This is a genomic window from uncultured Sphingomonas sp., from assembly GCF_964237335.1.
Classification (GTDB): domain Bacteria; phylum Pseudomonadota; class Alphaproteobacteria; order Sphingomonadales; family Sphingomonadaceae; genus Sphingomonas.
Genome location: NZ_CAXSHM010000001.1, coordinates 232,196 through 287,663, shown reverse-complemented (window position 1 = coordinate 287,663; position 55,468 = coordinate 232,196). Strand labels below are relative to the sequence as shown.

Genomic DNA, 55,468 nt, shown 5'->3' with positions numbered 1-55,468 from the left:
CGCCAAGACAGGCGACAGCCTGGCGGTCGATCAGACGATCCTGGAACTGGAATAATCTGCGTCGCTTGCGCCGCGCGTAGGCGAACGTATATCGAACACATGGCTCAACTCGACGTCCGTCAGAAGCTCGAGATACTGGCGGACGCGGCCAAGTACGACGCGTCCTGCGCCTCGTCGGGCACCGCGAAGCGCAACAGCCGTGACGGCAAGGGGCTGGGCTCGACCGAGGGCATGGGCATCTGCCACGCCTATGCGCCCGATGGCCGGTGCATCTCGTTGCTCAAGATTCTGCTGACGAACAGCTGCATCTTCGATTGTCATTATTGCATCAATCGCAAGAGCAGCAACGTGCGCCGCGCGCGGTTCACGCCGGCGGAGGTCGTCAACCTGACGCTCTCCTTCTATCGGCGCAATTATATCGAGGGGCTGTTCCTCTCATCGGGCATCATCGCCTCGTCCGATTATACGATGGAGCAGATGGTGGAGGTCGCGCGGTCGTTGCGCGAGGATCATCACTTCCGCGGCTACATCCACCTGAAGACGATCCCCGACGCCGATCCGGCGCTGGTCCATCAGGCAGGGCTGTACGCGGACCGTCTATCGATCAACGTCGAGCTGCCGACCGCGGGCGGGTTGAAGCGGCTCGCGCCCGAGAAGGACGGCGCGCGGATCGAGGGGGCGATGGGCGACCTCAAGACGGCGATCGTCGACACGGCTGATGCGCGCAAGCGCTACAAGTCCGCGCCCCGCTTCGCACCCGCCGGCCAGTCGACGCAGATGATCGTCGGCGCGGATGCAGCGACGGACGGCGACATCATCGGCAAGGCGTCGCATCTCTACGATCGGTTCGGCTTGCGGCGGGTCTATTACTCGGCATTCAGTCCGATCCCGGATGCGTCCGCCGTCCTGCCGCTCCAGCGTCCGCCATTGATGCGCGAGCACCGGCTGTATCAGTCGGACTGGCTGATGCGCTTCTACGAATATCGGCCGGACGAGGTGGCGGCCGCAGCCGATCAGGCGACGGGCATGCTGCCGCTCGACATCGATCCCAAGCTCGCCTGGGCGCTCAAGTTCCGCGGCTCGTTCCCGGTCGACGTCAACCGTGCCCCGCGCGAGGCGCTGCTGCGCGTGCCGGGGCTGGGGGTGAAGGCGGTCGGCTCGATCCTCGCGGCGCGGCGCTGGCGGCGGCTGCGGCTGGACGACGTCGCGCGGCTGACGGTGTCGGTCGCGAAGGTGCGGCCGTTCATCGTCGCGGAGGACTGGCGGCCGGTGGTGCTGGCGGACAAGGCCGAACTAAGGGCAGAACTCAGGCCGATCGTTGCGCCCAGGAAGGAACAGCTGGAGCTCTTCGCCGCCTGACGTACGCCATCGCGCCTTGCACGCCCAATGCGATCGACAGCAGCAGGAAAGGCGTCAGCACCTCGCGGTGCCGCTCGCTGAACTCGAACGGCAGGCCGAACACCAGCAGTTGCGCGACGATCGTCAGGATCAAGGCTGTCAGAGTCGGCCGCCGCCGCACCAGCAGGCTTACCGCCCCGGCCGCCAGCAGCACGAACTGCGATCCGTGCGCGAGCGGCAGCAGCGTCGCCGTCAGGCCGGGCGCAAGTCCGGGCCGCATCGCCGCCAGCCGCGTGATCGCGAATTGGCCGACGCCCGCCGCGCGCAGGAACTTGGCGACCGTGAGGTGCGCCACGCCCGCCGGATGGTGGATCATCCAGTCGATCGCCAGCCTGCCGGCGGCGCGCGAGCAGGCGAGCTCCGGCAGGCCGACGAGCGCGGCGGGATAGGGCATCCAGTTGCCGGTAGCACCGGGGTTCTCGCCGACCCACAGCGACAGGCCGCCGACGCTGGTGAGCGGCACGAAGGCATGAAACAGCCGCCAATTGCGCACCCACCACGGCATCATCACCGCCGCCGCCACCAGCGCGCCGACCGCCGCCAGCCCGGCAAACCGCCGCCAACCGAGCCGTGGCGCCATCGCGAGCCCGAACAGCGCCGCCATCGCCGCCATCCCCGGCTGCGTCAGCGCGAGCAGCCCCGCGGGCAGACCGATGCGCAGCGCCGCCCGCCAGTCGACCCACTCCGCGCCCACCCAGCCATGCGCCAGCGCGAGCACCGCGACGAGTTCGAGGCTCTCCTTCTGCGCGAGCGGGGCGTTGAACAGCACCGACGGCCAGATGAGGTACAGCGCCGCAGCCGCGCGGCCGGCGCGCGCCGCGCCTATCCGCCGCCCGAGGCTCGCGATCATCGCCGCCGCCAGCGCGTCGAGCAGGGTCGAGAGCGTCAGCACCGCGACCGGCGACAGACCCGCGATCGCGCTCCAGCCGGCGAGGAGCACCGGATAGGCCGGCGGGAACTCCGCATAGACGCGCGTGCCCATCGCCGGATCGTCGAGGAACAGACCCTGACCCGAGAGCAAGTGCCGCGCGAGTTCCAGATACCAGTGCGGATCGCCCGGCGACTCGCGCCCCGCCACGAGGGTCAGGCTGGCGAGGCGGAACGCGATCGCGACGATCGCGAACCCCGCCCAGCCCACACGACCTGGATCGCGCACCGCCGTCGCCGCTGCCCACGCCGCCGCCGCAACCCAGACAGCGAGCAGTACGAGGCCAGCCGGCGCGATCCCCCACCGCTCCGCCAGCCCTGGAGCCGACCAGCAGGCGTAGAGCGCAAGCCCCGCGAACAGCGCGGACAGTGCAATGGCGCCAGCGGGGGCAGCGGCGGAAGCACGGCGTTCGATCCGGGGCGGGGCGTCGACCATGGGTCGCCTTGTACAGCAGCACGCCCGTGCATCCGAGCGGCTGCGTCGGCCTGTTTAACCAGAGCACGTCCCTTGCCGGGGCGGCGATCCGTCGTTGCGTCCCCCCTGCCGCCCACGAAGCGGCTGTGTCATGGCTTCCGCATGTTCAGTTACTCAAGTCCCATCACATTCCACCACGCCGAGTCGCGCAAGGTGGCGGCATGAGGGTCGTCGCGCTTGCCGAGCCCGACGATTTCGACGGCTGGCGCGATGCGGCGCGGGCGCTTGCGGCGGAAGGCGTGCCGGCGGACGACGTCGTCTGGCAGGTCGGCGATGCACCGACGGACCTGTTCGCGGGCGAGGCGAACGCACGCGCGACCGCCGGGCCGCCCGCGGCAGGCGCCGCGGGATCGGTATCCCGCCTGTTCATCGACACCGCGCGATCGGCGGTGCTGGCGAGCGATCCTGAGCGGTTCGCGCTGTTGTACACCGCGCTCGTGCGGCTCCGCACCCAGCCCAAGCTGATGGACGACCATGCCGATCCGCTCGTCCGCCGGCTGGAGGGGCTGGCCAAGACGGTGCGCCGCGACATCCACAAGATGCGCGCGTTCGTGCGTTTTCGCGAAGCTCCCGAGGAGGACGGCGAGACCCGTTACGTCGCGTGGTTCGAGCCCGAGCATCATATCGTGCGCGCCAACGCGGCCTTCTTCGTCAATCGCTTTGCCAGCATGCGCTGGTCGATCCTGACGCCGGCGGTGTCGCTTCACTGGGACGGCCAGGCACTGAGCGAGGGCCCGGGCGCGAGCAAGGCCGACGCCCCCGAAGGCGACCCGATCGAGGCGGTGTGGAAGACCTATTACGCCTCCATCTTCAATCCCGCCCGGCTGAAGGTCGGCGCGATGCTGAAGGAGATGCCGCGCAAATACTGGAAAAACATGCCCGAGACCGCGTTGGTGTCCGAACTGATCGCAGGCGCGCGAGCACGGGAGCTGGGTATGATCGAAACGGCACAGACCGCGCAGGCGGCGGACACGAGGGACGGCATCGGCGGCAATGCGCAGGCCGCATGGGAGGCGCTGCGCGAGGAGGCGCGCGGTTGCACCCGCTGTCACCTGTACAAGCCCGCGACGCAGACCGTGTTCGGCGAGGGGCCGGTCGGCGCGCCGCTGATGTTCGTGGGCGAGCAGCCCGGCGACAACGAGGATCTGCAGGGCCGTCCGTTCATCGGCCCCGCCGGCCAGATGTTCGATCGCGCGCTGGCGGAGGCGGGCATCCCGCGCGCCGACGCCTATGTCACCAATGCGGTCAAGCACTTCAAGTTCGAGCCCCGCGGCAAGCGCCGCATCCACGCGAAGCCTGACGCCGGCGAGATCGACGCGTGCCGCTGGTGGATCGACCAGGAGCGCATGCTGCTGCGCCCCAAGGTGACGGTGGCGCTGGGCGCGACCGCGGCACGCTCGCTGATGGGCCGGGTGGTGACGATCGGCAAGGAACGCGGCCGCGCGATCACCTTGCCTGGCAGCACGGAGACGGGTGGCGGCGGGCAGGCGTGGATCACCGTCCACCCGAGCTTCCTCCTGCGCATCCCGGAGCCCGACCGGGCGGCGGAGGAATATGCCCGGTTCGTCGCCGACCTGCGGCTGGTGAAGGATGCATTGGCGACGAGTTGATGCATGGCAGCGGCGACAAGCGTGAAAGGTATCGGACGACTGATCTATCGCAATAATATAGTTCCATCATAGGTTAGTACGATCGTCGACCGAGTGTGCAGGAGGGCCGCCGGCCACGCCGCCGAAGTACGTGCTGACCGTGAGGAATATCGACGTGAAGAATCCCTGGGCGCTGAAGATGGAGCAGTTCACGAGATTCAGTACGGACGAGCGGGGCCGGCTCGATCTGCTCATCTCCGCCAAGCAGCGGTCGCATGCCGCGGGGAAGGATATCATCCCCCAGGGCAGCCACTCGAACCACTGCCACGTGCTGCTGACCGGCATCGCCTGCCGGTACACCATGCTGCCCGACGGCGAGCGCCAGATCATGGCGTTCCTGGTGCCGGGTGACCTGTGCGACGCCGAGATCTTCGTGTTGAACCGGATGGATCACAGCGTCGCGGCGATCTCGGCCAGTACCACGGCGATGATCCATGCCGACGAGATGAAGAAGACGCTGCGCGAGGTGTCGCCGGTGGCGGAGGCTGTGGTGGGGCACGATGGTCGATCTGGGCGTGCTGCGCGAGCGGATCGTCGATCTCGGCCGCCGCGATGCGACCGAACGTCTGGCGCACCTGCTTTACGAAATGCTGGTCCGATATAGCGTGGTCGGCGAAGCGGACGATCTCGCCTTCGACTTTCCGATGACGCAGAACGACCTTGCCGATGCGACCGGGCTGACGCCGTCGCACATCAACCGCATCCTCCAGCGGTTCCGCGAAGACGGGTTGATCGAATTGCGCAGCCGGACGCTGACCGTCACCAACCCGACCAGATTGCGCGAGATCGCGCAGTTCGACGCCAAATACCTGCATCTGGAACGCAGCGAGTCCGGCGATCCGGATGTGGTCGACAGGGTCGGTAAACTGATCAAGCCATTGTCATCGCTGTCATTCATCAAACGATCCTGAACACTCGTTCATCCAGATCAAGTGGGTATCCGCAGACAAGTGGTTACCCGGTACGGGGTACGACGATAACATTGATTTTCCTCAAGAAGATTTGTCGGAAACCTGCATTGGTGCAGTGTGGCGACTTTGGATCAGTTTAAGACATGGATCGTCACATGACGGTGTCCTTGGGGCGCATGTGGTTGATGGCTTGGTAGCCTCACCTCGGAGTCGATCCGGAGAGTTCCAATGGCCGATGACTGGCTCAACTATCGTCGTCGCCGCACCGAAACGGAGCTGAAACGGGCATCCTTGGCCATCCGCTCGCAGAGGGTCGCCGCCCGTTACCAGCCTGCCGACCGGTGTCCTGAAAACGTCGAGACAATGCTGGCCGGTGCGAGGTGCGATCATGCTTGAGGCCCTCAAACCGATCGTCATCCCGCCCGCCCTGCGGTCGGCTCGTCCCACGCTCGCCGGAGCACGGCTCGGCACCTCGTCGCTACTGTCCCGCGAGGAACGCGAGGCGCTGGAACATGCCTCGTCGATGGGGCGCGCCGTCCGGTGCGGATCCGATCTCGTGAATGAGGAGGAGGTGCCCGATCGCGTCTTCATCATCCTCGAAGGATGGGGTTGCCGCTATCACACCTCGCGCGACGGCCGGCGGCAGATATCGGGCTTCCTGGTGCCGGGCGACACCGCCAACATCGATGTCCTGGGCCTCGCCAAGGGCGGCTATGGCATCCGCGCGCTGACCGAGATGCGCGTCCTGGTGATCCCCCGCGATCGGGCGCTGGCGCTTGCCGCCGCGCATACCGGCATCGCCAGCACCTTCCTCTTCATCGCGCTGTCGGATGCGGCGATGCACCGGCAGTGGACGTTCTGCATCGGCCGTCTGTCGGCGCGCCAGCGGCTGGCGCATGTGCTCTGCGAATTGAGCGCCCGCCTGGGCCGCGAGGAATCGAACCAGAGCCAGTTCCAGCTGCCCGTGACGCAGGAGGTGTTCGCCGACGCGCTGGGCCTCACCTCGGTTCACGTGAACCGCACGATGCGTCAGCTCCACAAGGACGGGCTGATCTCGAAGAGCAATCGTGCCGTCCGGATCCCCGACGTGCGCAGCCTGCGCAACGTCGGCGAGTTCGATCCGAGCTACCTCAATTTCCACGCCCCCGACTGGACCCGCACGGCGGCGTTCATCCCGCAGGCCTGAGACCGGCCTGCTGCGAGCAGGCAGCGCCGACGGTCAGCCGAAGATCGCCGGATCGGGTCCCAGCCGTCCGTCCGCCGAGTCCAACGCGTCGATCGCGGCGAGGTCCTCCGCGCTCAGCGTCAGGTCCAACGCGGCGAAATTGTCGGACAGATGCTCGCGGTCGCTGGCCTTGGGGATCACGGAGAAGCCGTGCGCCAGATGCCAGGCGATCACCACCTGCGCCGGGCTGCGGCCGTGCGCTCCCGCGATCCGTACGATCACATCGTGCTTCAGCAGATCCTTGCCCTGGCCGATCGGGCTCCAGCTCTGCGTCACGATGCCATGCGCCTCGTGGTAGGCACGGGCCTCACGCTGCTGGAACTTGGGGTGCAGCTCGATCTGGTTGACAGCAGGCGTCACGCCGGTTGCCGCCAGGATGCGGTCGAGATGGTCGGGCAGGAAGTTGGACACGCCGATCGAGCGCGCCTTGCCCGCGTCCCGAAGGCCGATCATCGCCCGCCATGCATCGAGGTACCGGTCCTGCGCCGGCACCGGCCAGTGCATTAGATACAGATCGACCGCGTCGAGCCCGAGCAGCGCCAGGCTCTCGTCGAGCGCGGCTTCGACATCGCCCTGCCGGTCGTTCCACAACTTTGTGGTGATCCAGACATCGGCGTCCTTGATCCCGTCGCCGACGCCCAGTTCGTTGCCATAGATGGCGGCGGTGTCGACCAACTCGAATCCGAGGTCCAGCCCGGTGCGGACGATCGCCGCCGCCTGCGCATCCTTGATCTGCCAGGTGCCCATGCCGAGCTGCGGCATCGAGCGGCCGTCGTTGAGGGTGAGGTTCGCCATGGTTTTCCGAACCCGCCGTGCCCCGGGCCGGTTCCCATCCGCGCCCGGCTTGGCTAGGACAGGGCATGATCGAACGCGTCATCGGCTGGCTCGCCGGCATCATCACCGGCGTGATCGCCGCCGGCGGCTATCCGGGCCTTGCGCTGCTGATGGCGATCGAGAGCGCGTGCGTGCCGCTGCCGTCGGAGGTGATCATGCCGTTCGCGGGCTATCTGGTCTCGACCGGCCATTTCTCGCTGATCGGCGCGGCGACGGCGGGGGCGATCGGGTGCAATCTGGGCTCGGTCGTCGGTTACGAGATTGGCAGGCGTGGCGGTCGGCCGCTGGCGATGCGGTACGGCCGCTGGCTGCTGATCGGGCCGGGCGAGCTCGACGCCGCGGACCGCTTCTTCGCGCGCTTCGGCGGCCCGGCGGTGTTGATCGGGCGACTGTTACCGGTGATCCGCTCGTTCATCGCCTTTCCCGCCGGCGTCGCGCGGATGCGGCTAGTGCCGTTCCACGTCTATACGTTCGTCGGATCGTGGCCTTGGTGCTTCGGCCTCGCCTGGGTGGGGATGAGGCTGGGCGACCGGTGGAACAGTGACCCCAGGCTCAAGGCCTGGTTCCATCGGGCGGACGCGCTGATCGCGGCGGTGCTGGTGATCCTGGTGGCGGGCTATGTGTGGCACCGGGTGCGGGGCAGGCGTAAAGAGACTTAAAAGCGGGCTACCCGAACAGCCATCGGCCCATCAATCGCCCGAACGGGAAGGTGAAGAAGCCGGCGATCAGGATCGCGCCGGTCACGACGCCACGCACCGCGCGGCGATGGGCCTCCACCCGATGGTGCGCGGCCGTCCACCACAGGCGCGGGACGAACAGCAGCACCCAGATCGACAGCAGATGGATCCAGCTCCAGTGGCCCGGATGGACCACCCGGATGCCCAGCGTCATCGCCGCGGTGCCGATCATCGCCACTGACCAGACGCGGCCAAGTTTATGGTGCCGCCGATCCCCGCGCCGGCCGAGCAGGATCACCGGCGTCAATCCGGTCGCGAACAGGACAGTGGCGAGGTGCAGCCAGATCAGTGCCGGTATCCGGTTCCATTCCGGCCGACCCCGGCCGATCGCAACCAACGCCACCGCGAACAACGTGAGCGAAGCCCAGGCCAGAACCCGCTCATAGGCATCCGATCCGATCGGACGAGGCCGAACGCCGGGAGTTGTCAGCTGAGTGTCGTCAACATCCGCCGCCGCCGTGCCTGCCATCTTCAAACCTCCGGACGCGCAGCATGACGCGCCCGCGGCTGGAATCAATACCCCGTCAAGTCCGGCGTCGCGTCCTTCGCGCGGGCCTTTGCTTCCGCCTTGGCGATGTGCGTCTGCTGCATGGTGCAGCCCAGCGCGCCGCCTGCGCCGACGGCGGTGCAACTGCCTATGCCGTCATTGCCGGCGGTCATCGCCAGCGACTGGTTCTTGGCCCAGCTCTCGTTCTGCGGCGTGATCTTGAACTCGCGCAGGCCCTTAGGAATGCGGAACTGCTCGGACGCGCCCTGGCGGACGCACACCACCACCTCGGAGCCGGTCGAGTCGGTCGGACAGCGCTGGTTGCCGTAGAGCGTCAGGACGCCGTTGATCGGCGCCTCGTGACTTACCTCAGGCGGCGGCGCGGCGACGGTGCGGATCGGGGGGGCGCTCGGGTTGGTCGGGCCGATGCTCTGCGCAGCGGCCGGAGCGGCGGCGAAGACCAGCGCGGTCATCGGAAGCAAGCGGTTGAAAACCATTCCTCTGTCCTCTTCAGATCCGCTGCGACGTGGCGATCGCCACGCGGCAGCCCAGCCGGATCACCGCGCTCATCAGCGGGTAGGCGGGCGCCCGCTCGGCGCCATGGGCGAGCGCGGTGTCGCGATGCTCCAGCTCCTCGGCCTGAAACTCCGTGATCGCCTCGCTCAGCTCGGGGTCGGCGTCGCCCAGTTCTACGAGCTGATCGGCGTAATGCTTGTCGATCTCGGTCTCGACGGCGGCGGTGCAGGCCATCGCCGCTTCCGGGCCGATCGCGGCGGTGACGGCGCCCAGCGCGAAGCCGGCGACGTTCCAGAACGGCGACAGCAACGTCGGGCGCACCCGCCGTTCGGCGAGCTGCCGGTCGAAATACGCGCGGTGCTTCTCCTCCTGCAGCGCCATCCCGGCGATCTCGCGCGCTATCGGGTGCCGGTCGCCCATGATCGCGAGCTGTCCGGCATAGATGCGGATCGCGCCGAACTCGCCCGCCTGGTCGACGCGGATTATCGGCGCGGTCGCGGGGCGGCGGTCGCCGGGCTTCCAGCTGGTCGTGGTGCTCATCGCGTTGTCCTTGGTCGAAGCAGCCAGCCGATCGCGGCGGCCCCCGCCAGCGAGAAGATCGCGTTCCAGCCGGCGAGCGAAATGCCGGCCAGCCGCCACTGCGCCGCATCGCAGCGGATCACCGGTGCGGCCATGATCTGGCGCAGCATCTCGTCCGCTGACAGCCCCTTGGCGACCGTGGAGGTGCAGGCGGTGAAGCCGTTCCACCAGTGATATTCGACGCCGGCATGAATCACGCCGATCGCACCCGACGCGGCGATCGCCACGCCCGCCAGCGCCACCAGCGCGCGCCTGGGCAGGGCGAAGGCGAGCAGCGCGAGCGCCAGCGCGCCGTAATGCGGCCACCGCTGCCAATGGCACATCTCGCACGGCACCAGCCCGCCGATGAGCTGTGATCCCCAGGCCCCCGCCAGTAACGCGGCGGGCAGCAGCAGCGCGACCCAGCGGGCGGCACGGAACCGCGCGCCGGTGTCGCTGTCGATCGATGCGCGCGGCAGCGACGCCATGTCGTTCATCGCCGCACCCGATGCGCGGCCGCGGCCGCCGCGGCGACTTGCGGCGCAGGCGCGGCACCGGCCGGCGCGAGCCGATTGAGCGTCTTCAGCGCGTACCAGAGCTGGAAATCGTCGATCCCCTGCTTCTTCAGGCCGTCGGCCGTGGCGGCGAAGCGCGGATCGGCCTTGGTATCCTCCTCCAGCGCCTTGTCGTCCGCCTTCACCTCGTTGATGAGGTGGCGCTGAAGGTCCGCCTCGCGGAAGCTCGGCCGCGACTTGTAGTCGGGATCGTTGAGCTCCGGCACCGCGACGTCGGGCGCGATGCCGCCTTCCTGCACCGATCGGCCGGACGGCGTGTAATAGCGCGCGGTGGTGAGGCGCAGCGCCGTCTCCGGGCCGAGCGGGATCAGCGTCTGCACCGATCCCTTGCCGAACGACCGCTCGCCCATGATGAGCGCGCGGTGCTGGTCCTGCAGCGCGCCGGCGACGATCTCGCTGGCGGACGCGGTGCCCTGGTTGACGAGCACGATGACCGGCACGCCGTGGGCGTCATCGCCAGGGCGGGCGTAGTAACGCTCGATGTCGCTCTTCTCGCGCCCGCGCTGCGAGACGATCTCGCCATGATCGAGGAACGCGTCGCTGACCGCGATCGCCTGTGTCAGCAGCCCGCCGCCATTGTCGCGCAGGTCGACGACATAGCCCAGCGGATCGTGGCCGAGCGATTTCTGCACGCCCATGATCGCCGCGCGCGTATCGGCGCCCGTGTTCTCGGAAAAGGTGGTAATGTCGATATAGCCGACCTGGCCCTTCACCTCCCACTTCACCGGTTTCTGCGTGATGACCTCGCGCGTCAGCACGAGGTCGATCGGCTTGTCGCGGCCGGGGCGCACGATGGTCAGCGCGACCTTGCTGCCCGCCTTGCCGCGCATCGTTCCGATCGCCTCGTCCAGCGTCTGGCCGTAGATCAGCTTGCCGTCGATGTGGGTGATGTAGTCGCCCGACTTGATCCCTGCGCGACTCGCTGGCGTGCCCTGCTGCGGGCTCATCACCTTGATCGCGCCGTCCTCCATCGTGACGGAGAGGCCGAGGCCGCCGTAATTGCCCTCCGTCATGATCTTGAGGTTGTCGAAGTCGAGCGCGTCCTCATAGGCCGAATGTGGGTCGAGGCTGGCGAGCATGCCCTGGATCGCGCCCTTGATGAGCTTGTCGTCGTTCACCTTGTCGACATAGTCTGCCTTGACGCGATTGTAGACGTCGAGGAACTTGTCCATCTCGCGATAGGTGTTGGTGTCGACCGCCGCCATTCCCGCGGTCGCGGCTGGGATCAACGCGAGCGTGGCCACCAGCGCGGTGGCGGGAACGAGATTGCGGACTAAGCTGCGGGGCATCAGAGGTCTTTAGCGGATTTCCTGTGTGCCTCCAAGCAGCCGGCCGGTGAACCGCGGGTGTACGCTCGCGAGGCTAGCGCACCGTCTCCGCCATCTCGACGGCCGCCGGTGCCGTCCGACGGGCGGCGCGAACCATGATGAAGCTGCCCGACCAGCTGCCGGGGATCGACCAGCGGCCGGTGATCTCGTCGCCGTCGGGCGACAGCGTGCCCTCATACCGGACGGGATCGGCCGCCCGAGCCAGCGCGTCGTACCGCTTGGTGAACGCCACTGCCGTGCCCGATCGGGTGCCGACGATCAGCGCGTGGAGCGTGAGGCCCGCCTGGTCCGCATCGCCGCGCTCCTCCGTCTCGCCCGTGATCGCTCCCGCGGCGTCGCGCAGCTCAGCGCGGAAGTCGCCAGGCGGGAGCCCGCGCGGATAGTTGAAGATGCCCTCCCACGCGCCGGTCAGGTCGAGCGGGTCGCTCATCGTCCCGTCTCGCGCGCTTCCTCCATCAGCAGGACCGGCACGCCGTCGCGGATCGGATAGGCGAGCCCGGCGGCATCCGACACGAGCTCGCCTGCGGCTTCGTCGAGGCGCAGGGGCGTGCGCGTGATTGGGCAGACCAGCCGTTCGAGGAGCCAGGGATCGATCACGGCTCGCGCGGCCTGGGCGGGGCGGCCGCCGCCCGTGTCACGGTCAGGTGCTCGGCCCCGATCCGCTGCTGCGTGTCGATCTGTTCAGTCGCGGCTACCTTCGACGGCTCGAACAGGTTGGCGAAGAACAGCCACACCATCGTTAAAGCGCCCTGCTTGCGGCTGCCCCTGCGCCGCCGCGTCACTGCAACGTGACCCGATCCTCGCCGTCGTGACGGCCGAAGAACTGAAGCAACTGCACGATCAACTCGGCGCGATCCTCCAGGCTCGGCGCCTCCAGCAGCGCCTGTTTGGCGGCGGCGTCGAACGGGGCGATCTGGGCGATGCCGTTGACGAAGGCGGTGTCGTCCAGCCGCGCGACCGACTCCCAGTCGACCTGATATCCCTGCGCGGCCGCGAACCGGCGCGATTCGAGTTCCAGCGACGACCGCATCGCGAGCGCCAGCGGCTCGTCCGCGGGAACCGGCAGCAACTCGGCCTCGACCTGACGGAATTGCGTTGCCACCTCCAGCTCGCGCACGACGCGGAACAGCGACAGGCCCTCAAGAATGAGGTTGTAGCGTCCATCCTCCATCGCCTCCACCTCGGCTATCCGCCCGACGCAGCCCAGATCGAACAATGGCGGGCGCTGCGGGTCCTTCCCCGTCATCGGCCGCGGCTGGATCATCCCGATCCGCCGATCGCGCGCCACCGCATCCGACACCATCGCACGGTAGCGCGGCTCGAAGATGTGCAGCGGCAGGTGCATGCCCGGGAACAGCAGCGCGCCCGGTAGCGGGAAGATCGACAGCCGCGTGGAGGCGCCGGCGGTGGACTGGGCGGCGCTCATCCGAACAGGATCGCGGACAGGCGGCGGCGCTGCTGCGACACCCAGGGGTCCATCAGGCCGACGACCTCGAACAGCTTGAGCAACTGCGCACGCGCCGCGCCGTCGTTCCACTCGCGATCGTCCTTCACCATCGCGAGCAATGTATCGGCCGCCACATCACGCTCGCCCGCCGCGACCTGGCCGTTGGCAAGCTCGAAGCGCAGCTCCATGTTCGACGGATCGGCCGCGACCTTCGCCTCCAGCGCCGCGAGATCGCCGACCGGTTGCGCCGTCTTCGCCAGCGCCAGCGCAGACTGCGCACGGGTGACTTCGGGCAGTTTCGCCAATTCCGGCGGCAACGCCGCGATCGTCGCCTCCGCCTCGTCCGTCAGCCCCGCCGCGACCAGCGCGCGGACGCGGCCGGACACGACCTGGGGATGGTCGGGTGCCATCTCGGCCAACTGGTCGAAGATGCCGAGCGCGCGTTCGGCGTCGCCTTCCGTCAGCACCGCCTCGCCCATCTCGATCAACGGCTCGAGTTCCGCTTCCTGATCGGCCGCGCCATCCTGCACCGGCAATTGCTTGAGCAACTGGTCCAGCGTCGCCTTCAGCTGCGACTCGCTCCGCGCGCTTGTGAGGTCCGCGACGAGCTGGCCCTGGAACATCGCATAGACGGTCGGGATCGACTTGATCTGGAATTGCTGGGCGATGAACTGGTTCTTGTCGGTATCGACCTTCGCCAGCACCACGCCCTTGTTGGCATAGGCGGCTGCGACTTTCTCCAGCAACGGCGTCAACGCCTTGCACGGTCCGCACCATTCGGCCCAGAAATCGATGATGACGAGCGCGGTCATCGACGGCTCGACGACGTCGCGGCGGAACTGCTCCACGGCGGCCTTGTCGGCGGCGGATAGCCCGAGGGTGGTGGCCAAGATCATGCTCCCTTGTGTACGTCTCTTATGTGGGCGCGCGGGCGCCCGCGCCAAGGGTTTTCGTTTGGGGCTTGCCGTTGGCGAAACCCCAAGCTAGTAGCGCGCCTCACCCGCACCCGGCCGCCGACGGCCGGGCCGCAGAACGCCAGAGCGGGCGTAGCTCAGGGGTAGAGCACGACCTTGCCAAGGTCGGGGTCGAGGGTTCGAATCCCTTCGCCCGCTCCAGCGACCAGGCCGACACGGCTCGTCGCTCCGCCGATCTCCCGCGCTTATGGTGACGACCGGACCTGCCGCGTCCGCCACGCGTTCTCGCAGCCTGCCGTGCTGTCGGAACCCGCTCCCATGCCCAAGACCGTTGCCGAACTGCTCGTCGAGACATTGGCCGAGATCGGAGTGCGCCAGGTGTTCGGCATCGTCGGCGATGCGCTCAACCCCTTCACCGACGCGATCCGCCGCCAGCACGTAATCGAGTGGATCGGCGTCCGCCACGAGGAGGGCGCCGCGCTCGCCGCCGCCGGCCAGGCGAAGCTGACGGGCAGGTTGGGCGTGTGCTGCGGCACCACCGGGCCGGGCGGAATCCATCTGGTCGCGGGGCTGTACGAGGCCCGCAAGGATCATGCGCCGGTGCTGGCGATCTCGGGCGGCGTGCCGTCCAACCTGCGCGGCACGGACTATCTGCAGGAAGACTCGCCTGATCTGCTGTTCCGCGACGTCGCCGTCTATACCCAGACGCTCGGCGCGGCCGAGCAGGCGCCGGCGGTGTTCCACCAGGCGATCGCGGCGGCCTATGGCGAGCGCGGAGTCGCGCACTTAAGCATCCCGCCCGACGTCTTCTCCGCGCATGTCGGCCGCGCGGTGCCGAGCATCCCGACGCTGCGCCCGCGGCCCGAGGTCGCGCCCTCGGCGGAGGACATCGCCGCCGCCGTCAAGCTGGTCGATATGGCGAAGACGGTCGCGGTGTTCTGCGGTGCCGGCGCGCGTGGGGCGGAGGCCGAGCTGATCGAGCTGTCTGACCGGCTCAAGGCGCCGCTGACGCATACCTATCGTGCGAAGGAACTGCTACCCTATCATGACCCGCACTGGATCGGCGGCGTCGGTCTGATCGGCGGTACGGCGGGGACGGACGCCATCCATGACGCGGACCTGCTGCTGATGCTCGGGACCGACTATCCGTACGTCGATTTCCTGCCCAAGCATGGCCGCGTCATCCAGATCGACGAGCGCGCCGTCGCGCTCGGCCGGCGGACCCCGATCGCGCTGGGTGTGGTCGGGTCGGTGCGGCCGGCGCTGCGGATGCTGATCGACCGGCTGGCGCCGCGCGACGACGACACCTTCTTCGCCACCGCCACCAAGGCGCGCGCGAAATGGGACGCGATGCTTGACGCCAAGGCCGACCCCGCCCGGTCTGGGGACAAGATCTACCCCCAGGCGGTCGCCCGCGCGATAAGCGACGCCGCAGACGACGACGCGGTGTTCGTTACCGACACGGGCGAGGTGACTTTGTGGGCGGGCAACTGGACCCGCCAGACGGGGCGCCAGCGGATCACCGGATCGTTCAACAACGCCGCGGTCGGCACCGGGCTCGGCATCGCCAACGGGGTGCAATCGCTCGATCGCGACCGGCAGGTGATCCTGCACTCGGGTGACGGCGGCATGACGATGCTGATCGGCGAGTTCATGACCGCGGTCGAGCACAAGCTGCCGATCAAGGTGGTGGTGTACGACAACAGCACATGGGGGCTGGTGCATCTGGAGATGGAGGGCGCGGGCAATCCGCCGGCATCGGGCGCGAGCTTCCCCAACATGGATTTCGCCGTGTTCGCGCGGGCGTGTGGCGCGCAGGGGTTCACCGCGCGGGAGCCGGGGTCGCTGGTGCAGACCGTCCGCGCGTTCCTGGCCGCGCCCGGGCCGGCGATCCTCCACGCGGTGATCGACCCCGCCGAGCTGCCGGCGATGCCGCACATCGAGCCGGGGCAGGCCTTCAAGTTCGGTATCGCCAAGGTGCGCGAAGCGGTGGCGGCCGTGACGGGCGGCTAACGCCTACATCGCCTGACCCGCCGCCCAGCCGCTCGCCCAGGCCCATTGGAAGTTGTAGCCGCCCAGCCAGCCCGTCACGTCGACCGCCTCGCCGATCGCGTACAGGCCGGGCATGCGCTTGGCCGCCATCGTCGATTGCGACAACTCGGCGGTGCTGATCCCTCCCACCGTCACCTCCGCCTTGGCATAGCCCTCGCTGCCGTTGGGGGCGAAGGACCAGTCGGCCAGCCGGCGCTCGGCGGCGTCCAGCCTGGTGTCGGGCAGCGTGGCGAGATCTCCGTCCAGGCCAACGCGCCCGGCCAGCGTGTCCGCCAGCCGCGAGGGCAGCGTGCCCGCCAGCAGCCTGCCCAGCCGCGCGCGCGGCGTCGCGCGCTTCGCCTGCCGCAGCCAGCCGGGCTCGCGGTCGGGCAGAAAGTCGATGCCCACCGGTTGGCCATGCCGCCAATAGGAAGAGACCTGGAGGATCGCCGGGCCGGACAGGCCACGATGCGTGAACAGCGCCGCCTCCCGGAACGCAGCGGTGCCGCAGCGCGCGACGACCTCGGCGGACACGCCGGCGAGATCGCGGAATAGCGCCCCACCTCCTTCCGGGTCTGGCCCCAGAGTCAACGGCACGAGCGCGGGGCGGGGCTCCACGACCTTCAGCCCGAACCGGCGCGCGAGGTCGTAGGCGAAGCCGGTCGCGCCCAGCTTGGGGATCGATGGCCCGCCGGTCGCGATCACCAGCGCCGGGGCGGTCACGCTGCGGCCGTCGACGCTCACCCGGAACAGCCCATCCGCATGGTCGACGCCCGTCACCGGCCGGCCGAGCGCGAACGAGACGCCGCCCGACCCCATGGCCATTTGGCACTCGCCCATCAGCATCGCGACGATGTCATTCGCCGATCGGTCGCAGAAGAGCTGCCCCAGCGTCTTCTCGTGCCAGCCGATGCCGTGCCGGGCGACGAGCGCGACGAAATCCTCCGGCGTGTAGCGGGCGAGCGCCGAGCGCGCGAAATGCGGGTTGGCGGACACGAACCGATCGGGTGCGGTGCCCAGGTTGGTGAAGTTGCACCGGCCGCCGCCCGAGATCACGATCTTCGCGCCTGGCTCGCGACCATGGTCGACGACCAGCACCCGCCGCCCGCGCTGGCCGGCGGTGGCGGCCGCCATCAGTCCGGCCGCGCCCGCACCGAGCACGATCGCGTCGTACGTGTCGGCGGTCACGAGGCAGTCACCGCAGCCTGGCGATCGGCAGCCCGTCTTCCTTGGCGCGGTCCTTCACCGACTCCTCGCTTCGGGTCAGCGCCTTGGCGATCGCCTTGAGCGCCATGCCCTTCTTGGCGAGCGTGTGCAGCTTCTGGATCTCGTCCTGCCGCCAGGGCTGGCGGTGGCGTTCGAACTTCTCGGTCATCGTGTCCTTCCTCTCGTCACCCCGGGCTCGACCCGGGGTCCCGCTTCTTCTTCGAAACGGCGCTGCCCAACGGCGGGACCCCGGATCAAGTCCGGGGTGACGGCGATGCCGTCATGCTCAGCGCCACCGCTTCCGCCACCTTGATCCCGTCGATCGCGGCGGACAGGATGCCGCCAGCATAGCCCGCGCCCTCACCGGCCGGGTAGAGCCCAGCGGTGTTGAGGCTCTGGAAGTCCTTGCCGCGCGTGATCCGCACGGGCGACGACGTGCGCGTCTCCACCCCCGTCATCACCGCGTCGGGATGATCGTAGCCGGCGATCTGCCGCCCGAACACGGGCAGCGCCTCGCGGAACGCGGCCATGACGAACGGCGGCAGGCAGTCCGCGAGGTCGGTCAGGTGCACGCCCGGCTTGTACGACGGCGTGACGGCGCCGAACGCAGTTGACGCGCGGCCGGCGAGCAGGTCTCCGACGGTCTGCCCCGGCGCGGCATAGCTCGATCCGCCCGCGACATAGGCGGCGCTCTCCAGCCGTCGCTGGAGGTCGATCCCTGCCAGCGGCCCGCCCGGATAGTCGCGCGCCGGGTCGATGCCGACCACCAGCCCCGAGTTCGCGTTGAACTCGGCGCGCGAATATTGGCTCATGCCGTTGGTGACGACACGGCCGACCTCGCTGGTCGCCGCGACCACGCGCCCGCCGGGACACATGCAGAAGCTGTAGACCGTCCGCCCCGCCGCCTCCCCGGTGCAATGGTGCGACAGCGTGTAGGCCGCCGCGCCGAGGTCCGGGTGGCCCGCGCAGGCGCCGAACCGCGCGCGGTCGATCCAGCCTTGCGGGTGCTCGATCCGCACGCCGATCGAGAAGGGCTTGGCCTCCACATGGACGCCGGCGGCATGGAGCATGGCGAAGGTGTCGCGCGCCGAGTGGCCGGGGGCGAGGACCACATGGCTAACCGCCAGCCGCTCGCCGGTCGACAGGTGCAGCGCGCGGAGGCGACCGGTGGCGTCGCGCTCGACATTGTCGACCCGCGCCTGCCAGCGGTACTCGCCGCCCAGCGCCTCGATCTGCCGCCGCATCGCTTCCACCATCGTCACGAGGCGGAATGTGCCGATGTGCGGATGCGCCTCCGTCAGGATCTCCGCGGGCGCGCCGGCATCGACGAACTCCCGCAGCACCTTGCGACCGAGGTGGCGCGGGTCCTTGACCTGGCTCCACAGCTTGCCGTCGGAGAAAGTGCCCGCGCCGCCTTCGCCGAACTGGACGTTCGATTCAGGGTCGAGCACGCCCCGCCGCCACAGCCCCCAGGTGTCCTTGGTCCGCTCGCGCACCATTTTGCCGCGGTCGAGCACGATCGGGTGGAAGCCGGACTGCGCGAGGATCAGCGCGGCGAACAGCCCGCATGGCCCGGCGCCGATCACGACAGGGCGGGGCGCGCCGACCGGAAGATGGGGCGATGCCGTGGCGACGGGGCGGTAGTCGGTATCCGGCGTTGGCTTGACGTAAGGATCGCCCACGAACCTCGCCAGCACCGCCGCCTCGTCCGCCAGCACGACGTCGAGGGAATAAACAAGCAGGATCGCCGACTTCTTGCGCGCATCGTTGGCGCGGCGGGCAATATGCCACTCGATCAGCATGTGGGGCGCGATGCCCAGCCGGGCCAGGATCGCGGACGCGAGCGCGTCGGGCGCGTGCCCGAGCGGCAGCTTGAGGTCGGCGATGCGGAGCATGAGGCGTATTTAGGAGCGTAGCCCTTCATCGTCACCCCGGGCTCGACCCGGGGCCCCGCTTCTTCTGGCGACCCAAGAAAGAAGTGGGACCCCGGATCAAGTTCGGGGTGATGTTAGGGAACGGTCACATCAGCTTGTCGAGCGTGATCGGCAGGCTGCGCACCCGCTTGCCGGTCGCATTGTACACCGCGTTCGCCACCGCGGCACCAACGCCGGTTATCCCGATCTCGCCGATGCCGTGCGCGCCCATCGGGGCGTGGGGATCGGGGATGTCGGTCCAGATCACGTCGATCTGCGGCACGTCCAGGTGAACGGGGACGTGATTTTCCGCGAGCGACGGGTTCATCACCCGCCCGTTGCGCTCGTCGACCTGCGTCTCCTCCATCAGCGCGAGGCCGAGCCCCATGATGATGCCGCCGCGGAACTGGCTGGTCGCCGTCTTGGGATTGATGATCCGCCCGCAGTCGAAACTGCCGAGGAAGCGGCTGACCCGCGTCTCGCCGGTCACCGCGTTGACGCGGACCTCGGCGAACTGCGCACCATAGGAGTGCATCGACCAATGCATCGCCTCCATCGGCTTCGACGCGCTCGCCTCGACGCTCACCTCGTCCCGCTGGGCGCGCGACAGGATGGAGGCATAACTTTCGAACGCGGACCGGTCGGCGAGGCTTGCGAGGCCGCCGTCGTGCCCGCCCACCTCGTCCGGCTTGAGTCCGGCGAGCGGCGAATCGTTGCCCGCAAGCTTCAGCAGTTCGGCCACCAGCGCGCGGTGCACCGCGATGACGGATGCGCCGATCGCGGCGGTCTGCTGCGACCCGCCCGCCAGCACGACGCCGGGCAGCGACGAATCGCCATATTCGAACGTCACCTGGTCCAGTTCGAGCCCCAGCCGCTCGGCCGCTATCTGCGTCGAGGCGGTCGAGGTGCCCATGCCCATCTCGTGCGCTGCGATCTGCACCGTCGCATGCCCGTCGCGCGTCAGGGTCAGCCACGCGGCGCCGCCGGCCATCCGCTGATAGGGGTAGGTCGCGGCGGCCATGCCCATGCCGACCAGCCACTCGCCCTCGCGCCGGGCACGTGGCGTGGCGCTGCGCCTGCCCCAGCCGAACCTCTCCGCGCCGGCGCGCATTGCCTCCACCATGTGGCGCGACGAGTGAGGCAGGCCAGTCGTTGGGTCCTTCTCGGGCTCGTTGCGGATGCGCAGCTCGATCGGGTCGATGCCGAGCTTGTACGCCAGTTCGTCCACCGCCGATTCGAGCGCGAACGTGCCGACTGATTCGCCCGGCGCGCGCATGAAGGTGTTGGCGAGCATGTCCATCGTCGTCGTCTCGACGCCCAGGCGGAACGAGCCCGCGTCGTAGAGGCAGCGGGTGCCGAGGATGAACGGTTCGGGCATGTTGTTGTTCGGGCTCATCGCGACGACGCCCGTGTGGACGATCGCGTCGAAGCGTCCGTCCGCCTGCGCGCCGATCGCCACCCGCTGCTCGGTATGCGTGCGGCCGCCGACGATGCGGAAGACGCCCTCGCGCGACAGCACGATCCGGACCGGCCACCCGGCAAGCTTCGCGGCGGCGGCGGCGAGAACCTGATGCTGCCACAGCGTCTTGCCGCCGAAGCCGCCACCCACATAGGGCGAGGTGACGCGGACCTGCGCCTCCTCGATCCCGAACACCTGCGCGAGCGACCAGGCGGCGTGCGCCACGCCCTGCGTCGTGTCGTGGACGATCAGCTCGTCGCCCGTGTCGCCGCTCGTCCACATCAGCGTCGCCGCGTGCAGCTCCATCGCATTGTGGCTGTGGCGCGGCGTCTCGTACAGCTCGTCCACCACGAACGGCGCCGCGGCGAGCGCGGCGTCGGCATCGCCGATCTCGTCCTTCAGCGGCCCTTCGAAAAAGACGGCCTGCTTCTGCCCGGCGGCGCGCGCCTCGTCGAACGAGGTGACCGCGGGCTCGGCGGCATAGGTAACGTGGATCAGCGTCGTGGCGTGATCCGCCTGTTCCTGCGTCTCGGCGAGGACGATCGCCACCGGCTGGCCGTTCCAGTGGATGCGGTCGTCCTGCATCACCGGCAGATTGTCGCCGCCGGCGCCCTTCTGCGCGCTGCCGAACATCGGCACGGGTTTGAGGCGCGGCGCGGTACGGTGATCCATGACGAGCACGACGCCGCCTGCGCCACGCTCGTGTCGATCGTCGCGATCCGGCCCTTGGGGATGGTCGAGAAGACGAGCGCCGCATGGACCATGCCGTCAAGCGGGAACTCGGCGGCGAAGCGCGCGGCGCCCTTCACCTTCAACGGGCCGTCGAGCCGCGACACGGGCTTGCCGACATGGCCGTGCTGGTGGCGGATCAGCGGATCGGGCGTGCCGCCGGGCAGCCAGCTGTCGGGCGCGATCGCCAACGCCTTCTTCATCACCGCCATCGCGGCATCCGTGACGACGCTCATGCGGCTTCTCCGGTCAGCTCTGCGTGGACGGCAGTGCCGGAGAGCTCGCCCAGCACGGCGACGATCGTTCGCGTCGCTAGCGGTATCTTGAAGCCGTTGTCGCGCAAGGGCACGGCGTCGGCGAGCTCGGCCTCGGCCGCGGCGCGGAACGTCGCCTCGGTCGCGGGCGCGCCGCGCAGCACCGCCTCTGCCCTCCATGCACGCCACGGCTTGTGCGCGACGCCGCCGAGCGCCAGCCGGACGTCGCGGATCGTGCCGCCCTCCACGTCGAGCGCCGCCGCCACCGACACCAGCGCGAAGGCATAGCTCGCCCGGTCGCGCACCTTGCGATAGGTGGAGTGCGCCGCGAACGGCATCGCCGGCAGCTCGATCGCGACGATCAGCTCGCCGGGCAGCAGGTTCGTCTCATGCTCGGGCGTGCCGCCGGGCAGTCGGTGCAGGTCCGCCAGCGGCATCGCGCGAGCGCCGGCCGGCCCTTCCAGATGCACCGTCGCGTCGAGCGCGACGAGCGCGACCGCCATGTCGGACGGGTGCGTCGCGACGCAGGCGGGCGAAGGGGACCCCGAGGCCCCCAGGATCGCGTGGATGCGGTTGAAGCCCTCGATCGCGTCGCAGCCCGCGCCTGGCTCGCGCTTGTTGCAGCGCGAACCGGCGGTGTCGTAGAAATAGGTGCAGCGGGTGCGCTGGAGGATGTTGCCCGCCAGCGTCGCCATGTTGCGGATCTGCGCGCTCGCGCCGGCCAGGATCGCGCGCGCCAGGACCGGATATCGCTCGCGCACCGCCCGGTGCTCCGCAAGCTGGGTGTTGGTGACGGCGGCGCCGATCAGCAGGCCGCCGGCGTCCGTCGCGGCGATACCGCGGGCGAGGGCGGTCACGTCCACCAGCGTGTCCGGCCGCTCCACCACCTCGCGCATCAGGTCGACCAAGTTGGTGCCGCCACCCAGATAGCGCGCGGCGGGATCGGCGGCGAGGCGGACGGCGGCGGCCGCGTCGTCCGCGCGCTCGTAGCGGAATGGTGTCATGCCGCATGCTCCAGCGGTCGCCGGCCCTCGCCCGCGAACGTCTCCGCGATCGCGTCGACGATGCCGTTGTACGCGCCGCAGCGGCATAGATTGCCGCTCATCCGCTCGCGCACCTCGTCGGAAGAAAGCGCGATCGTCTCGGCCGACAGGTCGGCGGTGACGACGCTGGGCAGCCCGCGCGCGACCTCGGCCGCCATTGCCACCGCCGAGCAGAGCTGGCCCGGCGTGCAATAGCCGCATTGGAACCCGTCATGCTCGATGAACGCGCGCTGGAGCGGGTGCAGGTCGCCGGCCGTCGCCAGCCCTTCCACCGTGGTGATCGAGCGGCCCTGATATTGCACCGCGAGCGCAAGGCAGGCGTTGATCCGTTCGCCATCGACGAGGACGGTGCAGGCCCCGCACGCCCCCTGGTTGCACCCCTTCTTGGTGCCGGAAAGGCCCAAGTGATCGCGCAACAGGTCGAGCAGCGAGGTGCGGGCGTCGAACGCCGCCTCAACCGGCTGGCCGTTGACCGTGAAGTGCATAAGCAAACCTCCGTTAGGCGCGCCTTGCCACTTTCACCACGGCCTCGTCCAGCGCCGAGAGGAAGCGGGACCGGTCGGCCTTGCCGAACGGCGCAGGCCCGCCGAGCTGGTCGCCGCCCGCGCGCAGGTCGGCCATGATCGCGCGGGTGGCGATAGCGGTGCCGATCGAGGCGGTGGTGAACGGCCGGCCGGTTGGCGCGAGCACGGCCGCGCCCGCCTTCAGGCAGCGGTCAGCGAGCAGGATGTCGGCGGTGACCACGATCGCGCCCGCGCCCGCCGCTTCCGCGATCCAGTCGTCGGCGGCGTCGAACCCGTCGCTCACCACGACGCGGGTGACGAGCGGATGCTCGGGCACGCGCAGCCGGCTGTTGCTGATGATCCACACGGCCGCGGCGTGGCGGAAGGCGACCCGGTAGACCTCGTCCTTCACCGGGCAGGCGTCGGCGTCGACCAGGATGCGGGGCGGGGTCATCCTAGCAGGAAGCTCGTAGACCCGCACGCCCCCGACCGTCACCCCGGACTTGTTCCGGGGTCCAGCGCGAGGCGGGAAACATCGTCAGCATTTCAGGGCGCGTCGCTTGCCGCAACCCTGGACCCCGGCACGAGGCCGGGGTGACGGGTGGAGGCGCGATCCGCTTCAGCGCGGGCCGCCCGGGCGCGGGCCGCGGGCCTGGGTCGGCCGGGCGGTGTAGCGCGCGCGCGGCGGGGCGCCTCGGTTGCCGCCCTGACCTCCTGCGGACGGACGCGCTCCGCCGCTGGCGCCGCCCGGCGCAGGGCCGCCCTGGGCCTGCTCGATCTGCAGCTCGCCCTCGGGATCGGCCGTCGAGGCGGTGCGCTTCACCGCCGCCAGGAAGCGGCCGGCGGTTGCGCGCGGCACCTCGAACATCGTCTCCTCGGCCGCGATCCGGATCGCGCCGATCTCGCCCTTGCCCAGATGCCCGCGCCGGCACAGCAGCGGCAGCAGCCAGCGCGGGTCGGCGTTCTGGCGCCGACCGATGTTCATGCGGAACCAGACGGCGTCGTCGAAGCCCGCCCGGCTGCCGCTGGCGCCCGATCCGGGCCCGGCGTCGTTGCCGCGCTCGCGGCCCGGCGCGCCCCGTCCGGCGGCGGGTGCCTCCAGCAGCTCCTCGGCGGCGGGCAGCTTCGCGCGGTGGGCGCGGACCAGCATGCCGGCGACCTCCTCCGCGCTCCGCTCGGCGAGCAGCGCGGCACCCATTTCGCGATCATCGTCGTCCAGCTCGACAGGCGCGGACAGCGCGGCGAGCAGCCGCTGGCGGTCCGCAGCCCGGATATCCTCCGGCGTCGGCACGGATATCCATTCCACCGCCACCCGCGCGTCGCGCAGCATCGCCTCGGTCCGGCGGCGGCGCGGATAGGGGACGATCAGCGCCGCGATCCCCTTCCGCCCTGCGCGGCCGGTGCGGCCCGAGCGGTGCTGCAACGCCTCCGCATCGCGCGGCAGTTCAGCATGGATGACGAGCGACAGATTGGGCAGATCGATCCCCCGCGCCGCCACATCCGTCGCGACGCAGACCCGCGCGCGGCGGTCGCGAAGCGCCTGCAACGCGTGGTTGCGCTCGGCCTGGCTATGCTCGCCCGACAGCGCGACCGCGTCGAAGCCGCGCTCGACCAGCCGCGCGTGCAACTGCCGCACCGCCTCGCGCGTCGCGCAGAAGACGATCGCGGTATCGGGCTCATGGAAGCGCAGCAGGTTCACCGCCGCATGCACGATGTCCGACGGCGCGACCGCGAGCGCCTGGTAGCTGATGTCGCCATGGCCGCGGTCCGAGCCGACCGTCGACACCGTCATCGCGTCGCGCTGGTAGCGGCGGGCGAGCGCGACGATCGGGCGGGGCATGGTGGCAGAGAACAGCAACGTGCGGCGGCCGTCGGGCGTCGCGTCGAGCAGGCCCTCCAGATCCTCGCGGAAGCCCATGTCGAGCATCTCGTCCGCCTCGTCGAGGACGGCGACCTTGAGCGCGGACAGGTCGAGCGCGCCGCGTTCGAGATGGTCGCGCAGGCGGCCGGGCGTGCCGACGACGACATGCGCGCCGTGGCTGAGCAGCCGGCGTTCGCGCGACGGGTCCATGCCGCCGACGCAACTGATGATGCGCGCGCCCGACTTGGCGTACAGCCATTGCAGCTCGCGGCTCACCTGCAGCGCGAGCTCGCGCGTCGGCGCGATGACGAGCGCGAGCGGCGCACCGGGCTGCGCGATCGGCGCGAAGCCCGCATCCTCCCCTTCGATCCGGGGCAGCAGCTGCCCAGCCATCGCCATCCCGAAGGCGACGGTCTTGCCCGATCCGGTCTGCGCCGAGACGATGAGGTCGCGCGTGTCGGCGCCCTCCTCCAGCATGGCGGACTGCACGGCGGTGGGGGCGGCATAGCCGCGTTCGGTCAACGCCTCCTGGAGAGGCGGCGGTAATTGGCTGAAAGGCATCCCCTGATATCGGCGCGCGAGGTGGCGGAAGCAAGGCAGGGTGGCGCGGGGTCGAGCGGCGGCGGATGTTGATGCCCGTCGCGTGCCCTTCACCGTCATCCCAGCGAATGCTGGGATCTCTTCGATGGGCGGTTCACCGGTTGCAGCGATCCCAGCGTTCGCTGGGATGACGGCGGGTGCGTGGGAAACGGAAAGCCGGAGGTCCACTGCTCCCGCTCACCCGCTCACCCGCTCACCCGATCGGCGGCGACGGCTCCTGCGCGGCCCGGTCCTCGTAGAAGGTGCGCACCACGTCCCACGCCTCCGCGGCGGTCTCGACGAAGGTGAAGATGCCGAGGTCGCGCTCGGACACCACGCCTTCTTCCACCAGCGCCTCGAAATTGACCACCCGCTCCCAGAACTCCCGCCCGAACAGCAGCACGGGGATCGGCTCGATCTTGCCGGTCTGGATCAGCGTCAAGAGCTCGAACAGCTCGTCGAACGTGCCGAATCCACCGGGAAACGCCGCCAGCGCGCGGGCGTGGAGCAGGAAATGCATCTTGCGCAGCGCGAAATAGTGGAACTGCATCGACAGCGCGGGGCTGACATAAGGGTTGGGCGCCTGTTCGTGCGGCAGGACGATGTTCAGGCCGATCGACTCGACGCCCTCGTCGGCCGCGCCGCGGTTCGCCGCCTCCATGATCGACGGGCCGCCGCCCGAACAGACGACGAAATGCCGCTTGCCGTCCTCATCGCGCGGCAGCCGGCTGGTGATGCGCGCGAGCTCGCGGGCGACGTCGTAATAATGGCTCTTGGCGACCAGCCGCTCGGCGATGCGGCGGCTCTTGTCGTCGGTGGCGAGGTCCAGCAGCGCGCGTGCCTTGTCGGGCTCCGGGATGCGCGCGGAGCCGTAGAAGACGAAGGTCGACGCGATCTTCGCCTCCTCCAGGATCAGGTCCGGCTTGAGCAGCTCGAGCTGGAAGCGGACGGGGCGCAGGTCCTCGCGCAGCAGGAAATCCATGTCCTGAAAGGCGAGGCGATAGGCGGGGTTGCGCGTCTGCGGCGTGGAGATCTGCGTCTGGGCGGATTTGGCTTCCTGCGCGGCGCGGCGGAAGACGCGGCTTGGTACTCGTGTGTCGGTCATCCAAGGTCCGTAAGGCACAATTGGCGTGCTGCATAGCGGCGGAGCGCGACCTCGGACCTCAACGGCAGAACCCGACGTGGTCGTCTTCGAGGTGCAGGTGATCGTGGTGCGCGGCGTTGTAGTCGGGCGACAGCACGGTGCCGAAGCGGCGGCAGGCGGAGCGGTGGATCGCATCGAGGAACCCGTGGACCTGAAGGTCGGGCGAGGCCCAGTCGGCGGCGATCGTGATCCGGCGGCCGTCCTTCAGCACGAAGCCGCCGATGTCGGCCGCATTAGCGATGGCATGGCCCGAGCGGCGGCCGGACGCGGCCGCCGATCCGATCACGTTGCGGCAGGCGTAGGTGCCGAGCCCGTCGACGCGCGCGAGTTCGCTGCCCAGCATCTGATAGGCGGCCGGCGCCACCGCGTTGCGGACCCAGCCCGTCAGCGCGCGCGCCTCGCCGCAGCGCAGCGCCTTCAGCCCCGTCATCGGCACGCCGATGTCGACCAGCCGCACCGTGCCGAGCAGCGCGCAACCGCCGCCGAAATCCTGGTCGGCCACCGGCGAAGCGGACGCCCATGCGCACAAGGTCGGCATAGCAGGCCTGCGTCTCGCGATCGGACGGCGCCTGCACGGTGCGGGGTCGGGCAGGAGCAGGTCGCTCGACCCGGCCGCAGCCGGCGAGCGCGAGGAGGGTGAACGGCAACAGGCGGAGGCGCATCGCCGCGACCATAGCGGGTTGCGCCGCCCGGCGGACCCCCCTAGTGCGCTCGACGGGCCACGCGGTCCCAACGCCGCGCGTGCTCTCTGTAAGGAGAGTCAGACATGACCGATACTGCCGTTGCCGACGCCACGCGTGCGTCCACCGTCGACCAGCCCGCCAGCCAGAAACCCGAAGTCAGGCCGGCGCGCCCGTTCTTTTCCTCCGGTCCCTGCGCCAAGCCGCCCGGCTGGTCCGCCGCTGCGCTCGGGACGCAGAGCCTGGGCCGCTCGCACCGCTCCAAGATCGGCAAGCAGCGCCTCCAGTACAGCATCGACCTGATGCGCGAGCTGCTGCGGCTGCCCGACACGCATCGCATCGGCATTGTGCCGGGCTCCGACACCGGCGCCTATGAGATGGCGATGTGGACGATGCTGGGCGCGCGGCCGGTGACGGCGCTGGCCTGGGAAAGCTTCGGCGAGGGCTGGGTGACCGATGCGGTCAAGCAGCTCAAGATCGACCCCACGGTGGTGCGTGCCGACTATGGGCTTCTGCCAGACCTCGGCGCGGTCGACTGGTCCAGCGACGTGCTGTTCACCTGGAACGGCACCACGTCAGGCGTGCGCGTGCCCGATGCCGAGTGGATTCCGGCGGAGCGCGAGGGGCTGAGCTTCGCCGACGCGACGTCCGGCGTGTTCGCCTATCCGATCGACTGGACGAAGATCGATGTCGCCACCTTCTCGTGGCAGAAGGTGCTGGGCGGGGAGGGCGGCCACGGCGTGCTGATCCTGGGCCCGCGCGCCGTCGAACGCCTGGAAGGGTACACCCCCGCCTGGCCGCTGCCCAAGGTGTTCCGGCTGGTCTCTAAAGGCAAGCTGGCGGAGGGCGTGTTCAAGGGCGAGACGATCAACACGCCGTCGATGCTGGCGGTCGAGGATGCGATCTGGGCGCTCGAATGGGCCAAGGGCCTGGGCGGCGCCGACGCGCTGATCGCGCGGTCCGACGCCAACGCCGCCGCGCTCGACGGACTCGTCGAGGCGCGCGACTGGCTCGGCCACCTCGCGCCCGATCCCGCCACCCGGTCGAAGACCAGCGTCTGCCTGACGGTCGCGGGCGCGGACGAGGCGTTCATCAAGCGGATGGCCTCGGCGCTGGAGAAGGAAGGCGCCGCGTTCGACGTCGCCGGCTATCGCGACGCGCCGCCGGGCCTGCGCATCTGGTGCGGCGCGACGGTGGACACCGCCGACATCGCGGCGCTCGGGCCGTGGCTCGACTGGGCCTATGCGGCGGCTCGCGCCGCAAACTGACCATTATCCGTCATCCCAGCGAAAGCTGGGATCTCCTGCGATCGCGAGCCTCCGCTTGCCGCACGAGATCCTGACTTTCGTCAGGATGACGTTTGCAAGGAGCAAACGTCATGCCCAAAGTACTCATCTCCGACAAGATGGACCCCAAGGCCGCCGCGATCTTCCGTGAGCGGGGCGTGGAGGTCGACGAGATCACGGGAAAGACACCCGATGAATTGAAGGCGATCATCGGCGACTACGACGGCCTTGCCATCCGCAGCTCGACCAAGGTGACGAAGGACATGCTCGCCCATGCCCCCCGCCTCAAGGTCGTCGGCCGGGCCGGGATCGGCGTCGACAACGTCGACATCCCCGCCGCGTCCGCCAAGGGCGTCGTCGTGATGAACACGCCGTTCGGCAACTCGATCACCACCGCCGAGCACGCCATCGCGCTGATGTTCGCGCTCGCCCGCGACCTGCCCGAGGCGGACAAGTCGACGCAGGCGGGCAAGTGGGAGAAGAACCGTTTTATGGGCGTCGAGCTGACCGCCAAGACGCTCGGGCTGATCGGCGCGGGCAACATCGGCAGCATCGTCGCCGATCGCGCGCGCGGCCTGAAGATGAAGGTGGTCGCCTATGATCCATTCCTGACGCCCGAGCGCGCGATCGAGATGGGCGTGGAGAAAGTGGAACTCGACCAGTTGCTTGACCGTGCCGACGTCATCACGCTGCACACGCCGCTGACCGACCAGACGCGCAATATCCTGTCGGCCGATAACCTGGCCAAGACCAAGAAGGGCGTGCGGATCGTCAACTGCGCGCGCGGCGGGCTGGTGGACGAGGCGGCGCTCAAGGCAGGGCTGGACTCGGGCCACATCGCCGGCGCCGCGCTCGACGTGTTCGTGGCCGAGCCCGCGAAGGAGTCGCCGCTGTTCGGCACGCCGGGCTTCATCTCGACGCCGCATCTAGGCGCATCGACCACCGAGGCGCAGGTGAACGTCGCGATCCAGGTCGCCGAGCAGATGGCGGATTTCCTGATGTCGGGCGGCGTCACCAACGCGCTCAACATGCCGAGCCTGTCGGCGGAGGAGGCGCCCAAGCTGAAACCGTATATGGCGCTGGCCGAGAAGCTGGGCAGCCTGGTCGGGCAGCTCGCGACCGGTGCCGTCTCGTCGGTGACGGTGGAGACGGAAGGCGCGGCGGCGGCGCTCAACATGAAGCCGATCACCGGCGCGGTGCTTGCCGGGTTCATGCGGGTGCACTCCGACACCGTCAACATGGTCAACGCGCCGTTCCTGGCGAAGGAGCGCGGCATGAACGTGCGCGAGGTGCGCTCCAGCCACGAGGGCACCTATCACACGCTCGTCCGCGTGACGGTGACGACGGCCGACGGCGACCGGTCGGTCGCGGGCACATTGTTCGGCGACTCGGCGCCGCGGCTGGTCGAGCTGTTCGGCATCAAGGTGGAGGCCGATCTCGCGGGCCCGATGCTGTACGTCGTCAACGAGGACGCGCCGGGGTTCATCGGCCGGCTCGGCACGGCGCTGGGCGAGGCCGGCGTCAACATCGGCACCTTCCATCTCGGCCGGCGCCAGGCGGCGGGCGAGGCGGTGCTGCTGCTGTCGGTGGACGAGCCTGTGACGGCGGAGCTTCTGGGGAAGGTGAAGGCGCTGCCGGGGGTGCGGACGGCGCGGGGGTTGAGGTTCTGAGCGCAGCGCGCATGCTGCCAGCGCAGCAGGCGGCAAGACGCGCCAGCGCGGCCGGCCACGCCAGCATGGCGGGGTTCGACGTCACGCGATTTACTCGCGTGACGCGCCGCTGCCGTCCGCTATGACGCACGCGCCATGACCGCCCTCCTCCCCCAAGGTTTCCGCGACCGCCTGCCCCCGCATGCCGACCACGCCGCGCGGCTGGAGGCGCGCATGCTGGAGGCGGCGCGGCTGCACGGCTATGAGCGCACCGATCCGCCGCTCGCCGAGTTCGCGGAAGGGCTGGGCACGCGGCTGAAGGCGGGGGGGCTGCGTGATGCCGTCCGCTTCGTCGATCCGGTCAGCCAGGCGACGCTGGCGATCCGCCCGGACCTGACGGCGCAGATCGCGCGCATCGCTGCGACGCGGATGGGCCACCATCCGCGCCCCGTTCGGTTGTCCTACGCCGGATCGGTGCTGCGGCTGCGCGCGCCCGAGCTCGATCCGGCGCGCGAGCAGCGCCAGATCGGCTGCGAGCTGATCGGGCTCGACTCGGTCGCGGCGGCGCGCGAGGTGGTGGGCGTCGCCGTCGACGCGCTCGCGGCGGCCGGCGTCGCCGGGCTGTCGATCGACTTCACCCTGCCGGACCTGGTCGACACGCTGGCGGCGGGACCGCTGCCGGTGGCCGACGTGGCACTGCTCCGCGATCGGCTTGATGCCAAGGACGCCGGCGCGGTGGCGGACCTCGCGCCCGCCTATCTGCCGCTGATCGAGGCGGCGGGGCCGTTCGAGCCGGCGCTGGCCCGGCTGCGCAGCTTCGACGCGCACGGCGTGCTCGGATCGCGGCTCGATGGGCTGGCGGCGATCGCGGCGTCGCTGGAGGGCCGCGCGTCGCTGACGCTCGATCCTACCGAGCGGCACGGGTTCGAGTTCCAGAGCTGGCTCGGCTTCTCGCTGTTCGCGGCCGGCGCGGCGCGCGAGATCGGCCGCGGCGGCACCTACACGATCGTCCACGAGGATCTTGGAAATGGGGGGGCGGAGGAGGCGGCGACCGGCGTGTCGCTCTACGCCGATCGCCTGCCGGTCGCGCCGGAACCCGACGCGCGCCGCCGCCTGTTCCTGCCGCTCGGGACGCCGGCAAGCGAAGGGGCCGCCTGTCGCGCGGCAGGCTGGGTGACGGTCGCGGCACTGGAGGCGGGTGACACGCCTGAGGCCCAGCTCTGCTCGCATGTGTGGCGGGACGGGGCGGCGGAGCTGGTGACTTGAAGAATGTCGTTGGGTCGTTAGCTGCCGTTGGCCTCGACCTGCCACCACGGGATGTAGCCATGCTCAGAGGCGATCACCGCTGCACTTCCATCTTCGACGTTGCCGACTTCAACCGCCTGCAAGCGATAGTCATGGGTCGACGCCAAGCGTCGGTGCAGTTCGATCGCTTCGAGGATGGATTGTTTTGTGGCCGGAACCGCTACCGAGGCCACAATCTCACATTGGCCGGCATCTGAAAGGTTTAGCCCGGCGTTGCCCAGCACAGAGACCATCGCGTCTTCTTCGGCGTCTGAGGTGGAGATGTAGCGTCCACCGACAGTAATGGCGGCTTCTCGCGAGTTCACAGCCGCGGCCCGGACGGCCTCTTCGCTGCACACCCAGTCGCGTTTTTTACCGGACATCAAGCCTTAGTAGAGATCAATAAAGAAGTCCGAAAGTGAGTGCAGCCCGGCCTACGCCGCTGCCCGCTGGACCGCCGCCCTCATCCCCCCTATCGCACCGCGGCATCAAGAAGGAACATCGTGTGGCCAATGTAGCGGTCATCGGCGCCCAGTGGGGTGACGAGGGCAAGGGCAAGATCGTCGACTGGCTGGCCGAGCGCGCCGACATGGTCGTGCGGTTTCAGGGCGGGCACAATGCCGGCCATACGCTGGTGGTGGGCAACCAGACGTACAAGCTGTCGCTGCTGCCGTCGGGCATCGTGCGGGGCACGCCGTCGGTGATCGGCAACGGCGTGGTGCTCGATCCCTGGGCGCTCAAGGCGGAGGTCGAGCGGCTGGGCGCACAGGGCGTGCCGGCGAGCCCGGACACGCTGATGCTGTCCGACGCCTGCGCGCTGATCCTGCCGCTCCACCGCGAGCTCGACGGGCTGCGCGAGGATGCGAGCGGAGCGGGCAAGATCGGCACAACGCGGCGCGGCATCGGCCCGGCCTATGAGGACAAGGTGGGCCGCCGCGCGCTCAGGGTGTGCGACCTCGCGCATCTGGATGCGCTGGACGCGCAGCTCGACCGATTGTGCGCGCACCACGATGCGTTGCGGGCCGGGTTCGGCGCCGCGCCGGTCGATCGGGCGGCGCTGATCGCCGAGCTGAAGGAGATCGCGGGCTTCGTGCTGCCGTTCGCGCGACCGGTGTGGCGGGACTTGAACGCGGCCCGCACGGCGGGGCGGCGCATCCTGTTCGAGGGCGCGCAGGGCGTGCTGCTCGACGTCGACCATGGCACCTACCCGTTCGTCACCTCGTCCAACACCGTCGCGGGCAGCGCGTCGGCGGGATCGGGACTGGGGCCGTCGGCGGTCGGATTCGTGCTGGGAATCGCCAAGGCGTATACGACGCGGGTCGGCTCCGGCCCGTTCCCGACCGAGCTCGCCGACTCGACGGGCGAGCAGCTCGGCGTCCGCGGCCACGAGTTCGGCACGGTGACCGGGCGCAAGCGGCGGTGCGGCTGGTTCGACTCGGTGCTGGTGCGCCAGTCGGCGGCGGTGAGCGGCATCACCGGCATCGCGTTGACGAAGCTGGACGTGCTGGACGGGTTCGAGACGATCGCGATCTGCACCGGCTATCGTCTCGGCGACCGCACGCTCGATTATTTCCCGTCGCATGCGGCAGATCAGGCGGCGGTGACGCCGATCTACGAGACGATGCCGGGCTGGTCGGAGACGACGGCGGGCGCGCGAAGCTGGGCCGATCTGCCCGCGCAGGCGATCAAATACATCAGGCGGATCGAGGAGCTGATCCGCTGTCCGGTCGCGTTGGTGTCCACGAGCCCGGAGCGGGAGGACACGATCCTAGTGCGGGACCCATTCGCCGACTGATCGGCGACCTCACGGCTTGCCGGGGTCGCTGCCGTTGCCGGACGAAGCGGTGGACCCGGCTGCGTTGGCCGCCTGGCCATTCGCGCCGTCCGGCGTATTGCCGAGCTTCGGATCGGGTGCGGTCGACACCTGCGCGATGGCGGCGCCCGACAAGGCCAACAACCCCGCGCTCGTCCACGTCTTCAGCTTCATCTCGCCGTCTCCCAAAGCAATAGGGCGACGCCGCAGCGCCGCCCTATCTTTCTCATCAGCTATGCCGGCGTCAGTTCGGAGTCGAGCCGCCGCTGGTGCCGGTGCTGCCCATCGCGCCGCCCGTGGTCGTACCACCGGTCGACGATCCGGGCGAACCGGTGCCGCTCATCGAGCCGGAGGTCGTGCCATCGGTCGACGACGAACCGCCCATCGAGCTGGACGTACCGCTGGTCCCCGACGAGCTGCTCGAACGACCCGAACGGCGCGAGTGGCGCCCGCTCGACCCGGATGTGGAACCGGTCGTCGACCCGCTGGTCGACTGGCCGCCCATGCTACCAGTGGACGTGCCGTCGGTGGACGAACCGGACATCGTGCCGCTGCCGGTCGATCCCGTGCCCATCGAACCACTGCCCATGGAACCACTGCCCATCGAGCCGGTGCTGGACTGACCGCCCATCGAGCCACCCGTCGCGGAACCACCGCCGGAGGTCTGCGCGCCCGCGAGCGCCGGAATTGCCAAAGCTACAGCCGCCATCGTCATCAGAATACGCATCATATTTCTCCTACGGGGTATGATGTTCCAATCGATCGGCGGACGATTCCGTTCCCTCTCAAGTAATTACCGGCTCGTTTGGGCGCGATGAAGCATCATTTGGTCGCTCAGGACCAACGCTACCATCGCCTCAACCACCGGAACGCCGCGGATTCCTACACATGGATCATGACGACCTTTGGTCGTGAGCGTCGTCGCCTCGCCGGTTGTCGTGATCGTCTCGACCGGCGTGAGGATAGAGCTCGTCGGCTTGAACGCGACGCGCAGCCGGATCGGCTGGCCGGTGGCGATCCCGCCCGCGATCCCACCCGCGTGGTTGGACAGGAACGCCGCGCCGCCGTCCTCGCCGGGGCGCATCGCGTCGGCGTTCCGCTCGCCCGACAGCGTCGCTGCGGCGAACCCGTCGCCGATCTCGACGCCTTTCACCGCGTTGATCCCCATGCAGGCGCCGGCGAGTTCCGCATCGAGCTTGGCATACAGCGGCGCGCCCCAGCCGGCGGGGACGCCCGTCGCCTCGCACGCGATCACCGCGCCGAGCGACGATCCGGCCTTGCGCGCGGCGTCAACCAGCGTCTCCCAGCGCGCGGCGGCGGCGGCGTCCGGGCAGAAGAACGGGTTGGCGTCGATCTGCGCATCGTCGAACGCGGCCGGATCGATCGCGTCGCCGCCGATCGCCTCCACCCAGCCCCGCACGCGCACCTGCGGGATGACGAGCCGCGCGACCGCGCCCGCCGCCACCCGGCACGCCGTTTCCCGCGCCGAGGACCGTCCGCCGCCGCGCGGATCGCGCAAGCCGTATTTGGCGTCATAGGCATAGTCGGCATGGCCGGGGCGGTAGGCGAGCGCGACCTCGGCATAGTCCTTCGATCGCTGGTCGACGTTGTCGATCATCAGGCTGATCGGCGTGCCCGTCGTGGCGCCCTCGTACACGCCCGACAGGATGCGGACCCTGTCGGGTTCCTGCCGCTGCGTCGTGAAGCGTGAGGTGCCGGGGCGGCGGCGGTCGAGCCACGGCTGGATGTCCGCCTCGCTCAACGCGATCCCCGGCGGGCACCCATCCACCACCGCACCGATCGCAGGCCCGTGCGACTCTCCCCAGGTGGTGACGCGGAAGACGTGGCCGAAACTGTTGTGGCTCATTCGGCGGCTTGCACGTCCTGGTCCGTCCCGGATGCGCTCTGTACCAACTGCTCATAGATCGAGCGTAGGCGCGCGCGCCGCGTCGCCATGAAGCGGTTCGTCCCGAACTCGCCAGACAGCAGCCCGGGCACGGTGAAGTCCGTATCCAGAGCTTCCCAATGGAGGCCGAATCCGACGCCGCTCAGCTCGAACGCCTCCAGATCATCGTCGCTCGCGCCCGACATTCCCTGCAACTCCCGCGGGGGAAACATAAAGGAACAGCCGTTATGCAGCACGAGCGTCATCATACCCGTTCGCCGATCGTAGCGCGCGCGCGCGGCGTGGGGCTTGGTCTCGAACTCGATCCGACCTCGCTCGCTTGCGGCTTCGATGTCTTCGTCGGTCAGGTCAGCCATGAATCTGCTCCCAGATACTCAGCAGTGCGTCACGTGCTTCCTTTATCGCATGTCGGGCGCGGGCGATATCCGGCGTCGACAGGCCCTTGTTCGTCATCAAGGACACCGCCTCGTCGAGGCCGATCCTGGCCTCACCGCGTCCGCGAACATGAACGTGCGGCGGCGGGTGGTCGTCGACGAAGATCACGAAGCGCAGCCCGTGCGTCCTTAGGACAACCGGCACCGCCTTACGCCAGCGCGATGTCCGGGGCGTCTTCCGCCTTCATGCCAATCACGTTGTAGCCGCCGTCGACATGGTGGATCTCCCCCGTCACGCCGCTCGCGAGGTCGGACAGCAGGTACAGGCCCGCGCCGCCGACGTCATCGATCGTCACGTTGCGGCGGAGCGGCGAGTTGAGCTCGTTCCATTTGAGGATATAGTTGAAATCGCCGATCCCGCGCGCCGCCAGCGTCTGGATCGGGCCGGCGGAGATCGCGTTGACGCGGATGTTCTCCGGTCCGCAATCGACGGCGAGATATTTGACGCTCGTCTCCAGCGCGGCCTTGGCGACGCCCATCACGTTGTAGTGCGGCACGACCTTTTCGGCGCCATAATAGGTGAGCGTCAGGATCGAGCCGCCGCCCGGCATCATCCGCCGCGCGCGCTGCGTCACCGCGACCAAGCTGTAGGCGGAGATGTTGAGGGTCATCAGGAAATTGTCGAGCGTCGTGTCGTAATAGCGCCCGCGCAGCTGCGACTTGTCGGAAAAGCCGATCGCGTGAACCACGAAGTCGATCGTCGGCCATTCCTTCGCCAGCCCCGCGAAGGTCGCGTCCAGCGCCGCCATGTCGCCGACGTCGCAATCGAACAGCCGCGCGACGCCCAGTTGCTCCGCGAGCGGGCGGACCCGCTTCGCCATCGCCGCGCCCTGGTAGGAGAAGGCGAGTTCCGCGCCCGCCGCGCTCAACTGCTGTGCGATGCCCCAGGCGAGCGACTTGTCGTTGGCGAGGCCCATGATGAGGCCCCGCTTGCCCGCCATCAATCCATTCACGTCTGGCACACCCCTCATAGCGTCCGGGTCGCTTCCTCTACTCCCGCTTCAACGGGTTCCGCCAGTGCCGCGTTGAGGTGCGCGCCGAAGACGAGGCCGATGCCGATGACGTAGAAGAACAACAGCATGACGACCACGCCCGCCAGGCTGCCGTAGGTCAAGCCATAGCCGCCCAGCTGCGCGAGGATGAGCGGCAGCAGCGCGGTCGCGCTGACCCACCAGGCGGTGGTGAACAGCGCGCCAGGCCATTTGCGCGAGCGGGAGTAACGGTATTTGGCCGGCGTGACCGACAGGAACAGCAGGTACAGCGCCCCGAACATGACGACGCCGGGCACGATCCGCGACAGCCCGATCCAGCCCGCGGCCGCCTGCGCCTGCGGCACCAGGCGATAGACGAACTGCTCCGCCCCCACGAACACGCCCTGCACCAGGAACGAGATCAGCGCGATCGCCACCGACGCCAGCATCACCAGCGTCGAGCCGAGCCGATAGCGCCAGAACGGCAGGCTCGACCGCGTGCCATAGGCGCGGCGGAAGATGTCGCGGATCGTCTCCACGAACCCCCCGACGGTCCAGAGCCCGACCAGCCCACCGAACCACAACAGGTGGCCGGTACGGGCCGCCAGCACGTCGCCGATCGGTTTCTTCAGCAGATCGGCGACGTCGGGCGGCAGCACGTGCAGGAACGACGCGACCGCATGCTGCGTGTCCGCGCTCTGCCCGAACAGGCTGGCGATCGCGGCGGCGCTGATGAAGAAGGGGAACAGCGTCATCAGCGCGAGATAGGCGAGGTTGCCCGCGTGGATGAACCCGTCGTTGAGCACGCCCGATCCGGCGCGCGTCACCACCGCGAACGCGCGGCTGCCCGGACCCAGGAGGCTCAGCGGCCGGTCCAGCTCGCGGCGCAGCCGGCCGTGTCCGGTCGCGTGCGCCGCCGCCCGGTCTTCCGGCGTCAGCGCGGGGGCGATCTCGCTCACGTCGGCCGTCAGACGCCCAGCGCGGCGCGCGGGCTCTGCGCGGCGGCACCGGCCCAGTCGTCCACGAACCGCTGGAGGTCTGCGTCGTCGGCAGGCAGCTCGATCATGACCCTGACGAGCTGGTCCCCGCGGCTGCCGTCCTTCCTGACGAAGCCCTTGCCCTTCAAGCGCAGGATGCGGCCGGAGCTCGCCCCCTTGGGGATCGTGAGGTTCACCGGCTTGTCGACCGTCGGCGTCCGCACCGCGCCGCCGCGTACCGCTTCGGTCAGGCTCACGGGCAGGTCGAGCAGCACGTCGTCGCCGTCGCGGGTGAAGAAGCGGTGCGGCGCGATCTCGATCGTGACGATTGCGTCCCCTGCGCCGCCGGGACCCTGTTCGCCCTTGCCGGCGAGCCGCATCTGCGTACCCGTCTCAACGCCGGCGGGCAGCTTCAGGTCAAGCGACGCGCCGTCGCCGAGCGTAATGCGCTGCGGCGCCTGTGTCGCGGCGTCGACGAAGGGCACGGTCAGGCGATAGGCGATGTTGCCGCCCTTGGGCTGCGGGCGCCGGCCAAAGCCGCTGGAGAAACCGCCTCCCCCTCGGCCAGGCTGGGCAGCGCCGCCGAACAGCCCCTCGAACAGGTCGGACACGTCGACGTTCTCGCCGCCGAACTCGAACCCCTGGCCGCCGGGCGCCGCGCCGCTGCGGAAGCCGCCACCCGGACGCGGAGCGCCGCCGCCATAGCCGAACGGCGCGGCGGGGTTGCCGTCGCCGTCGATCTCGCCGCGGTCGAAGCGCGCGCGCTTGTCCTTGTCCGACAAAAGGTCATAGGCCTGCGTCGCCTGGCTGAACCGCTCGGACGCCTTGGGATTGTCCTTGTTGCGGTCGGGATGCAGCTCCTTGGCGAGCTTGCGATATGCCTTCTTGATCGCGGCCTCATCCGCGGTGCGCTCGACGCCCAGCGTCTTGTAAGGATCGGCCATCGGGTCCCCGAAAGATGTGGCAGCGGTGTGCCACTCATGTGGGGCAGTACGGCGCGCCCGGCAATGCGTCTCCGACGCGCACCGCGCGTTGAGCGCAGGCAGGAGACGATGGCATGACCGACAAGCAACCCAATCAGGCGATGGGCGGCAGCAAGCCCAAGAGCGACGACGACGGCAACAAGGAACCCGCGGCCTGGAGCGGCGGCGGCGAGAGCGGCGGTGGCGCACGGCCCGAGAACCCGACCGGTGCAGGTGACGAGGGCAGCAGCGGCGGCTTCATGGGCCATGGCGGGCAGAGCCACGTCGGCTATTCCGGCACGGGCGACGACGACGGCGAGGAAAACGTCAACGCGGCGACGAAGGAGTAGGGCGGCGGCGCCACTCGGATCGTCACCCCAGCGAACTGGGATTTCTCGGAATGGTGCCCGACCTGACGAGGAGACCCCAGCGTGCGCTGGGGTGACGAGAGAGTAAGGGAGGAGGCTCTCACCCCACCGGCGCGACGTCCACCGACACGTCCATCCGCTGCGCGCCGGCGCCGAGCACGACGCCGTCGACCGGCGCGATCTCGCCATAGTCGCGGCCGACCGCCATCACGATATGGTCGCCCGCCATCCAGATGCCGTTGGTGGGATCGAGTCCCACCCAGCCCAAACGCTCGCCGCACCACAACAGCACCCAGGCATGGGTCGCGTCCGCCCCCACCAGCCGCGGCTGGCCGGGCGGGGGCAGGGTGCGGATGTAGCCGGAGGCATAGGCCGCTGGCAGCCCGGCGCTGCGCAGCCCCGTCACCATGATCTGCGTGAAGTCCTGGCAGACGCCGCGTCGCTTCGCGAACGCCTCCGCCGGCGTGGTGTGGACCTCGGTCGCGTCGCCGTCGAACGTGAACTCGCGCCAGATGCGGCGGGCGAGCGCGATGCCGGCCTCCAGCGCAGACCGGTCGGGCGCCAGTTCCGCGCCGCACCAGGCGCCGATCGCGGCGTCGAGCGGCAGGAGCGGGGAGGGGTAGAGATACGCCGCCGGCCCCGCCGCGCTGCCGTCGCGGCTCGCGCGCGCCATCACCGCGACTTCCGCCAGCGTCGGATCGTCGGCCGCAGGGACCGGCACGAGCCGGTCGACCGTGACGCGCGAGACGCTCTCGATGATGAGGTGGCGCACCGGCTGCTCGACGGTCAGCCGCGTCACGTGCGCGAGGCCCGCATCGGCGATCGCCGGATGGTGGCGGCCCGCGGGCGAGATGTGGAGCGCGTACTCGTTCAGCCGCTGCCCCGGCCAGTCGATCGGCCTCAGCCGCAGGTTGCAGCGCGCGAAGCGGACCGGCGTCGCATAGTCGAACCGGGTGACGTGGATGATGTCGTACAGCATTCAGACGTTCCTCACGCCCCCGCTCATGCCAGCGTCAGGCCGGCGGCGCGCAGCGGCTCGGCGCCCTGCAGGAAATATCGCCGCGCGATGAGGTCCGACAGCGCGCCTAGCCGGCGTTCGACGTCGAGCAATCGGTCCGCGTCCAGGCTCGCGGCATCGGCGGTGTCGACCTGCGCGGCGAGCGCGACGGCGGCGGCCTGCTGCGGCTCGGGCAGGCCGTCGTCGCCCAGCACCGGGAGTGCGTTCAGGTGCGCGACGATGCAGGCCGCCTGATGCGCGAGGGAGCGCGGGTTGCCGGGGTCGAGCGCCGTCAGGTCCACCACCGGCACGCGCGCGATGCCGGTCAGGTAACGCTGGCGATAGCTGATCTGGCTGTCGGCGAGGTCGAGCAGCACCGACAGGTCGTCGCCGCTCGCGCCGCCGCCATCGTCGCCTAGCCCGAAGACCCGCACCGCCGCCGATGCCGACTGCGCCCGCTCGATCCGGCGGCCGAGGTCGAGGAACCGCCACGCCGCGGTGCGTCCCATATGCTCCGCCGACAGCCCGGCGAGCGCGGCGTAGCGGCGCTGGAGCGAGCCCGCGCGGTCGAGCGTGCCCGGATGATCCGGGAAGGGCGCCTCCAGCAGCCGCACCATGTCCGCAGACAGGCGGTCGCGCGAGCCTTCGCCGATGCGGCGCGCGGCGGCGTTGATCGTGGCGACGGAATAATGGTCCGGCGACTCCATCGCGGTCCGCGCAAAGCGATCGACCGCGGCGCGCGACAGGTCCGCCGGGGCGGGGCCGGCGCCGGTCGCCGCCACCGCTGCCGCCAGCCGCTCCACGGTGCCGGGCGTCAACGCGCCGCCGTCAGCAAGAGAGTGGCCCAGCAGGACGCGCAGCATCGCCAGCAGCGCCTCGCCGCGCTCGAGATAGCGGCCGAGCCAGAAGAAATTGTCGGCGACGCGGCTCGGCAGCGTGCCGGGGTTGCGCCGCACCGGCAGGCTGTCGATCGCGGGCAGCAGCGAGACGGGCGCGACTGGCTCGTCGCCGTGGATGCAGACGTCGGCGGACCAACTCGCGCCGCTGCTATGGCCCTCGCCCGGGCCGGGCCCCATCAGCGCCGCGTGCGGATCGGGGTCATCGCCGATCCGCACGAACCCGCCGGGCAGCACGCTCCACGCACCGTCGGCATCGCGCGCGGCGAACACGCGCAGGACGAACGGGCGGGCGACCAGCGCATCGTCGATCACCACCGGCATGGTCGACAGCCGCACCATCTCCTGCCCGACGTAATCCTGCGGCCGCCGCGCCATGTCGGCCAGCAGCGTTTCGCGCTCGGAAGCGTCTAGGCTGGCCCCCAGGCGCGCGCCGCCCGTGAGGCCCAGCGGACGCGTCCCGAACGCCGGGCCGATCAGCATCCGGTCGAACGACGCGTCCACTTGCTGCCGGGCATTGGGCTGCCCACACCACCAGGTGGCGATCGTCGGAATGGCGAGCGCCGCGCCGGTCAGCACGCGCGCCAGCCGGGGCAGGAACGCCGCGAACGCCGGCGCTTCCAGCACGCCCGCGCCCGGCGCGTTGGAGAGCACGAGCGTGCCGCCCGCGAACGCGTCGATCAGCCCGGCGACGCCGATATGCGAGTGCGCGTCGAAGGCGAGCGGGTCGAGCATCCGCCCGTCCACCCGCCGCCACAGCGCGTCGATCCGCTTGAGGCCACCAATCGTGCGGACGTAGAGCGTGTCGTTGAGGACCGCGAGATCGTCGCCCTCGACCAGCAGGAAGCCCAGATAGCGCGCGAGATGCGCCTGTTCGGCATAGCTCGGGCTGAAGCGGCCGGGCGTCAGCAGGCCGATGCGCGGGTCGGTACGCCGGCACAGCGCCGCCAGCCCCTCGCGCAGCGCGGCGAAGAAGGGCGCATGCCGCTGGATGTGCAGCCGCGACGACAGGCCACCCAGCGTCCGGCTGACCGCCAGCCGGTTCTCCAGCGCATAGCCGACGCCGGCGGGCGCGCGCAGGTGGTCGGCGAGCACGCGCCACTCGCCGTCGGGTCCCCGGCCCAGGTCCATCGCGACGAAATGCAGGTGCCGGCCGCCCGGCGGCTCGACGCCCACCAGCGGGCGGAGGAAGAACGGGCTGCCCGCGACGACGGCGGCGGGCAGGTGGCCGTCGGCGACCAGCCGGCCGGCGCCGTACACGTCGGCGAGCACCGCCTCCAGCACGTCTGCGCGCTGCGCGATCCCGGCGGCGATGCCGGCCCATTCGTCGGCCGCGATCATCAACGGCACCGGCGACACCGGCCAGGGCCGCTCGTCCGCCTCGCCGACGATGCGGAAGCCGGTGCCGATCTCGGCGGCGTGGCGCGCGACGCGGCGCTGCGCATGGCCTAGGTCGTCGCCCGCGACGGTGGCGAGTTCCTCGACCGTCGCGGTCCAGGCGGGATCGTCGCTGCCAGCGAGCACGTCGCCCCGCGGGTCCTCGATGTGGGCGTGATAGTCCGCGATCCACGCGGCCGCTTTATCGGACGTATCGGCCGGAGTACCGGGCCGGGCGGTCAGCGTCCCCAAATCTGCCGTCCCTGTCCGCTCGCCCGATGGGTAGCGTGTCACCGATCGGCGGCCCGGCGCAACACAAATGTGCGGGTTATTCGGTGAGCGGTTGCCAGAGCTCGATCTTCGTCCCATCGGGATCGAGGATCGAGGCGAACTTGCCGGTTCGGTCGTCCTCGCGCTTCAGGATCGGGACGCCCTTGATCTTGAGCCGGGCGACGAAGGCGTCGAGGTCGTCGACCGCGAAGTTGATCATGAACTCGCGGTGCGACGGCACGAGTTCGTCGCTGTTGGCGGGCATCGCGTTCCAAAGCGCCATGGGCGGATGGCCGGGAGCATCGTATCGCAGGATCGCGCCGCCCCAGGATTCGAGGGTGATGCCAAGCACGTCCTTGTACCAGGCCGCCAACGCCTTGGGGTCCTTGCTCGTCACGAACACGCCGCCAAGCCCAGTGACGTGTCCGACCGGCTCGGCTCGCACCGCCACGGACGGCAGGCCAGCGGCCAGCATGCCGATCGCCGCCAGAAGCTCCTTCTTCACCATCATCATCTCCCCCTCACAGATCCGGCAGCGCCTGGTCCGCGATGCCCCATCCTTCCAGTCCCCGCCCGCCAGCGTGCGCGATCAGATCGTCGGCGTCGCGGATGCTCCAGCGGGCGGCGGTGTCGATGTCCTTCAGCTCGCTCCACGAGACAGGCGCGGCGACCGGCGCGCCGGGGCGGGCGCGGGCGGAAAAGGGCATGATCGCGGTCGATCCGCGGCCGTTGCGCAGATAATCGATGAAGATGCGCCCGACGCGCTTCGCCTTCGTCATCACCGCCACGAACCGATCGGGCTCCGCCTGCGCCAGCGCGCGCGCGAACCGTTCGGCGAAATCGCGCACCTGCGGCCAGTCCGCGCCGGCGGTCAGCGGCACGACGACATGGATGCCTTTGCCGCCCGACAGCATCGGAAAGCTCGCGAGCCCCAGGTCGGCGAGCCGGTCGCGCAGATATTCCGCCGCCTTTTTCGTCTCCTCGAAGCCCAGCCCCTCGTCGGGGTCGAGATCGAACACCATCCGGTCGGGCTTCTCCAGCGGATCGACGCGGCTGCCCCAGCCGTGGAACTCGATCGTCCCCATCTGGACGCAGGCGACGAGGCCGTCGGGGCTGTCGACGTAGAGATAGGCCACGCTCGACCCGTCCTTCTCGCGCACGTCGACCTGGCGGACCGTGTCGCCGAACGAGCCCGCATCGTGCTTCTGGAAGAAGCAATGCTTGCCGCGCCCCTGCGGGCAGCGGACCAGGCTGATCGGTCGGTCGGCGACCCACGGCAGCATGACGCCGGCGACGCGGGCGTAATAGTCGGCCAGCTCGCCCTTGGTGATGCCGCTGTCGGGGAAGATCACCCGATCGCGGTTCGAGACTTTGACGTGGATGTCGGGCGCGTCCGTCGCCTTGGCCACGGGTTCGGGGACCTCGATCACCACCTCGGAGGCAGGCTTGTCCTCGCGCAGACCGAGGAAGCTCGAGTGGCGCAGCACGCCGTCGGGCGTCACCTCGGCGAAGGCGACCTCCGCGACCAGCTCGGGCCGCACCCAGCGCGCGCCCTTCACCATCGGGCGCAGCGCGCGCGCGACCTCCACCGTCGCCGCCTCCCGCGCCAGCGGCTCCAGTCTGGCCGCCAGCGTGTCGAGCATCGCCGCGTTGAAGCCGGTGCCGACCTTGCCGGCGTAGATCAGCGCGCCGTCCTTATGGACACCCAGCAGCAGGGAGCGGAGGTTCCGTGTCTTGTCGGACGGCAGCCAGCCGACGATGACGAACTCCTGCCGGCGGATGCACTTGGTCTTGAGCCAGTCGGTCGTGCGGCGGCCGCGATAGGGCGCGTCGGCGCGCTTGGAGACGACACCCTCATAGCCCTCGCGGCACATCGTCTCGAACAGCTCTTCGCCGGAACCGACGATGTGCTCGGAATAGCGCAGCCGGTCGGTGCCCTCGCCGACGGTTCCGCGCAGCCGCTCCTTGCGGGCGAGGAGAGGGAGCGCTGTCAGGTCCTCGCCGTCGTGCGCGAGCAGGTCGAAGGCGAAGAGCGTCATGTCGCCGCCCGCGCCGATCGCGTCCTTCAGCGTCGAGAAATCCGGCCGGCCGTCCTTGAACGCGACGATCTCGCCGTCGATCAGTGCCGAGCCGACCGGCAGCGCGGCGGCCGCCTCGGCGACGCCCGCGAACTTGTCCGTCCAGTCGAGGCCGGAGCGGGTGTAGACCTTGGCGGTGCGCGACTTGCCCTTGCCGCCGACGGCGACGAGCGCGCGATAGCCGTCGTATTTCACCTCGTGCAGCCACTCCGTGCCGGTCGGGACCGCGTCGACGAGGGTGCAGAGTTCGGGTTCGGCGAAGGGGGGAAGCGTTGTCATTGATCCTCCCCGAGCTTGTCTCGGGGAGGGGGACCGCCGGCGCGAGCCGGTGGTGGAGGGGCTGGCGGCATTGCCGCCGATTGCTACCCCAGATTTCCTCCGCGGCTTCGCCGCTCCGGCCCCTCCACCATCCGCTGCGCGGACGGTCCCCCTCCCCGAGATGAGCTCGGGGAGGATTTTAGCGGTTGCTCCCTCCGCGATCTCCGCCATCGTGCGGTCGGTCTTCACGCTCGTCAGGGCCGTGTCGACCAGCGTGTCGGCGCCGCCCGCCTCCGCGTCCGTCACCTTGCGCAGCAGCCAATTTTCGTTCTTCTCGCGCTTGCCGTTCTTGGCGTTACGCGGCTTCAGGCGGATCAGCATCCACTCGCCCTTCATCCGCTCGCCGTGGAGGATGAAGTGGAGGTGGCCCTTGTCGATGTCGGCGGCCGACTTGCCCGCGACCGGCGCCCAGGTGCCGTCGTCCCACAGCATCACCGTGCCGCCGCCATATTCGCCCTTGGGGATCGTGCCCTCGAAGTCGCCATAGGACAGCGGGTGGTCCTCGGTGCGCACCGCCAGTCGCTTCTCGTCGGGATCGAGGCTGGGCCCGCGCGTCACCGCCCAGCTTTTCAGGACGCCATCGGCTTCGAGGCGAAAGTCCCAGTGCAGCCGGGTCGCATCGTGTTTCTGGACGATGAAGCGGTTACCCTTGCCCGGCGCCAGCGAGCCGGCAGGCTCGGCCGTCTTCGCGAAGTCGCGTTTGGCGTTGTAGCGGGCGAGGGGATCGGGCGCGTCAGCCACAGGCCGCTCCCCGCCACTTCGTCACCCCAGCGCACGCTGGGGTCTCGTCATCACGCAGCGACCCCAGCGTGCGCTGGGGTGACGGCCGGGAGGAGGAGCCGTCCGGCCTACGCACGCTTGCGCGCCGCCGGCTTCTTCGGCGCAGGCGCCGTGTCGTCGTCCTTCGCCTTGGCGGGCGCCTTCTTCGCGGGCGTCTTCCTCGTCGTCGTGACGGTCTCCGTCGGCGCGGGGCGGGCGTTGGGTTTCTCCATCGACTTCTTCAGCGCCGCCATCAGGTCGACGACGTTGCTGCCCTTCGCAGGCTTGTCGCTCTCGTCCGCCTCGACGATGTGCGCGCCCTTGGCCTTGCGCTTGCGCTCGACCAGGTCTTTGAGCGCGTCGACATAGCGGTCGTGATACTCGCCCGGATCGAACGGCGCGGTCTTCTTGTCGATCAGCGCGGTCGCCAGGTCGAGCAGGTCCGCGTCCGGCGTGCTTTCGGGAATGTCGCGGAAATAGCCCTGCGCCTTCTGCACCTCGTCGGCATAGCGCAGCGTCTCCAGCACCATGCCGCGCCCGCAGGGCTTGAGGCTGACGACATATTCGCGCCCGCGCATCGCGAGCTGGCCAAGCCCCACCTTCTTCGCGCGGCGCAGCGCCTCGCGCAGCACGATGAACGCCTCCTCCGCCAGATCGTCGGCCGGGACGACGAAATAGGGTTTCTCGTAATACAGCACGTCGATCTCGCTCGCGTCGACGAACTGCGTCAGCTCCAGCGTCTTCTTGGATTCGAGCTTCACCGCGTCGATCTCGTCCTGCTCCAGCAGCACGAACTCGCCCTTCTGATATTCGTAGCCCTTGACGATCTCGTCGGGATCGACCGGGCCGACGCCGGTCACGACCTTGTCGTAATGGATCGGTTTGCCGGTCGGCTCGTGGATCTGCTTGAAACTGATCGCCGCGCCCGATTTGGTGGCCGGGTAGATCTCCACCGGGATCGACACCAGCGCCAGCCTGATCTGTCCCTGCCAATAGGCCCGTGCCGCCACGATCATCCCTCCCTGACGGCAATCCAAATCAATGGCGCGCGGACTCGTTCCGTTCCCGCACGGGCCGGCGCCAATCCGCGGGTTCAAACCGGGGCGCCGACGCGCTACAGGAGCGCGCATGGCAGACGACCCCTTCGCCCTGTTCGACGCGTGGTTCGCGGAAGCGCGCGCGAGCGAGCCCAACGATCCCGAAGCCATGGCGCTCGCGACCGCCGATGCCGCGGGCCAGCCGTCGGTGCGGATGGTGCTGCTCAAGGGCCATGACGAGCGCGGCTTCGTGTTCTACACCAACCGCGAGGGGCGCAAGGCGGGCGATCTCGCCGCGGACCCGCGTGCCGGACTGATGTTCCACTGGAAATCGCTGCGCCGCCAGGTGCGGATCGAGGGGCCGGTTAGCCTCGCCAGCGATGCCGAGAGCGACGCCTATTTCGCCAGCCGCGGCCGCGACTCGCGGCTCGGCGCCTGGGCATCGGACCAGTCGCGCCCGCTCGCGTCGCGCGAGACGTTCGAGGCGCGGGTGGAGCAGGCGCGCGCGCGGTTCGAGGGCGGCGAGGTGCCCCGCCCGCCGTTCTGGGGCGGATACCGCGTCGCGCCCGAGCGTATCGAGTTCTGGCAGGACCGCGCGCACCGGCTGCACGAGCGGCGATTGTTCACGAAGACCAGCTCCGGCCTGGACGGAGGCTGGACGGAAGGATTGTTGTTCCCATGACCCAGGACGAACGCCGCCGCGTCATTCCCTTCGCCGTGCGCGCCGCGCTCGCCAGCGTGGCGATGGCGACGTTCCTGCTGGTCCTGAAGGCTTGGGCCGCCTGGGCCAGCGGATCGGTCGCGATGCTGGGATCGCTCGCCGACACGGGGCTCGACCTGCTCGCCAGCCTCGTGACTCTGTATGGCGTCCGCCTCGCCGCGCTGCCGGCGGATCACGACCATCGCTACGGCCATGGCAAGGCGGAGGCGCTGGCAGCGCTGTTCCAGGTTATGCTCATTACCGCGTCGGCGATCGCGATCGCGTGGCGCGCGGTGCTGCGGATCGGTTCGACGGCGAGCAACGCGGAAGCGGGCCTCGGCATCGGCGTGTCGGTCGTCGCGATTGCGGCGACGCTGATGCTGCTCGCCTATCAGCGCCGCGTGATCCGCCAGACGGGATCGGTGGCGATCATGGCCGACAACGTCCACTACCAGTCGGACGTGCTGGTCAACATCGCCGTCATCGCGGCGCTGGTGCTTGACCAATATGTCGGCCTGCATGGCGCGGACCCGGTTTTCGGCATCGCGATCGCCGGCTGGCTCGCGTTCGGCGCGTTCAAGGCCTCCACCCATGCGATCGACATGCTGATGGACCGGGAATGGTCGGAGGAACAGCGCGCGCGGTTCCTGGAGGTCGCGGCGCGCCAGCCGGGACTGAAGGGCATCCACGATTTCCGCACCCGCCGGGCCGGCAGCCACGATTTCGCGCAGTTCCACATGGAGGTGTCGGGCAGGCTGAGCGTCGCGGAGGCGCATGATCTGGTGGAGAACATGGAGGACGCGTTGCTCCGCGCATTCCCCAAGGTGGAGGTGTTGATCCACCTCGACCCCGAAGGCCATGTCGATACGGACAATCCGCTGGTGGAGACCGATGTGACCCCGCACTGGTTCGGCAAGCGCGCATGAGGATCCCCTTCACCCAGGTCGACGCGTTCACCGACCGGCCGTTCGCGGGCAATCCGGCGGCGGTGATGCCGCTCGACGCGTGGCTCGACGACGCGACGCTGCAGGCGATCGCGATCGAGAACAATCTTTCGGAAACCGCTTTTCTGGTGCCGGATGCGAGCGGAGAAGCGGATTTCGAGCTGCGCTGGTTCACGCCGGGCAACGAGGTGGTGCTATGCGGCCACGCGACGCTGGCGAGCGGCCACGTTGTGCTGTCGGGGGACATTTCGCGCGAGACGGTCCGCTTCCGCACCCGGCGTGCAGGGTCGTTGTCGGTGACCCGGGCGGGCAGGGGTTACGAGCTCGCGCTGCCCGTCTGGCGGCCCGAGCCGCGCCCGCTGCCCGACCTCGTCGCCGCGCTGGGCGTCGAGGGCGTGGTGGAGACGCTGTGGCACCAGCATCGCTACGCGCTCGTGGTGGTCGACGACGAGGCGACGGTGCGTGGCTGCCGCCCCGACATGCGCGCGTTGGCCGCGGACGGCGACGTGCTGACGATCCTCTCGGCGCGGGGGGCGGGGACCGACATCGTCAGCCGCGCCTTCGTGCCCGGCGGCGGCGTGGACGAGGATCCGGTAACGGGCTCCGCCCACGCGGTGCTGACGCCTTATTGGTGCGAGCGGCTGGGTCGCGACCGGCTGACCGCGTTCCAGGCGAGTGCGCGGGGCGGACATCTCGACTGCCGGCTCGACGGCGACCGGGTCGTTCTGGGCGGCCGTTGCGTGACGGTGATCGAGGGGACGTTCCTGCTGGGGTGAGGGGATCGTTCGCCCGCGTGTTCTTTCCGTTCATGCTCAGCATGAGCGGTTGCGGGGCGATCCATCTAAGCCGCCGATAGTGCCAGCGCCGCCGCTTCCGTCTCCGCGATCCAGCCGCCGCCCAGCACCCGCTCACCCGCGTACAGCACTGCCGCTTGCCCCGGCGCGACGCCATATTCGGGCGCGTCGAACGCCAGTCGCCCATCGTCCAATCGCGCCGGCACCGGCTTGGCCATGGAGCGTACCTTGGCGGTGAGCGGGCCCTCGTGGTCGCCGCCGATCCAGTTGATCCCCTCCAGCCGCGCCGCCGCCACCGCCAGCGCCGCGCGCGGGCCGACGATCACGCGGCGGGCGGGTGCGTCGACGCGCACGACGTACAGCGGCTCTGCGGTGCCGCCGATGTTCAGCCCGCGCCGCTGGCCGACGGTGAAGTGGACGATCCCCGGATGGATCCCGAGCACGCGGCCCGCGAGGTCGACGATCTCGCCCGCGGCAGCCGCCTCCGGGCGCAGGCGCGTCACGAGTCCTGCATAGTCGCCGTCGGGCACGAAGCAGATGTCCTGGCTGTCCGCCTTGCCCGCGACCGCCAGTCCCAGTTCGGCGGCTAGTTCGCGCACCCGCGGCTTGGGTAGGCCGCCGAGCGGGAAGCGGAGGTACTCGAGCTGCTCCTGCGTGGTCGCGAACAGGAAATAGCTCTGGTCGCGCGCGGGATCGGCGGCGCGGTGCAGCTCTGCCCCGGCCGGACCCGCGACGCGGCGCACGTAATGGCCGGTCGCAAGCGCATCCGCGCCCAGCTCTCGCGCCAGGCCCAGCAGGTCGGTGAACTTGGGCCCCGTGTTGCATGACACGCAGGGGATCGGCGTCCGGCCGGCGAGGTAATCGTCCGCGAACCGGTCGATCACCGCCGAGCGGAAGCTCGACTCATGGTCGAACACGTAATGCGCGATGCCCAACCGATCGCATACCGCGCGCGCGTCGCGGATGTCGCGGCCGGCGCAGCAACTGCCGGCCCGCCCCACCGCCTCGCCATGGTCGTAGAGCTGCAGCGTCACCCCGATCGTCTCGGCGCCCGATCGGTGCGCGAGCGCGGCGACGACCGAGGAATCGACGCCGCCCGACATCGCGACCACGATCCGGCGCCCTGTCATGTCCGGGCCGGCCATGTCAGGACCGGCCATGTCGGGGCCGAGCTGGAAATCGATCGCGTCGGCGGGAGTCACGGCGTTCATCGCGACGACATAGCGATGGTGCACGCGGCTTTCACCTGCGTTAGCGATAGGTTGCACCGGGCTTTACCCGACCTTCAGCCCCCGACGCCCATAGCGCCATCCGGTCGGCCGCGAACGCGCGGGGCCGGCGAGTGAGGAGTGTATGGCGGTTGGATCTTGGTACCTTATCGTTTCTACCCGGCAACCGGCTGGAGGGTCGCGCGCAGGCGACGGCGCTCCTCGCGGTCGCGGCCGCGCGGCAGGCGGCAAGCCCCACCGCGATGATGCAGGCCCGGCTGCCCGTTCCCCGCGTGCGGACCGCAGCGTCCTTCGCCTGGCCGGTGGCGGATGCAATCGCGGGCTGGCGCCGCCGCCGGGGCGACTGGGAGTGAACGCGCCGTTTACCCCGCCGTTTCAGCCGATCTTCAAGCGGCAGGCCTACACCCCCGTCATCACGACACGTCGTCGCGAACCGATTGCTCGGGGCGCCCGCTCCGACCGAGGACAAGCATGATCGAGAACCAGAAAATCCGTCCCGCCAAGGTGATCGGTCCGCTCGGCGAGCCACTGACGCTGGAGACCTTGCCGCCGCCCGAGACGACGCGCTGGGTGATCCGTCGCAAGGGCGAGGTGGTCGCGGCGGTGAACGGCGGCCTGCTGAGCATCGACGAGGTCTGCGCGCGGTACGGCCTGACGGTCGAGGAGTTCGCCGGCTGGCAGCGGGCGGTCGATCGATCGGGCCTTCAGGGGCTGCGCGTCACCCGCATCCAGATCTACAAGAAGCAATATGAGCGCGACCAGCGGTATTGATCGAGATCATCGTATTGGGAACAAAAGATAGTCGTTGCGAGTCTATCCGCCATCGCCCGTTTCGGGGGCGCAACGGAGGGTAGGGGTCATGCATTTCATTCTGTGGCTTGTCGTGGGTGGCGTCGCGGGTTGGCTCGCCGGGCTCATCATGCGGGATCAGGGCGGCATCCTGATCAACATCATCGTCGGCATCGTCGGCGCGGCGATCGCGGGCTTCATCTTCGGGGGTGGCGCGGATCTGAACCAGGCGCTGACGATCCAGTCGTTCATCTATTCGGTGATCGGTGCGGTGATACTGCTAGCGATCGTGAACCTGGTGCGCCGCGGCCGCGTTCGGTAATCAGCCCACACGACCGCATTAGCGGCCGCCCGGACCATGTCGGGGCGGTCGTTTTGCGTTCAGCGCAACGTCGGCGACGCGCATCAAGCCGGTGACGACGCGTCGCTGCCTGACTGGCCAAGCCGCTTGAGGCCAGTGTGATATTCGGCTAATACAGCGCTGGGGCAGGGCAAGCGGGCGAGCAGCGGGCATGAATTACGAGACGGGCGGCGTCGGCCACGATCCGCAACTGGTGCTGCCGGCGCCCCCACGCCCGCGTCGTCGCCGCACGCTGATCGTCGCGATCGTCGCGATCGTCGTGGTGCTGGCGCTCGCGGCGTTCTTCTTCGGCCGCGGCAGTCCGGACGCCGCGGCGGCGTCGGCGACCGACCAGGTGCCGCGCGTCACCGTGATCCAGCCTGGCCGGCGCACGATCGACCGCACGCTGTCCGCGACCGGATCGCTCGCCGCGCGCGTCGACATGCCGGTCGGCGTGGCGGGCGAGGGCGGCCGGGTGACGGCGGTGCTCGTCCAGCCGGGCCAGTGGGTCCACGCCGGACAGGTACTCGCGACGATCGACCGGTCGGTGCAGCAGGAGACGGCTGTGAGCCTGGCCGCCTCCATCAAGGTAGCGCAGGCGGACGCGACGCTCGCCCAGTCGGCGCTCGACCGCGCGAACCGGCTCGTCGATCGCGGCTTCATCTCGCGCGCCGATATCGAGAGCAAGACCGCGACCCGCGATGCCGCGGACGCGCGGGTGAAGATGGCGCAGGCGCAGCTCGCGCAACAGCAGGCGACCAACGGCCGGCTCGACATCCGCGCCCCCGCCGAAGGGCTGGTGCTCACGCGCCAAGTGGAGCCCGGCCAGGTCGTCAGCGCCGGGACCGGCACGCTGTTCCGCATGGCGCAGGGCGGCGAGATGGAGATGCGCGCGCTGCTCGCCGAGAGCGATCTCGCGACGATCCACGCCGGCTCGGTCGCCCGCGTCACGCCGGTCGGTGGCACGGCGGCCTTCACAGGCACGGTGTGGCAGGTGTCGCCGGTGATCGACCCGACCAGCCGGCAGGGGATCGCGCGCATCGCGCTCCGCTTTGATCCTGCGCTGCGGCCCGGCGGCTTTGCCTCCGCGACGATCACCAGCGGCGCGGCGGTCGCGCCGCTGCTGCCGCAATCGGCCGTCCAGAGCGACGAGCACGGCAATTACGTCTATGTGCTGGGCGCGGGCGACAAGGTCGTGCGCCGGGCGGTGACGCTCGGCACCGTGTCGGACGACGGCGTCGCGGTGGCCGCTGGGCTCGACGGCACGGAGAAGGTGGTGATGTCGGCGGGCGCGTTCCTCAACGCGGGCCAGCGCATCCAGCCGATCCTGAAGGCGGCCTCGACGGTCATGGGAGGCTGAGCCGATGAACTTCCGCCATATTTCCGCTTGGTCGATCCGCAATCCGGTCCCGTCCATCGTCCTGTTCTTCATGCTGTCGATCGCCGGCATCCTGAGCTTCGCCACGATGGAGGTGAACAGACAGCCCGATATCGACTTCCCCGTCGTCATCGTCGACATCAGTCAGCCGGGCGCCGCGCCGAGCGAGCTCGAGACGCAGGTGACGCAGCGCGTCGAGGCGGCGGTGCGCAGCCTGCAGGGCATCGACGAGATCGACTCCACCGTCACCGAAGGCGATTCGCAGACGGTCGTCCAGCTCACCATCGGCACGCCGATCGATCGCGCGGTGGAGGACGTGCGCAGCGCGATCCAGCAGATCCGCTCCAACCTCCCCGAGGGTATACTCGAGCCGCAGGTGATGCGCGCCAACTCGACGGGTGATGATCTCGCCGACTATGCCGCGATCAGCACCGACATGACCGTCGAGCAGCTGAGCTGGTACATCGACAACACCGTCGCCAAGGAGCTGCTGGCGGTGCCCGGTATGGCGACCGTCGAGCGCAACGGCGGCGTGTCGCGCGAGATCCGCGTGATCCTCGACCCCGTCCGGCTCCAGGCGCAGGGCCTGACCGCGATCCAGGTCAACGCGCAGCTGCGCCAGATCAACCTGAACGCCGCCGGCGGCCGCGCCGAGATCGGCGGCGCCGAACAGTCGCTGCGCGTGCTGGGCAACGCCCGGGACGCCTATGCGCTCGGCCAGTCGCAGATCTCGGTCGGCAACGGCCGCACCGTCCACCTGTCCGACATCGCGCAGGTCCGCGACCTGTATGCCGAGCAGCGATCCTCGTCGGCGCTCAACGGGCGGCAGGTCGTCTCGTTCGATTTCCAGCGCGCGAAGAATGGCTCGGACGTCAGCGTGTTCCATGGCGCGCAGGAGAAGCTCGCCGCGCTCGAGAAGCGCAATCCCGGTGTCCATTTCCAGATGATCTCCAACACGGTGAAGTACACCGAGGTGCAATATCACGCGGCGATGGAGGCGATGATCGAGGGCGCGGGCCTTGCCGTCCTCGTCGTGTTCATCTTCCTGCGCGACTGGCGGTCGACCGTCATCTCGGCGCTGGCGATCCCGCTGTCGGCGATCCCGACGTTCTGGATCCTCGACCTGTTGCATTTCACGCTCAACAACATGACGCTGATGGCGCTCAGCCTGGTCGCGGGCGTGCTGGTCGACGATGCGATCGTGGAGATCGAGAACATCGTCCGCCACATGCGGATGGGGAAGAGCGCCTATCAGGCGTCGATCGATGCCGCCGACGAGATCGGCCTCGCCGTGTTGGCGACGACGATGGCGATCGTCGCGGTGTTCCTGCCCGTCGCGCTGATGCCGGGCGTCGCCGGGCAGTTCTTCCAGAACTTCGGCCTGACCGTCGTCGTGTCGGTGCTGATGAGCCTGGCGGTCGCGCGGCTGCTGACGCCGATGATCGCCGCCTATTTCCTCAAGTCGCACGGGCAGGCGAGCCATGGCGAAGGCTGGCTGATGGACCGCTACATGGCGACGCTTCGCTGGACGCTGAAGCACCGCTGGTCGGCGATCGTCGCCGGCGCGGTCGCAATGGCGCTGACGGTCGTGTGCGTCATGGCGCTGCCGATGGAGTTCCAGCCGGAGAGCAACGCCGACAGCAGCACCGCCGTCATCGAGATGGTGCCCGGCACGACGCTCGCCGATACCAAATTGGTGGTCGACCGCGTCGCCGCGATCCTCAAGCGCCAGCCGCAGGTGCAAGACGTTTACCAGCGCTCGTTCGTCGGCCGCGGCAATGTCACGGCGATCTTCAAGGACAAGAAGCTGCGCACGATGCGCTCCGCGGACTTCGAGCGGAGCCTGGCGCCCGAGATGGCGGCGGTCGCGGACGCGCGCGTCACCTTCCGCTCGCAGAACGGCTGGGGGTCGAGCGGCTTGCCGTTGACGGTGACGCTGGGCGGTGACGATCCCAAGCTGTTGCAGCAGACCGCGCTCGCGCTGATGGAGCAGATGCAGAAATTGCCCACCGTCGTCGCGCCGCGCGTGACCGGGGACCTCCAGCGGCCGGAGATCGTCATCACGCCGCGGCTGGACCTGGCGGCGGACCTGGGCATCACGACCAGCGCGCTGTCGAGCGCGATCCGCATCGCGACGCTGGGCGACATCGACCAGAACAGCGCGAAGTTCTCGCTGTCCGATCGCCAGGTGCCGATCCGCGTCGCCTTCGCGCAGGATTCGCGCCAGCGGCTGTCGACGATCTCCAACCTGCCGGTGCAGACCGCGACCGGCGCGTCCGTGCCGCTCGGCGTCGTCGCGTCGATCGGCTTCGGCGCGGGGCCCACCAAGATCGAGCGCGTGGCGCAGCAGCGGCAGCTGACGGTCGGCGCGTCGATGCCGCCAGGCGTCGTCACCAGTCAGGCGATGGCGCAGATCCATGCGCTGCCGATCATGAAGAACCTGCCGCTGGGCGTCAGCGAACTGTCGCTCGGCCAGGCGAAATGGCAGGGGGAGATGATCCAGAACTTCATGGTCGCGGTCGCGGCGGG

General features: G+C 69.6%; 56 protein-coding genes, 1 tRNA gene and 1 pseudogene (1 of these 58 only partly in view). 22 read left to right on the top strand and 36 right to left on the bottom strand.

Translation table 11 applies throughout. The features are described from left to right. Positions 1-99 precede the first annotated feature (99 nt). Positions 100-1,359, top strand: coding sequence for a putative DNA modification/repair radical SAM protein (locus ACFE65_RS01385; protein ID WP_375380524.1), 1,260 nt, complete (start codon positions 100-102; stop codon positions 1,357-1,359). Here ACFE65_RS01385 and ACFE65_RS01380 read toward each other — a convergent pair. After that, positions 1,307-2,761 (bottom strand): glycosyltransferase, encoded by a 1,455-nt coding sequence (locus ACFE65_RS01380; protein ID WP_375380523.1) that lies wholly within the window; start codon positions 2,759-2,761, stop codon positions 1,307-1,309. The two genes, ACFE65_RS01385 and ACFE65_RS01380, sit on opposite strands and share 53 nt — an antisense overlap. Before the next feature lie 200 nt (positions 2,762-2,961). Here ACFE65_RS01380 and ACFE65_RS01375 point away from each other — a divergent pair, with 200 nt between their 5' ends. The 4 genes from ACFE65_RS01375 (at position 2,962) to ACFE65_RS01360 (ending at position 6,546) form a co-directional block, all read left to right on the top strand. Continuing rightward, positions 2,962-4,410 carry a UdgX family uracil-DNA binding protein gene (locus tag ACFE65_RS01375; RefSeq protein ID WP_375380522.1) on the top strand — a complete coding sequence of 483 codons (1,449 nt, stop codon included), beginning with the start codon at positions 2,962-2,964 and terminating at the stop codon, positions 4,408-4,410. A gap of 130 nt (positions 4,411-4,540) precedes the next feature. Continuing rightward, on the top strand, positions 4,541-5,053 hold the full coding sequence (locus tag ACFE65_RS01370; RefSeq protein WP_375380521.1) for a Crp/Fnr family transcriptional regulator: 513 nt from the start codon (positions 4,541-4,543) through the stop codon (positions 5,051-5,053). After that, positions 4,950-5,360: a Crp/Fnr family transcriptional regulator gene (locus tag ACFE65_RS01365; RefSeq protein ID WP_375380520.1), complete on the top strand. Its 411-nt coding sequence runs from the start codon at positions 4,950-4,952 to the stop codon at positions 5,358-5,360. Before ACFE65_RS01370 ends, ACFE65_RS01365 begins: the two co-directional genes overlap by 104 nt. A gap of 388 nt (positions 5,361-5,748) precedes the next feature. Further along, positions 5,749-6,546 carry a Crp/Fnr family transcriptional regulator gene (locus ACFE65_RS01360; RefSeq protein WP_375380519.1) on the top strand — a complete coding sequence of 266 codons (798 nt, stop codon included), beginning with the start codon at positions 5,749-5,751 and terminating at the stop codon, positions 6,544-6,546. Positions 6,547-6,579: 33 nt separating this feature from the next. Here the strand turns inward: ACFE65_RS01360 and ACFE65_RS01355 are convergent, their stop codons facing one another. Continuing rightward, the gene (locus ACFE65_RS01355) at positions 6,580-7,380 is read right to left on the bottom strand and encodes an aldo/keto reductase (RefSeq protein WP_375380518.1); all 801 of its coding nucleotides are present in this window, start codon (positions 7,378-7,380) and stop codon (positions 6,580-6,582) included. 65 nt (positions 7,381-7,445) lie between these two features. Here ACFE65_RS01355 and ACFE65_RS01350 point away from each other — a divergent pair, with 65 nt between their 5' ends. Next, the gene (locus ACFE65_RS01350; RefSeq protein ID WP_375380517.1) at positions 7,446-8,078 is read left to right on the top strand and encodes a DedA family protein; all 633 of its coding nucleotides are present in this window, start codon (positions 7,446-7,448) and stop codon (positions 8,076-8,078) included. A gap of 7 nt (positions 8,079-8,085) precedes the next feature. On the opposite strand, the gene ACFE65_RS01345 is transcribed toward ACFE65_RS01350, so the two are convergent. The 10 genes from ACFE65_RS01345 to ACFE65_RS01300 all read right to left on the bottom strand — a co-directional run bounded on the left by ACFE65_RS01345 (position 8,086) and on the right by ACFE65_RS01300 (position 13,963). Continuing rightward, positions 8,086-8,625, bottom strand: a complete 540-nt coding sequence (locus tag ACFE65_RS01345; RefSeq protein ID WP_375380516.1) for a DUF2306 domain-containing protein — start codon at positions 8,623-8,625, stop codon at positions 8,086-8,088. A gap of 44 nt (positions 8,626-8,669) precedes the next feature. Beyond that, positions 8,670-9,140 carry a hypothetical protein gene (locus ACFE65_RS01340; protein WP_375380515.1) on the bottom strand — a complete coding sequence of 157 codons (471 nt, stop codon included), beginning with the start codon at positions 9,138-9,140 and terminating at the stop codon, positions 8,670-8,672. Between the two features lie 13 nt (positions 9,141-9,153). Then, positions 9,154-9,699 carry a demethoxyubiquinone hydroxylase family protein gene (locus ACFE65_RS01335; protein ID WP_375380514.1) on the bottom strand — a complete coding sequence of 182 codons (546 nt, stop codon included), beginning with the start codon at positions 9,697-9,699 and terminating at the stop codon, positions 9,154-9,156. Continuing rightward, entirely contained in the window at positions 9,696-10,205 is a 510-nt protein-coding gene (locus ACFE65_RS01330; RefSeq protein WP_375380542.1) for a disulfide bond formation protein B, read from the bottom strand. Before ACFE65_RS01330 ends, ACFE65_RS01335 begins: the two co-directional genes overlap by 4 nt. Before the next feature lie 5 nt (positions 10,206-10,210). Beyond that, the gene (locus ACFE65_RS01325) at positions 10,211-11,581 is read right to left on the bottom strand and encodes a S41 family peptidase (protein ID WP_375380513.1); all 1,371 of its coding nucleotides are present in this window, start codon (positions 11,579-11,581) and stop codon (positions 10,211-10,213) included. A gap of 73 nt (positions 11,582-11,654) precedes the next feature. Continuing rightward, positions 11,655-12,050, bottom strand: a complete 396-nt coding sequence (locus ACFE65_RS01320) for a hypothetical protein (RefSeq protein WP_375380512.1) — start codon at positions 12,048-12,050, stop codon at positions 11,655-11,657. Next, positions 12,047-12,217: a Trm112 family protein gene (locus ACFE65_RS01315; protein WP_375380511.1), complete on the bottom strand. Its 171-nt coding sequence runs from the start codon at positions 12,215-12,217 to the stop codon at positions 12,047-12,049. Before ACFE65_RS01315 ends, ACFE65_RS01320 begins: the two co-directional genes overlap by 4 nt. Then, entirely contained in the window at positions 12,214-12,357 is a 144-nt protein-coding gene (locus ACFE65_RS01310; RefSeq protein WP_375380510.1) for a hypothetical protein, read from the bottom strand. Before ACFE65_RS01310 ends, ACFE65_RS01315 begins: the two co-directional genes overlap by 4 nt. A 41-nt stretch (positions 12,358-12,398) precedes the next feature. Beyond that, positions 12,399-13,046, bottom strand: a complete 648-nt coding sequence (locus tag ACFE65_RS01305; RefSeq protein WP_375380509.1) for an LON peptidase substrate-binding domain-containing protein — start codon at positions 13,044-13,046, stop codon at positions 12,399-12,401. Beyond that, on the bottom strand, positions 13,043-13,963 hold the full coding sequence (locus ACFE65_RS01300; RefSeq protein WP_375380508.1) for a tetratricopeptide repeat protein: 921 nt from the start codon (positions 13,961-13,963) through the stop codon (positions 13,043-13,045). Before ACFE65_RS01300 ends, ACFE65_RS01305 begins: the two co-directional genes overlap by 4 nt. Positions 13,964-14,107: 144 nt before the next feature. On the opposite strand from ACFE65_RS01300, the gene ACFE65_RS01295 reads away from it, so the two are divergent. Together ACFE65_RS01295 and ACFE65_RS01290 are read left to right on the top strand one after the other, a co-directional pair. Continuing rightward, positions 14,108-14,182, top strand: a tRNA-Gly gene (locus ACFE65_RS01295). 117 nt (positions 14,183-14,299) lie between these two features. Then, the gene (locus ACFE65_RS01290) at positions 14,300-15,994 is read left to right on the top strand and encodes a thiamine pyrophosphate-binding protein (RefSeq protein WP_375380507.1); all 1,695 of its coding nucleotides are present in this window, start codon (positions 14,300-14,302) and stop codon (positions 15,992-15,994) included. 3 nt (positions 15,995-15,997) lie between these two features. On the opposite strand, the gene ACFE65_RS01285 is transcribed toward ACFE65_RS01290, so the two are convergent. The 10 genes and pseudogenes from ACFE65_RS01285 to ACFE65_RS01240 form a co-directional block, all read right to left on the bottom strand. Further along, a complete protein-coding gene (locus ACFE65_RS01285; RefSeq protein ID WP_375380506.1) occupies positions 15,998-17,200 on the bottom strand; it encodes an NAD(P)/FAD-dependent oxidoreductase in 1,203 nt (400 codons plus the stop codon). Between the two features lie 7 nt (positions 17,201-17,207). Then, positions 17,208-17,387 carry a hypothetical protein gene (locus tag ACFE65_RS01280; RefSeq protein ID WP_375380505.1) on the bottom strand — a complete coding sequence of 60 codons (180 nt, stop codon included), beginning with the start codon at positions 17,385-17,387 and terminating at the stop codon, positions 17,208-17,210. Positions 17,388-17,472: 85 nt separating this feature from the next. Continuing rightward, the gene (locus tag ACFE65_RS01275) at positions 17,473-19,113 is read right to left on the bottom strand and encodes an NAD(P)/FAD-dependent oxidoreductase (protein ID WP_375380504.1); all 1,641 of its coding nucleotides are present in this window, start codon (positions 19,111-19,113) and stop codon (positions 17,473-17,475) included. A gap of 124 nt (positions 19,114-19,237) precedes the next feature. Next, positions 19,238-21,555: pseudogene (locus ACFE65_RS01270) on the bottom strand (xanthine dehydrogenase family protein molybdopterin-binding subunit). Next, entirely contained in the window at positions 21,552-22,577 is a 1,026-nt protein-coding gene (locus tag ACFE65_RS01265) for an FAD binding domain-containing protein (RefSeq protein ID WP_375380503.1), read from the bottom strand. The pseudogene ACFE65_RS01270 and the gene ACFE65_RS01265 overlap by 4 nt, the downstream one beginning before the upstream one ends. Continuing rightward, a complete protein-coding gene (locus tag ACFE65_RS01260) occupies positions 22,574-23,101 on the bottom strand; it encodes a 2Fe-2S iron-sulfur cluster-binding protein (RefSeq protein ID WP_375380502.1) in 528 nt (175 codons plus the stop codon). The genes ACFE65_RS01265 and ACFE65_RS01260 overlap by 4 nt, the downstream gene beginning before the upstream one ends. A gap of 13 nt (positions 23,102-23,114) precedes the next feature. Further along, positions 23,115-23,573 carry a YaiI/YqxD family protein gene (locus ACFE65_RS01255; RefSeq protein ID WP_375380501.1) on the bottom strand — a complete coding sequence of 153 codons (459 nt, stop codon included), beginning with the start codon at positions 23,571-23,573 and terminating at the stop codon, positions 23,115-23,117. A gap of 165 nt (positions 23,574-23,738) precedes the next feature. Further along, positions 23,739-25,541 carry a DEAD/DEAH box helicase gene (locus ACFE65_RS01250; RefSeq protein ID WP_375380500.1) on the bottom strand — a complete coding sequence of 601 codons (1,803 nt, stop codon included), beginning with the start codon at positions 25,539-25,541 and terminating at the stop codon, positions 23,739-23,741. 232 nt (positions 25,542-25,773) lie between these two features. Then, entirely contained in the window at positions 25,774-26,664 is an 891-nt protein-coding gene (locus tag ACFE65_RS01245) for an LOG family protein (protein ID WP_375380499.1), read from the bottom strand. Between the two features lie 58 nt (positions 26,665-26,722). Next, a complete protein-coding gene (locus tag ACFE65_RS01240; RefSeq protein WP_375380498.1) occupies positions 26,723-27,205 on the bottom strand; it encodes an extensin family protein in 483 nt (160 codons plus the stop codon). Positions 27,206-27,469: 264 nt separating this feature from the next. On the opposite strand from ACFE65_RS01240, the gene ACFE65_RS01235 reads away from it, so the two are divergent. From ACFE65_RS01235 to ACFE65_RS01225, 3 genes are all read left to right on the top strand, one after another. Next, positions 27,470-28,651: a phosphoserine transaminase gene (locus tag ACFE65_RS01235; RefSeq protein ID WP_375380497.1), complete on the top strand. Its 1,182-nt coding sequence runs from the start codon at positions 27,470-27,472 to the stop codon at positions 28,649-28,651. A gap of 110 nt (positions 28,652-28,761) precedes the next feature. Next, positions 28,762-30,339: a phosphoglycerate dehydrogenase gene (gene serA, locus ACFE65_RS01230; RefSeq protein ID WP_375380496.1), complete on the top strand. Its 1,578-nt coding sequence runs from the start codon at positions 28,762-28,764 to the stop codon at positions 30,337-30,339. Between the two features lie 135 nt (positions 30,340-30,474). Further along, positions 30,475-31,584: an ATP phosphoribosyltransferase regulatory subunit gene (locus ACFE65_RS01225; protein WP_375380495.1), complete on the top strand. Its 1,110-nt coding sequence runs from the start codon at positions 30,475-30,477 to the stop codon at positions 31,582-31,584. Between the two features lie 17 nt (positions 31,585-31,601). Here ACFE65_RS01225 and ACFE65_RS01220 read toward each other — a convergent pair whose 3' ends face one another. Next, positions 31,602-31,985, bottom strand: a complete 384-nt coding sequence (locus tag ACFE65_RS01220; RefSeq protein ID WP_375380494.1) for a hypothetical protein — start codon at positions 31,983-31,985, stop codon at positions 31,602-31,604. Between the two features lie 122 nt (positions 31,986-32,107). Between ACFE65_RS01220 and ACFE65_RS01215 the strand changes: the two genes are divergently transcribed. Further along, entirely contained in the window at positions 32,108-33,397 is a 1,290-nt protein-coding gene (locus tag ACFE65_RS01215) for an adenylosuccinate synthase (protein ID WP_375380493.1), read from the top strand. Positions 33,398-33,406: 9 nt separating this feature from the next. Here ACFE65_RS01215 and ACFE65_RS01210 read toward each other — a convergent pair whose 3' ends face one another. Then, positions 33,407-33,589, bottom strand: coding sequence for a hypothetical protein (locus ACFE65_RS01210; protein WP_375380492.1), 183 nt, complete (start codon positions 33,587-33,589; stop codon positions 33,407-33,409). Between the two features lie 95 nt (positions 33,590-33,684). Between ACFE65_RS01210 and ACFE65_RS01205 the strand changes: the two genes are divergently transcribed. After that, a complete protein-coding gene (locus tag ACFE65_RS01205) occupies positions 33,685-34,038 on the top strand; it encodes a hypothetical protein (protein WP_375380491.1) in 354 nt (117 codons plus the stop codon). 170 nt (positions 34,039-34,208) lie between these two features. Here ACFE65_RS01205 and aroC read toward each other — a convergent pair whose 3' ends face one another. The 6 genes from aroC to ACFE65_RS01175 are packed head-to-tail and all read right to left on the bottom strand — an operon-like array spanning position 34,209 to position 38,647. Further along, positions 34,209-35,282: a chorismate synthase gene (gene aroC, locus ACFE65_RS01200; protein WP_375380490.1), complete on the bottom strand. Its 1,074-nt coding sequence runs from the start codon at positions 35,280-35,282 to the stop codon at positions 34,209-34,211. After that, entirely contained in the window at positions 35,279-35,677 is a 399-nt protein-coding gene (locus ACFE65_RS01195; RefSeq protein WP_375380489.1) for a DUF2442 domain-containing protein, read from the bottom strand. Before ACFE65_RS01195 ends, aroC begins: the two co-directional genes overlap by 4 nt. Next, entirely contained in the window at positions 35,670-35,864 is a 195-nt protein-coding gene (locus tag ACFE65_RS01190; RefSeq protein ID WP_375380488.1) for a DUF4160 domain-containing protein, read from the bottom strand. Before ACFE65_RS01190 ends, ACFE65_RS01195 begins: the two co-directional genes overlap by 8 nt. Before the next feature lie 40 nt (positions 35,865-35,904). Continuing rightward, positions 35,905-36,696 (bottom strand): enoyl-ACP reductase FabI, encoded by a 792-nt coding sequence (gene fabI / locus ACFE65_RS01185; protein ID WP_375380541.1) that lies wholly within the window; start codon positions 36,694-36,696, stop codon positions 35,905-35,907. Positions 36,697-36,722: 26 nt separating this feature from the next. After that, the gene (locus ACFE65_RS01180; protein WP_375380487.1) at positions 36,723-37,685 is read right to left on the bottom strand and encodes a YihY/virulence factor BrkB family protein; all 963 of its coding nucleotides are present in this window, start codon (positions 37,683-37,685) and stop codon (positions 36,723-36,725) included. An 8-nt stretch (positions 37,686-37,693) separates the two neighbouring features. Continuing rightward, on the bottom strand, positions 37,694-38,647 hold the full coding sequence (locus ACFE65_RS01175) for a DnaJ C-terminal domain-containing protein (RefSeq protein ID WP_375380486.1): 954 nt from the start codon (positions 38,645-38,647) through the stop codon (positions 37,694-37,696). A 113-nt stretch (positions 38,648-38,760) separates the two neighbouring features. Here ACFE65_RS01175 and ACFE65_RS01170 point away from each other — a divergent pair, with 113 nt between their 5' ends. Next, positions 38,761-39,015 (top strand): hypothetical protein, encoded by a 255-nt coding sequence (locus ACFE65_RS01170; protein ID WP_375380485.1) that lies wholly within the window; start codon positions 38,761-38,763, stop codon positions 39,013-39,015. 118 nt (positions 39,016-39,133) lie between these two features. Here the strand turns inward: ACFE65_RS01170 and ACFE65_RS01165 are convergent, their stop codons facing one another. The 5 genes from ACFE65_RS01165 to ACFE65_RS01145 form a co-directional block, all read right to left on the bottom strand. Further along, positions 39,134-40,012: a transglutaminase N-terminal domain-containing protein gene (locus ACFE65_RS01165; protein ID WP_375380484.1), complete on the bottom strand. Its 879-nt coding sequence runs from the start codon at positions 40,010-40,012 to the stop codon at positions 39,134-39,136. A gap of 23 nt (positions 40,013-40,035) precedes the next feature. Continuing rightward, positions 40,036-42,546 (bottom strand): circularly permuted type 2 ATP-grasp protein, encoded by a 2,511-nt coding sequence (locus tag ACFE65_RS01160; protein ID WP_375380540.1) that lies wholly within the window; start codon positions 42,544-42,546, stop codon positions 40,036-40,038. Between the two features lie 85 nt (positions 42,547-42,631). Further along, entirely contained in the window at positions 42,632-43,081 is a 450-nt protein-coding gene (locus tag ACFE65_RS01155; protein WP_375380539.1) for a VOC family protein, read from the bottom strand. 13 nt (positions 43,082-43,094) lie between these two features. After that, entirely contained in the window at positions 43,095-45,710 is a 2,616-nt protein-coding gene (gene ligD, locus ACFE65_RS01150; protein ID WP_375380483.1) for a DNA ligase D, read from the bottom strand. Positions 45,711-45,817: 107 nt separating this feature from the next. Then, positions 45,818-46,738 carry a Ku protein gene (locus ACFE65_RS01145; protein WP_375380482.1) on the bottom strand — a complete coding sequence of 307 codons (921 nt, stop codon included), beginning with the start codon at positions 46,736-46,738 and terminating at the stop codon, positions 45,818-45,820. 118 nt (positions 46,739-46,856) lie between these two features. Here ACFE65_RS01145 and pdxH point away from each other — a divergent pair, with 118 nt between their 5' ends. From pdxH to ACFE65_RS01130, 3 genes are read left to right on the top strand one after another with little or no spacing between them, the layout of a single operon-like run. Next, positions 46,857-47,447: a pyridoxamine 5'-phosphate oxidase gene (pdxH, locus tag ACFE65_RS01140; RefSeq protein ID WP_375380481.1), complete on the top strand. Its 591-nt coding sequence runs from the start codon at positions 46,857-46,859 to the stop codon at positions 47,445-47,447. Then, entirely contained in the window at positions 47,444-48,391 is a 948-nt protein-coding gene (locus tag ACFE65_RS01135; protein ID WP_375380480.1) for a cation diffusion facilitator family transporter, read from the top strand. The genes pdxH and ACFE65_RS01135 overlap by 4 nt, the downstream gene beginning before the upstream one ends. After that, a complete protein-coding gene (locus ACFE65_RS01130; protein ID WP_375380479.1) occupies positions 48,388-49,185 on the top strand; it encodes a PhzF family phenazine biosynthesis protein in 798 nt (265 codons plus the stop codon). The genes ACFE65_RS01135 and ACFE65_RS01130 overlap by 4 nt, the downstream gene beginning before the upstream one ends. Before the next feature lie 65 nt (positions 49,186-49,250). Here the strand turns inward: ACFE65_RS01130 and mnmA are convergent, their stop codons facing one another. Then, entirely contained in the window at positions 49,251-50,363 is a 1,113-nt protein-coding gene (gene mnmA / locus ACFE65_RS01125) for a tRNA 2-thiouridine(34) synthase MnmA (protein WP_375380538.1), read from the bottom strand. Between the two features lie 200 nt (positions 50,364-50,563). Here mnmA and ACFE65_RS01120 point away from each other — a divergent pair, with 200 nt between their 5' ends. The 5 genes from ACFE65_RS01120 to ACFE65_RS01100 form a co-directional block, all read left to right on the top strand. After that, positions 50,564-50,785, top strand: a complete 222-nt coding sequence (locus tag ACFE65_RS01120; protein ID WP_375380478.1) for a hypothetical protein — start codon at positions 50,564-50,566, stop codon at positions 50,783-50,785. A 118-nt stretch (positions 50,786-50,903) separates the two neighbouring features. Continuing rightward, entirely contained in the window at positions 50,904-51,203 is a 300-nt protein-coding gene (locus ACFE65_RS01115) for a DUF1153 domain-containing protein (protein ID WP_375380477.1), read from the top strand. Positions 51,204-51,291: 88 nt separating this feature from the next. Further along, complete coding sequence (locus tag ACFE65_RS01110) at positions 51,292-51,543, top strand: GlsB/YeaQ/YmgE family stress response membrane protein (protein ID WP_375380476.1); 252 nt, start codon at positions 51,292-51,294, stop codon at positions 51,541-51,543. A gap of 190 nt (positions 51,544-51,733) precedes the next feature. Beyond that, a complete protein-coding gene (locus ACFE65_RS01105) occupies positions 51,734-52,921 on the top strand; it encodes an efflux RND transporter periplasmic adaptor subunit (protein WP_375380475.1) in 1,188 nt (395 codons plus the stop codon). A gap of 4 nt (positions 52,922-52,925) precedes the next feature. Then, positions 52,926-55,468: the 5' portion of an efflux RND transporter permease subunit gene (locus ACFE65_RS01100; RefSeq protein ID WP_375380474.1), read on the top strand. It continues 643 nt past the right edge of the window; the window shows 2,543 of its 3,186 coding nt (coding positions 1-2,543); the start codon lies at positions 52,926-52,928; its stop codon lies off the right edge, out of view.

Coding starts and splice junctions, on each gene's coding strand:
- ACFE65_RS01385 (WP_375380524.1), top strand. CDS start 100: ATGGCTCAACTCGACGTCCGTCAGAAGCTCGAGATACTGGCGGACGCG.
- ACFE65_RS01380 (WP_375380523.1), bottom strand. CDS start 2,761: ATGGTCGACGCCCCGCCCCGGATCGAACGCCGTGCTTCCGCCGCTGCC.
- ACFE65_RS01375 (WP_375380522.1), top strand. CDS start 2,962: ATGAGGGTCGTCGCGCTTGCCGAGCCCGACGATTTCGACGGCTGGCGC.
- ACFE65_RS01365 (WP_375380520.1), top strand. CDS start 4,950: ATGGTCGATCTGGGCGTGCTGCGCGAGCGGATCGTCGATCTCGGCCGC.
- ACFE65_RS01360 (WP_375380519.1), top strand. CDS start 5,749: ATGCTTGAGGCCCTCAAACCGATCGTCATCCCGCCCGCCCTGCGGTCG.
- ACFE65_RS01355 (WP_375380518.1), bottom strand. CDS start 7,380: ATGGCGAACCTCACCCTCAACGACGGCCGCTCGATGCCGCAGCTCGGC.
- ACFE65_RS01350 (WP_375380517.1), top strand. CDS start 7,446: ATGATCGAACGCGTCATCGGCTGGCTCGCCGGCATCATCACCGGCGTG.
- ACFE65_RS01345 (WP_375380516.1), bottom strand. CDS start 8,625: ATGGCAGGCACGGCGGCGGCGGATGTTGACGACACTCAGCTGACAACT.
- ACFE65_RS01340 (WP_375380515.1), bottom strand. CDS start 9,140: ATGGTTTTCAACCGCTTGCTTCCGATGACCGCGCTGGTCTTCGCCGCC.
- ACFE65_RS01335 (WP_375380514.1), bottom strand. CDS start 9,699: ATGAGCACCACGACCAGCTGGAAGCCCGGCGACCGCCGCCCCGCGACC.
- ACFE65_RS01330 (WP_375380542.1), bottom strand. CDS start 10,205: ATGGCGTCGCTGCCGCGCGCATCGATCGACAGCGACACCGGCGCGCGG.
- ACFE65_RS01325 (WP_375380513.1), bottom strand. CDS start 11,581: ATGCCCCGCAGCTTAGTCCGCAATCTCGTTCCCGCCACCGCGCTGGTG.
- ACFE65_RS01320 (WP_375380512.1), bottom strand. CDS start 12,050: ATGAGCGACCCGCTCGACCTGACCGGCGCGTGGGAGGGCATCTTCAAC.
- ACFE65_RS01310 (WP_375380510.1), bottom strand. CDS start 12,357: ATGGTGTGGCTGTTCTTCGCCAACCTGTTCGAGCCGTCGAAGGTAGCC.
- ACFE65_RS01305 (WP_375380509.1), bottom strand. CDS start 13,046: ATGAGCGCCGCCCAGTCCACCGCCGGCGCCTCCACGCGGCTGTCGATC.
- ACFE65_RS01300 (WP_375380508.1), bottom strand. CDS start 13,963: ATGATCTTGGCCACCACCCTCGGGCTATCCGCCGCCGACAAGGCCGCC.
- ACFE65_RS01290 (WP_375380507.1), top strand. CDS start 14,300: ATGCCCAAGACCGTTGCCGAACTGCTCGTCGAGACATTGGCCGAGATC.
- ACFE65_RS01280 (WP_375380505.1), bottom strand. CDS start 17,387: ATGACCGAGAAGTTCGAACGCCACCGCCAGCCCTGGCGGCAGGACGAG.
- ACFE65_RS01275 (WP_375380504.1), bottom strand. CDS start 19,113: ATGCTCCGCATCGCCGACCTCAAGCTGCCGCTCGGGCACGCGCCCGAC.
- ACFE65_RS01265 (WP_375380503.1), bottom strand. CDS start 22,577: ATGACACCATTCCGCTACGAGCGCGCGGACGACGCGGCCGCCGCCGTC.
- ACFE65_RS01260 (WP_375380502.1), bottom strand. CDS start 23,101: ATGCACTTCACGGTCAACGGCCAGCCGGTTGAGGCGGCGTTCGACGCC.
- ACFE65_RS01255 (WP_375380501.1), bottom strand. CDS start 23,573: ATGACCCCGCCCCGCATCCTGGTCGACGCCGACGCCTGCCCGGTGAAG.
- ACFE65_RS01250 (WP_375380500.1), bottom strand. CDS start 25,541: ATGCCTTTCAGCCAATTACCGCCGCCTCTCCAGGAGGCGTTGACCGAA.
- ACFE65_RS01245 (WP_375380499.1), bottom strand. CDS start 26,664: ATGACCGACACACGAGTACCAAGCCGCGTCTTCCGCCGCGCCGCGCAG.
- ACFE65_RS01235 (WP_375380497.1), top strand. CDS start 27,470: ATGACCGATACTGCCGTTGCCGACGCCACGCGTGCGTCCACCGTCGAC.
- serA (WP_375380496.1), top strand. CDS start 28,762: ATGCCCAAAGTACTCATCTCCGACAAGATGGACCCCAAGGCCGCCGCG.
- ACFE65_RS01225 (WP_375380495.1), top strand. CDS start 30,475: ATGACCGCCCTCCTCCCCCAAGGTTTCCGCGACCGCCTGCCCCCGCAT.
- ACFE65_RS01220 (WP_375380494.1), bottom strand. CDS start 31,985: ATGTCCGGTAAAAAACGCGACTGGGTGTGCAGCGAAGAGGCCGTCCGG.
- ACFE65_RS01210 (WP_375380492.1), bottom strand. CDS start 33,589: ATGAAGCTGAAGACGTGGACGAGCGCGGGGTTGTTGGCCTTGTCGGGC.
- aroC (WP_375380490.1), bottom strand. CDS start 35,282: ATGAGCCACAACAGTTTCGGCCACGTCTTCCGCGTCACCACCTGGGGA.
- ACFE65_RS01195 (WP_375380489.1), bottom strand. CDS start 35,677: ATGGCTGACCTGACCGACGAAGACATCGAAGCCGCAAGCGAGCGAGGT.
- fabI (WP_375380541.1), bottom strand. CDS start 36,696: ATGGCGGGCAAGCGGGGCCTCATCATGGGCCTCGCCAACGACAAGTCG.
- ACFE65_RS01175 (WP_375380486.1), bottom strand. CDS start 38,647: ATGGCCGATCCTTACAAGACGCTGGGCGTCGAGCGCACCGCGGATGAG.
- ACFE65_RS01170 (WP_375380485.1), top strand. CDS start 38,761: ATGACCGACAAGCAACCCAATCAGGCGATGGGCGGCAGCAAGCCCAAG.
- ACFE65_RS01165 (WP_375380484.1), bottom strand. CDS start 40,012: ATGCTGTACGACATCATCCACGTCACCCGGTTCGACTATGCGACGCCG.
- ACFE65_RS01155 (WP_375380539.1), bottom strand. CDS start 43,081: ATGGTGAAGAAGGAGCTTCTGGCGGCGATCGGCATGCTGGCCGCTGGC.
- pdxH (WP_375380481.1), top strand. CDS start 46,857: ATGGCAGACGACCCCTTCGCCCTGTTCGACGCGTGGTTCGCGGAAGCG.
- ACFE65_RS01135 (WP_375380480.1), top strand. CDS start 47,444: ATGACCCAGGACGAACGCCGCCGCGTCATTCCCTTCGCCGTGCGCGCC.
- ACFE65_RS01130 (WP_375380479.1), top strand. CDS start 48,388: ATGAGGATCCCCTTCACCCAGGTCGACGCGTTCACCGACCGGCCGTTC.
- mnmA (WP_375380538.1), bottom strand. CDS start 50,363: ATGGCCGGTCCTGACATGGCCGGCCCGGACATGACAGGGCGCCGGATC.
- ACFE65_RS01115 (WP_375380477.1), top strand. CDS start 50,904: ATGATCGAGAACCAGAAAATCCGTCCCGCCAAGGTGATCGGTCCGCTC.
- ACFE65_RS01110 (WP_375380476.1), top strand. CDS start 51,292: ATGCATTTCATTCTGTGGCTTGTCGTGGGTGGCGTCGCGGGTTGGCTC.
- ACFE65_RS01105 (WP_375380475.1), top strand. CDS start 51,734: ATGAATTACGAGACGGGCGGCGTCGGCCACGATCCGCAACTGGTGCTG.